Below are 57,671 nucleotides of genomic sequence, written 5' to 3'. Positions count from 1 at the left end.
AGTCGTTCGACGTCCCCGGCGTCCGCGACGCCGCCGGCGGCGATCACCGGGAGGTCGCCCCGGACCGCGGCCACGACGTCCGCCGTGGTGGTGTCGCCGAGGTAGGTCTCCGGGCTGGTGGTGGCCGAGTGCCCGCCGGCCGGACCGCCCTGGGCGATCAGGGCGTCGGCCCCGGCGGCCCGGCCCCGGCTGGCCTCGGCGGCCGAGGTCACGGTGATCAGCACGCGGCAGCCGGCCTGCCGGAGCGCGGCCAGCACGGCCCGATCGGGCACGCCGAAGGTGAAGCTGACCAGCGGGACCCGGTACGTGACGGCCAGCTCGACCTTCGCCGCGAAGTGATCGTCGTCGTGGAGCCGCACGGGTGGCAGCTCGACGCCGTACCGTTCGGCCTCGGGCCGCAGCAGCTCGCGGTAGAGCTCGAGCGCGGCCACATCGGCCGGTGGCGGCCCGGGCACGAAGATGTTGAGCCCGTACGCCCCGGAGACCGCCCGCAGCTCGTCCTCGACCGCCCGCGGGGTCTTGTAGCCGGCGGCCAGGAACCCGGTCGCGCCCGCCGCCGTGGCCGCGCCGACCAGGGCCGGGGTGGAGGGGCCGCCGGTCATCGGCGCGACCACGATCGGGCCGATCAGCTCACGCACGACGCTCCAGCAGCCCGCTGATCAGGTCGGACAGCGGGTCGACGAGCTCTTGCGCACCGGCCGACGCGAGCGGCTCCAGGCGGGTCTTGGAGCGCAGCATCGCGATGCCCAGCGAGGCGGCGATCGCGATCTGGGCCCGCAGCAGCAGGTCGTCGTCGTCCCCTGTCCAGCCGGCCAGGGTGGCCAGGTTGTCCGCGTACGACCGCAGGATGCCGATCCGGATCTCGTCGGCGCGCGCGTCGCCCGAGGAACGGAGCAGCAGGACCAGCCGTTGCGGGATGCCGCCGGAGTCGATGCCGGCCGCCTGCTCGGCGATCCGCTGCGGCACCTCGGCCAGCGTGGCGCTGCCGGCGGCGCGGCGCATCTCGTCGACGGCGGTGGTCAGGCAGGCCTCGAACAGGCCCTCCTTGGACCGGAAGTAGCGGCTGATCAGCGCGACGTTCACCCCGGCGTCGTCGGCGATGTCGCGCACGGTGGTGGCCGCGTACCCGTCGTCGGCGAACCGGGCACGGGCGGCCTCGAGGAGCAGCTGCCGGGTGCGGGCGGCGTCCCGGCGTCGGGTCGGTGCGGGGCTGGTCACCCGTCCAGCGTACCGGCGGACCGGTGGATGTAAACGCCTGTTGACGTCAGTGTCCGATGCGACAGCGTCCCTTGTACGGCGTAGTCGGAGCTCTTTGGCCGGCAGTGCTCGCCCGACGCGTGGGCAGATCAACGCGCAAACCGGCCACCGTGGCGTCGCCCTCGTGGCTGGTCACTTGTGTATCCCCATAGCCGGCAGGAACGTTCCCCGCGTAGCCGACCACCCAACGGTTGCAGTCGGACATTGACGCGCCGATCATCTCCACCGTCCGGCCTGACGGCTGATCGACACGGCGCGAACCCGGCACGAAGGTGATCCGGTGACGAACGAGCCGAGACCGTGGCAGCAGCCCCGCCCGCAGCCGACACCCCAGCCTGACGGGGCGAAGAAGGCCAACACCATCGCCGTGATCGCGCTCGGAGCGATAGCCCTGTCGCTGCTGGTCTGCGGTGGCGTGTTCGTCGGGCAGATCGTCACCGGCGGCCCGGAGCCGAAGGCCACCACCGCGGCGCCGCGCAACGTGGCCGCCCTGCCGACCACCGAGGCCGTGCAGGCGCCGGCTGAGACAGTTCCGACGGTTGCCGCCCCGGCGACTACGGAGGCGACGGCGACGCCCACCGTGACTGCCACCCCGAGCCGGACCCCGAGCTCAAGGCCGGCACCCTCACGCACGACGTCCAAACCTACGGTGAAGCCGACGACGAGGAAGCCCAAGCCGCGGCCGACCACCACGAAACCGAAGCCGCGCCCGACGACGAAGGCGCCGACGTCGGTGTACTACAAGAACTGCACGGCTGTGCGGAACGCCGGTGCTGACCCGATCCGGCGCGGAGATCCCGGATACGGCAAGCACCTCGACCGTGACGGCGACGGGGTGGGCTGCGAGTAGGCCAAGCAGCCGCGTGCGTCACTGCCGGCGCCGCACACGATTGGCGCCAGGCTTTGCCCTGTGGAGAGCCGGCATCAGGTGACGAGGATGAGTTTCTCCCGGGAGCCGGCCTCGAGCCGGCGATGGGCCTCGGCGGCTTCGGGAAGCGGCAATACCCGCTGTGCTCGAAGCCGCAGCTTCCCGGCCGCGAACATCTGCATGGCGTCAAAGAGTGCGGCCGCCGCCGTCTCGGGGCGCGGACCGGACAGACGTACGCCGAAATCAGCCGCACGTGGATCGGACAGCGTGACCACCCGCCCGGCGTCGCCGACCGACGCGAGAGCTTGTCCGAGTACTCCCGTTCCCGCCGCATCGATCGCCGCGTCGGCCCGGACCGCATCGCCGAGCTTCACCGGCTCGGCGCCCAGTTCGCCGGCCAGCTGCTCGTCGTGCCCGCGGACCACGCTCAGCACCCGAGCCCCGCGGGCGATCGCCAGCTGGGTCGCGATCATGCCGACCGATCCACCGCCGCCGAAAAGCAGCAGCGTCTGCCCGCTTTCCAACCGGACGTCATCGAGCACCCGGGCAGCCGCCTCGGCCGACGCAGGCAACGCGGCGGCGTCATGCCAGGACACGGACGCCGGCTTCACCGTCCAGATCCCGGCGATCGCGAACTCGGCATAGCCGCCCAGGCTCAGCAATTGCGCGGCGATCTCGTCACCCACCGACACCCCGGTAACACCCGGACCGACCATGTCCACAGTGCCTGCCGCCTCGAAGCCCAGTACACCGCCGGGCGCTGCCCCGAACGCCCGCAGACGGCCGGAACGGATCGCCAGATCGGTGGGACCGACACCGGCCGCGGCCACCTTCAGGCGCACCTGCCCAGGGCCCGGCTCGGGCCAGGCGACCTGCTGCCAGCGCAACACCTCGGGTGCCCCGAAGTCGGTCAACACAACAGCGTTCGGCATGACTCTCCTTTTTCAGAACGTTCACATGAACCCAGCTATCTGTACGGCTGGGTTTATAGAAGACGCCGGCGTAGACCCACTTTTCCTGTACCAGCAATCAGAATTCGGGTGACGGTGAATACCAATGGCGGCCACAACGCCCCGAGTCGATGCGGGCCCACCGCCTCGCATCGGATGCTCTTCACGCTCGGCGGCATTCACCGCAAGTTCAGTACTGCGTGACTCTGTTCGTCCGACACGGGTTCACCAGTCGGAGGGCGGACGGGCAGCACCGGCCAGCCGCATCACCATTGGTGGCGTCGGCGCTCGTCAGCCGTGAATCAGTTAGTCCGCCGTCGGGGGCGGACGCTCATCGACCGTCCGGCGGTGGAGGCAGCGTGCCATTTGCCAGGACGTTCGCGTAGATCTGCTCCAGCGACTCGGCCAGCGCGGGCAGGCCGGCCGGGGGGAGGTCGCCGAAGAACAGGTTCTTGACGAGTGCGGCGTGACCGGGTGCGGCACTGCGCAGCAGGCTTCCGCCGTCCTCGGTGAGCGTCACCTCAGTTACCCGGCGGTCGGCCTCGGCGGCCGTCATCGCGACCAGCCCGCGCGCCGCCATTCGCTTCACGTGATGCGACACCCGGCTCCGCTCCCAGCCCAGCTGGTTGGCGAGCGCGCTGATCGGCAACCGGTTGCCCGGGCTCACGCTCAGCCCGGTCAGCACGTCGTAGTCGGCCATCGACAGAGCGCTGTCCGCCTGCAGCTGACGATTGATCTCGTAAGTCATCCGCAGCTGCAGGCGGATCCAGGCCAGCCAGACACGTCTTTGATCGGCGTCCAGCCACGGACCATCAGTCATGGGTTCTTTTATAGTGGCTGCGGTGGTGTTCATACCTGCCGCTCGCCGCCGTCGACGTACAGTTCGGCCCCGGTCATGAAGCTCGACTGATCCGACGCGAGGAACAGGACCGCGTTGGCGATCTCCTCGGGACGACCGAGACGGTTCATCGGTACGTTGTCAGCCAGGTTCTTGAAGACCGCCTCGACCTCCGACGGGTCCGAGGCCAGTCCGGCCAGACCCGGCGTTTCGGTCGGGCCCGGCACGATGGTGTTGACCCGGATGCCCCGGTCGACGAGTTCGGCTGCCCAGGTGCGACCGAACGAACGGATCGCCGCCTTGCTCGCCGCGTACATGCCGAACGCCGGCGTTCCGCCGTCGACCGCCGTCGACCCTGCCAGCACGATGGCAGCGCCCGGGTTGAGCAGTGCCAGCGCCTTCTGCACGGTGAAGATCGTGCCCCCCACGTTGCGGTGGAAGGTCTGCTCGTAGTGTTCCCAGCTGGTGTCGCGGAGCATGGCGAAACCGCCGCCGCCGGCGTTCGCGAACAGCACGTCGAGCCCGTTGCCGCGCTCCGCGATGGCGGTGAACACCCGGTCGAGGTCAGCCGGATCGCTGACGTCGCTGCGGATCGCCACCAGCCCTTCGCCAGTCGCCGCGTCGAGCTTCTCCTGGTCGCGCCCGGTCACGAAAACCGTTGCCCCGACGCCCGCCAACCGTCGCGCGGAGGCCAACCCGATTCCGCTGGTGCCGCCGGTGACCAACGCGGTCTTGCCGTCGAGCTGTCCCATGTCAATCTCCCTGGTCCGAGTTCACGTGACATGTCATGTATAGCACCGCGAGGGAGAGGATGACATGTCACGCTTGTCACTGCGGCTTGAGTTCCGATGGTCCTGGTCCGGCAGGGCACCCGCCGGGATGCCGGCGAGGGCCGGTCAAACTCACGGCCCCGGCGCAGAAGCGGTGGCGCCGGGGGGCAGCGTCCTTTGTGGCCGTTGGCGTGCCGGTGACGATGCCCGCCCTCGGCCACGGCGGCGACCTCGCCGGCGGTGCAGGAGTCAGCGGGGAGTGGTTCGCCATGCTCTTGCGTTCGACGTGCCGGTAGATGAGTGCGCAGCGGCCACCAGCCGCTCACGCACCGCCTGTCATCGCCCGTAATTTGATTGCTGGTGTACGGCGAGCCTTCTACCGTAGTGATCAGCACCAAGGCAACACCCCAGCAACCCGGGAGCATCCGATGACGTCATGGCGAAACCTCACCCAGCGGCACCTGCCGCTCGGCGAGACCGTCATGCCCACCGGACGACCTACCTACCTGAGCGAACCCGGCCACAACCAGGCGTGGGAACGGTGGCGCCGCTAGCCTCACCCGCTAGCGACCACGCCGCCCTCCCGCACTCGGAACGGGCGGCGTTCTCGTATCCACTCCTTCCTTCCCGCATCCACCTCGATCGGAGCGACACCCGATGAATCGCCGGCACGCCGTCACCGAGCCGCAGCAGACGCTGCCGGCCATGGCTGCCTGCGCAATCCAGACGACCCGACGAGTCTGCGACGAGCAGCTCAGCAAGCCCGCACACCGGGAGGCGCCACCCAGCGCCTGAGCCCAGCGCCCAGCGCTACGGCCGCCTCCCGAACCCGGGAAGGCGGCCTTTCTGCTTTCCCAGCTCAACTCCATAGGGGCGTAGCTCAACCCGGTAGAGCACTGGTCTCCAAAACCAGCCGTTGCAGGTTCAACTCCTGTCGCCCCTGCTTCGTCCCCCGCAGCACCTTGCGGGCATGGACATGTTCCCCAGCTCCGGCCGGGGAGCTTGAGAACTCAACAGTGGAAATGGCATGAGATCAGGACCCGCCGACGCCTCCACGCGGTCGGCCTGGTCCTGGCAACACCTTTCAGCCGGTCGCCGCCCCTACGGGGCGACCGGCACATGGGGCCTTAGCTCAGTCAGGTAGAGCACGCGTTCGGCAGGCGCGAGGCCGCCGGTTCGATCCCGGCAGGCTCCACAGAGATGCGCCAGCGGGAGGGCGTAACAACCCGGCCCGCCGGCTGGTGTACCGCCCGCGGCGTTGTAGCGCCGCAGCGAGTCAACCGGGCCACTGGCATTGGGCGGCCACAACCATCCATCCAGGCGTCGGCATCCCCTTACGGAAGTGACCGCCCCTGGGACCTCGGCACCCCAAGCAGCATTCCGGAGAGCGTTGCCGGCTACACGCCCCGGCTTCGGATCGGAAGGACGCCGGTTCGAGCCCGGCCGGAGCGAGGGGCGCGTCGGGGAGACGCGGTCGGTGGGTGGTAGCTCCCCTGCCGGCGAGGACGGTCAACAGTGCCCGCGACTACGCGGCCGACGTAGCGCAGTTGGTAGCGCATCACCTTGCCAAGGTGGGGGTCGCGGGTTCGAGTCCCGCCGTCCGCTCTCAACAACAACAACATCTACAGCAGAAGGGAGGTGACCCGGGTGTCCGACGTCCTGGTCCTGAACGCCGACATGGTGCCGCTGCCCGGGTCAGCCTCCGCCACGCCGTCAAGATGCTCGTCCGCCAGGTCGCCGAGGTCAACGACCACGTCCCCGACCGCCCGATCGGCGTCTGGCCCGTGCCCACCGTCGTCCGGCTCGTCCGCTGGGTCTACACCCGGTGGCGGCACACCGGCGGCCCGGCCTGGTCCCGCCGGGGTCTAATCGGCAGGACATCGAAACCGCGGAACCGGGCAACGATCGTGACGCGCACGACGACCAGGACCGGGACGACAGCGGCCGGTCCCGCCGGCCACGGGTGGCGCCCGCGGTCACTCCGGTTCGACTCCGGACTCCCGAACACATGGGGTTGTAGCTCAGTCGGTAGAGCGTCCCGCTCGCAATGGGAAGGCCCGGGGTTCGACTCCCCGCAGCTCCACGAGCTGGCCCAGGCCAGCACCATGCCGCCGTAGCTCAGGGGGAGAGCGCTCGCTTGTCACGCGAGAGGTCGCCGGTTCGATACCGGTCGGTGGCGCGCAGCACGTTGGAGACGTCGCCTAGTGGCTATGGCGCCGCACTGCTAATGCGGTTGGGGTCACCCCCCTCGCAGGTTCGAGTCCTGTCGTCTCCGCCATGTCGTCGTGGCCAAGCTGGTGAAGGCACCTCGCTGATAACGAGGAGACGCGCAGGTTCGAGCCCTGCCGACGACACTACTGCCGACGACACCATGCCCTCGTAGCTCAGTCGGAGAGAGCACCGGATTACGAATCCGGGGGTCGCAGGTTCGAGTCCTGCCGGGGGCGCTGTCGACCGGACTTCGGAGAGTGGCGCGCGGTGGTGTGCAACCGGTCTCGAAAACCGGGCCGTCGGCAACGGCGAGGGTTCAACTCCTTCATTCTCCGCCATGCGCCGCTAGCTGAGTGGCTTAGCACCCGCCTCTTAAGCGGGGGAGCCCAGTTCGATCCTGGGGCGGCGTACACATCATGCCCTCGTAGCTCAGCCGGACAGAGCGGGCGCCTCCTAAGCGCACGGCCGGCGGTTCGACTCCGCCCGAGGGCGCAAGCACGACCGGGCCGCCGGCGCCCGAGTGGACGGGCACCGGACTTTTGATCCGGACTGTGGGCTCGCATCCCTCCGGCGGCACTCGCGGCGGACACGGAGCCGTCGACTGACAGGCCGGTCGCCGTCTTTTCAAGTCGGAAGGTGCCGGTTCACATCCGGTCGGCTCTACTCGATCCCTCGTCGTTCAATGGCAGGACAGCGGACTGTTAATCCGCCGATGCTGGTTCGACCCCAGCCGAGGGAGCAAGGCCCGATTAGCTCAGCGGGAGAGCGCCCCCTTCACGCGGGGGAGGCCGGCGGTTCGACACCGTCATCGGGCACTGTGGTCGTAGCTCAATGGCAGAGCGCCGGGTTGTGGCCCCGGAGGTGGCGGTTCAACTCCGCTCGATCACCCCAAGTGGGAGCGCCGACGATGGTGAGTCGGGCCGGCCTGTAAATCCGGTGGACGCGTCCTGAGTGGGTTCGAGCCCCACCTCCCGCACCATGCCCTCGTAGCGCAGTCGGAGAGCGCGCCGGATTCCGGATCCGGAGGCCGCAGGTTCGAGTCCTGCCGGGGGCACCACGCAGGGCCTTGGTGAGTACCAGGTGGTGCTGCGCGCCTGCAAAGCGCGTTCCGTCGCGGGGTTCGAGTCCCCCAAGGCTTCCCCGTCTCGTGCCGTTTCCGCTGTTGAGCTGCTTGGCGGCCGGGGGCTTCGGAGCCCGATCGAACTCATGATTCGAGCCGGCCCGGTTCGAGACCGGGGGTCGCCACCGTTCAGACGGCGTGTTCCGGAAGGTGGCGCACTCTTGGCGCCGGAAATCTGCGCGAGTCGACCGTACGGTAGGGAATCTGTTCACTGTGTGGTGACCATGGAGCGGCGACGATGGCACGCTGCGTTCCCGCCGTTGTTGCACGGTATCGACGTGACAACAACCTCACGACAGGTAAGAGCGGCCGCCGCAGCGACCGTCATGATCTCCGTGCTGGCGGTGGCGCCGGCCTCGCCCGCAGCCGCGGCACCCGTGCAGTCCTGCGGGCCGGATGCCTCGTTGCTCGGCTTCTCCGACGCGCTCGACAAGACGACGTTCCAGGGCACCCAGGTCGCCGGGCTGTCCGCGCTCGCGCCGACTGGGCGTTCGCGCGCGCTGGCGCTGGTCGACAACATCGGTGCCACCCCGGCCCGGATCTACGACGTCGACCTGGCCAGGAAGGCCGTCCGCGGGGTCACCTTCCTGGCTCGGCCGGACGGGACGGCGTACACGGGCACTGATTTCGACGGCGAAGGGCTCGTGGTCGAGCGGCACGGGCGGACGGTGCTGGCCAGCTCCGAGCGGGAACCGTCGATCCGGCGGTTCCGGCTCGCCGACGGCCGGGAGATCGCCTCGCTGCCGGTGCCGGCGCGGTTCCAGGTGGCCCCGGCCGGGCAGGCGGCGGTCAACCAGACCTTCGAGGCGCTGGCCGCCACCCCGGACCACCGGGTGCTCTACGCCGGCATGGAAGGACCGCTGGCCGGCGACGGCGACGGGCACCGGATCATCCGGTACGAGAACGACAAGCCGATCGCCCAGTACGCCTACCGCACCGACCCGGCCCTGGGCCTGGTCGAGCTGGTGGCACTCGGCGACGACCAGCTGCTGGCCGTGGAGCGTGGCTTCACCGCGGGTGTCGGCAACACCGTGCGGATCTACCGGGTCTCGGCGACCGGCGCGCCCGACGTGACCACCGTCGAGTCGCTGACGACGCTGACCGACCCGCGCGCCTGGCTCGGCAAGCAGCTGCTGGTCGACCTGGTGAACTGTCCTGCGTCCGGCGCGACCGCGAAGCAGCCGCAGCCCAACCCGCTGCTCGACAACATCGAGGGTGCGGCGCTCGGCGAGCGACTGCCCGGCGGCCGGCGGGTGCTGCACCTGATCTCCGACGACAACGGCAGCGCCACCCAGATCACCCGGCTGTACGCGCTGGCCGTCAAGATCCGTCCGGAGGCGACGCTGCGGGGCCGCGCGATCCTGTCCGCGACGGCCTACCAGCCCGGTCCCGTGTCCGGCACGCAGCTGGCTGCCACCCCGGTCAACGGCATCACCCCGCCGTTCCCCGGCCAGCCGATTCCCGGTTTCTCCGCGGTGATCCCGGCGTACGCCGGTGACCAGTCCGGCCGCCACCTGCTCGCCATGCCGGACAACGGCTTCGGCGCGAAGAACAACTCGGCCGACTTCCTGCTCCGCGCGTACCGCATCGACCCGGACTATCGCACCCACCAGGTGAACGTCCGCGGCTTCATCAGCTTCCGCGACCCGGACCGCAAGGTGCCGTTCCCGATCGTCAACGCCGACACCAAGGACCGGCTGCTGACCGGAGCCGACTTCGACATCGAGTCGCTGGCCCGCGACTACCGCGGCGACCTGTGGCTGGGCGAGGAGTTCGGCCCGTACCTGGTCCGCACCGACCGCAGCGGCAAGGTGCTGCAAGCTCCCATCCCGCTGCCGGACGGCGGCAAGTCACCGCAGTCGCCCGACCTGGCTTCAGGCGAGACCGCGACCGTGCCCGCCAGCCGCGGCTTCGAGGCGATGGCGGTCAGCCGGGACGGCAAGACTCTCTACCCGATCCTCGAGGGCGCCCGCACCGACGACGCCGACCAGCGCCGCCGGATCGTGTACGAGTTCGACGTGCGCGCCAACCGCTACACGAGCCGCACCTGGACGTTCCGCGTCGACGACCCGTCTCTCGTGGTGGGAGACGCCGCGGTACTGGACGGCCGGCGACTGCTGCTGATCGAGCGGGACAACGCGATGGGCCCGCAGTCCGTGGTCAAGCGTCTGGTCGTCACGGACCTCGACCAGGCTGACGCCCGCGGTGTCCTGCCGCGGCGCACCGCCGTCGACCTGATGCGCATCGCCGACCCGTCCGGCGTGTCCGCCCCGGCCCGCCCGAACGAGTACGGCGTCGGTCCGCTGTTCTCCTTCCCGTTGCAGTCGGTCGAGTCGGTCCTGCCGCTGTCCGGCGACAAGGTGCTGGTCGCCAACGACAACAACTTCCCCGGCAACGACGGCCGCATCCCGGGCCGTGCCGACGACACCGAGCTGATCGTCGTCGACGTGCCCGGACTGCGGTAGGACCTCAGGCGGAGCAGGCCGCACGACCTGCCCGCTGATCGGCGTACCTGTCCGAAGACTGGGCCGGCTCACCAGGCCGTCGACCGCACTGCTGTCGCCGCCCACCGAGACGGCTGAGGACCCGCCCGGGGTGACATCATCCCGGGCGGGTTCTGCACACACCTTCTTGTCGATCTGATCGCCGGATAGGCGAACATGCGAGCGCCGGCGTCGGCCGGAGTCCGTTCGGTGGCCGGGTCAATCGCCCGCGGCCGTAGCCGTCGCCGGGCATGGCGGTGAGCTTGCGGCCGGGGCTCAGCTACGGCGACTGATCAAGTAGTTGATCTGAGTCGGTAGGCTTCTCGATCGATGTCCAAGCAAACCGAAGACCCGTCCGAGCGACCCCACGATACGAAGAGCGGCTGGGCGTTCGCCCCACTGGTGGTGATCACCCTCGTTGCCCTGGGCATGGCTATCTTTCTGCACGCCGGCCCGGCCAGGAACGCCCAGGCGATCCGCGATGCGACGGTCGACGTCATCTGCGCGGTGAGCGGATGCAACAGCAGCGTCATGGCCGTCGCGGGGGTCCTGATGGTCCTGGTCCCGGGGGTCTGCTGGCAGTTGTTCAAGCTCTTCTGGGACGAAGACACGGTGGTGCAGGGCCACCCAGCCTGGTGGATCACCGGCTACGGCGTCCTCTGCGCGATCCTCGCGGTGTCGATCCTGTGGATGCCGGCGCCCGGCGGCCACTCGGGCCGGGGCAGCGGCCCGCCACAGGTAGAGGTCCGACCGGAAGCCGTACCCCTCGAAGATGGCATGTCCTGGGGCTTGGGCGCCTTCTTCGTCGCGATGATTTTCCTGCTGGTCGCCGACATCCGCGACGCGGAGCAGCGCACGAGACACCTCCTCGGCCTGGCACCCTTTATCCCGGCCGCCATCGTCGCCGCAGTCCTTGCTTGATCGTCGCCGCGTGGACAGCGCCACCGCCCCGTCGAGCCGATTCGCCGAACCGCCAGAACAGCAGGGAGACATGGCCACACGGGAGTTCATCCCGGTCGATCTGGACCGGATCAGCGACATCACCTACACCTGCTCGGTGTTCCGTGCCCGCAAGCGCGGCTACTTCGGCGGTGTCATCTCGTTCTCGGGCGACTACCGGCCCGGGTCGTCCGGTTCCGGTGACGCGGCGTTCATCAAGTGGAAGATCAACGAGTTCCTCGACATCGACGATCCGGGCACCGTCTACGGTCTGGTGGTCGACCTCCGGGGGCTGCGCTACGAGTGGGGCGAGGACCTCGGCGTCGCGGCCTCGCGTCTGCGTCGCGGCCGGTTGCCGCTGCTGACGGTCGTGGACCCGCATGCCCGGGCGGCCTTGGCGCACTGCATCGCCGACGACGAGATGCGTGCGGACTTCGATGCGGCGGTGGACGAGGTTGCCGAGGCCCTGGCCCGGTTGACGTAGCTGTGCGGTGGCTGGTGCGCGACGGCTGGTCACCGACCGCGGCGCGCAGGGCGGCCAGGGCTGCGTTGTGGAGCTCCTCCAGCTGCTCGCGGCTGAGGGGCGTCGGGCCGTGCGCGTCGGTCATGGCGGTCACCCTGTCGGCTGACTTGCCGCCAGGTGCGCAGTCCGCCGGCGCGGGCCAGCAGCTGTAGGCCTACAACGTCTCAGTCACCCGGTCAGGCCGACCTTGATGGCCAGTTCGCTCGCCTGCCGGCGCAGCGCCGGAGGGCCGGCGAGCAGGTCGGTGGCCATCTGGCGGGCGTAGCGGTTGAACCGGATCGTCTCCGGTGCGCTGGCGTAGGCCAGGTTGAGGGTGCCCAGGGTCGCCTCGTGTTCCCGGTTGAGGTGGTGCCCGCGGGCGACCTCGATCAGGTGCCGTGCGCGCCGGGGCCGCGACGGGATGGCGCCGGCCTGGGCGGTGGTGGCCATCCGGACGGCCTGCCCGCCTTTCTGCAGCTCGACTTCCAGGGTGACCGCGTGGGCGATCATCACCGGCTTGGAAAAGCTGGTGGCGCGCTGGTAGTAGGCGTCGGGAAGCGCCCGCACGACCCGGTCGGCCTCGGCCCAGAACCGCCAGGCGGTGCCGGCGCGGCCGGCCCGGGCCGCGGTGAACGCCGCGGCGGCGTGCAGCGCCCCGTACATGGCCAGCAGGTCCGCGTCGGCGTCCGGCAGGTGCGGGCCGATCGTGTCGAGGACGTCGTGGTTGAGGCTCTGGGCGGTGTCCCAGTCACCGGCGTCGCGGTGCGCCTCGATCGCGAACCAGCTCGCCTAGGCCAGGGCGAGCGGGTCGCCGGACTCCTGCGCCGCCAGCATGGCCCGGTCGGCCACCCGCCACAGCATGTCTCCGGCGGGCTGGTACGCCAGGAATATCTGGGCCAGGCCCAGCACGTCGGCCAGCAGGGCCTGGGCGCGGTTGCGGTCGGCGCCGGAGTGGACGCGGGCGGCCCGCTGAGCATCGCGGATCAGGTCCGGCAGCAGCGCGCCGAGGACGGTGCGGTGGTCCGGGGAGGCGTGCCGGGCCCGCCATGCCACCGCGAGGCGGGCCCCGATGTGCTCGAGCGGTGGGGCCGGCTCGTTGGTGGACAGCGCCCACCGGTTGAGGGCGTCGCGGACCGCGGGCAGGGCGGCGTGCGCGGTGCCGTTGGACAGCACCACCTGCTCGCCGGTGGTGATCAGCGCCTGTACCGGTACCTGGAGTGCCCGGGCGATCTGCCCGAGCGTGTTCAGCCTGGGCGCCAGGATGCGGCCCGTCTCGACGCTCTTGACCCAGTCAGTCGACTTGCCGAGCAGCTCGGCCAGCACCGCCCGGGTCATCCCGGCCCGCTGGCGGAGCAGCTTGATCTGCTCGCCGGTGCTCAGCGTCGGCAGCCCGTCATGTCCCTGCACGGTGGATACCTCCTGCACCAGCGTCACCGCTCACGGTACGCGGCGCGCACGCTGTTGCCGCAGACGGTGGCTCCGACGAAGTCCGTGGCCGGAGCCGGCCATGGCATCGCCTCTTTGGGTCACCCAGCCGTGCGATGCCGGTGGGTCGAGGGGGGAGGAATCCTCCCCATTGGTCACGGCACGGGCATGATCGGGGCATGAGCGACGACGTCACCAAGATTCTGTTGTCCGAATCGGAGATGCCGACCAGCTGGTACAACATCGTGCCGGACCTGCCGAGCCCGCCGCCGCCCGTTCTCCATCCGGGCACGATGCAGCCGGTCGGGCCGGACGATCTGGCGCCGCTGTTCCCGATGGCGATCATCGAGCAGGAGGTGACGACCGAGCGCCACGTGACCATCCCGCCGGAGGTGCTCGAGGTCTACCGGCTCTGGCGTCCGTCGCCGCTCTACCGCGCGCACCGGCTCGAGAAGGCGCTCGGCACGCCGGCGAAGATCTATTACAAGTACGAGGGGGTCTCGCCGGCCGGTTCGCACAAGCCCAACACGGCGGTGCCGCAGGCGTACTACAACGCGTCGGCCGGCATTCGGCGGCTCACCACCGAGACCGGCGCCGGGCAGTGGGGCACCGCGTTGTCCTTCGCCGCGGCTCAGTTCGGCCTCGAGTGTGAGATCTGGCAGGTCCGGGCCTCGTACGACCAGAAGCCGTACCGCAAACTCATGATCGAGACGTTCGGCGGGACGATCCACCCGTCGCCGTCCGAGCTGACCGCGGCCGGCCGCGCGGTGCTGGCCGCCGACCCGGACTCGCCCGGCTCGCTGGGCATCGCGATCAGCGAGGCCGTCGAGGTCGCCGCGCAGCACCCGGACACCAACTACGCGCTGGGCAGCGTGCTCAACCACGTGCTGCTGCACCAGACCGTCATCGGCGAGGAGGCCTTGCTCCAGCTGGCCAAGGTGGGCGCCGTCCCCGACGTGATCGTCGGCTGCACGGGCGGTGGCTCCAACTTCGCCGGGCTCGCCTTCCCGTTCCTGCGCGAGAAGCTGGCCGGCCGGATGGCGCCGGTGATCCGCGCGGTCGAGCCGGCCTCCTGCCCGTCGCTGACCAAGGGCGTGTACGCCTACGACTTCGGCGACACCGCCGGGATGACGCCGCTGATGAAGATGCACACGCTGGGCCACGACTTCATCCCCGACCCGATCCACGCGGGCGGGCTGCGCTACCACGGCATGGCCCCGCTGATCTCGCACGTCTACGAGCTGGGCCTGATCGAGGCGGTCGCCAAGAGCCAGCGGGAGTGCTTCGAGGCCGGCGTGACGTTCGCGCGCACGGAGGGCATCATCCCGGCGCCCGAGCCGACCCACGCGCTCGCGGCCTGTGTCGAGGAGGCGCTTCGCTGCAAGGAGACCGGCGAGCCCAAGGTCATCCTCACCGCGCTGTGCGGGCACGGCCACCTCGACCTGCCCGCGTACGGGAAGTTCCTGTCGGGGGAGATGACCGACCACGCGCTGTCCGGCGAGGCGGTCGAGGCCGCCCTGACCCGGCTCCCCGCCGTGCCGGCCTAGGAGCGGGCGCGGATACAGTCGATCGGTGTCCCAGGGTCCCCGTCGGCTGAGCGCGCACCGGATGGCGCTCGCGCTGGCCCTGGTCGCCGCCGGACCGCCCCTGGTGGTCCACAACGGCTGGCCGGGGCTGGTCGTCGCGTTCGTCGCGACCGCCTACGCCACCTATCTGCTGCTCGGCAAGCGCTGGCCCCGGCGTCCGGCCGCCCGGCGAGCGCGGCCGACCGCCGTGGCGGCCCTGGCCCGCGCGCTCGGCCGGCTGCTGGCCGCGGACGGCTTCGAGCCGGACCGGTACGTGTTCCGGCGCCACAACGCGGCCGGCGACGCGCTGATCGTCGACCTCCAGCCGTTGCCGCCCGTGACCACCGGAGAGACCCGGTTCGCGGTTCACGTGGGGTTCCTGCTCGCGCCGTACTGGGAGTGGGAGAAACGGTCGCTCGGCCTGCCGCCGGAGAAGCGGCCGGACATGTCCCACGTGAACTGGACGCAGTCGGTCACCCCGGCCGACTGGTCGGAGGACGAGTGGGTGATCACCGACGAGGCCGAGGCGCCGGCCGTGGCCCGCCGGGTGTACGAGCGGCTGCCCGACCTGGCCCTGTGGCTCGACCGCGATCTGCTGTGGCGGGCCGCCGCGGGCGGCTCGACCGAGCTCGGCACCGTCTCCGAGTCGATGAGGCTATGGCTGCTCGTGGAGCGCGGCCAGTCCGACGAGCTGCGCGAGATGCTCGACGACGACGAGACCGACCGGGCGATCTGGGAGTACGCCGACCGTCAGGCGGACTGACGCCGGACGCGACGGTCCGGCTGACGCCGGCCGCGGCGGTCAGGCGGAGTGCCGCCAGACGACGGGGGAGTCGAGCACGACGCTGGACTCGACCGGTTCGACGCCGGCGATCTGGCGCAGCACCAGCTCGGCGGCGTTGTGGCCCAGTTCCCGGGCCGGCTGGTGCACGGTGGAGAGCTGCGGCTGGGTGCGCAGCGCCCACGAGCTGTCGTCGAAGCCGACCAGCCCCACGTCCTCGGGCACCCGCCGGCCGACCTCGCGCAGCGTCTCGAGGGCGCCGGCCGCGATCGCGTCGGAGGCGGCGAACACCCCGTCGATCGCCGGTTCCCGGTCGAGCAGCGCCCGCATGCCCTTCACGCCGTACGCGTAGTCGTACAGCGGCACGTCGGCGACCAGGCCGGGATCGAACCGGTCGCCCAGCGCCTGCTGGAACCCGGCGAGCCGGTCGGCGCCGGAGTCCCGGTCGAGCGCCGCCGCGATCATCCCGATCCGCGTGCGCCCGGTCGCCATCAGCCGGCGGGTGACAGCCCGGGCCGACCCGACGTTGTCGATGCCGACGTACGGGATGGTCCGCGCGAGGTCGGGCGGGTGCCCGACGAACGTCGCCGGCAGCCCGATCTCGGCGATGAGCCGGATGATCGGGTCGTGCGACCGCGCCGACACGATGATCGCCCCGTCGACGAACCCGCCGCTGAGGTAGCGCCCGACCCGCTGCATGTCCCGGTCGGAGTCGATGACCAGGCTGACCATCTGGTGGTCGGCCAGCGACAGCGCCGCGTTGGCGCCCAGCATGATCGCGCCGATGTTGGGGTCCTCGAGCAGCAGCGAGTGCGGCTCGAGGGCGAGGAAGCCGACGGCTTGCGAGCGCCGCCGGGCCAGGTTGCTGGCCGCGCGGTTGGGCACGTAGCCGACCCGGGCGATGGCCGTCTCGATGGCCGCCCGGGCGTCGGCCGACACATAACCGCCGTTGAGCACCCGGTTGACCGTCCCCCGGGACACGCCGGCCGCCGCGGCCACGTCATGCACGGTGGCGCGGCGCGCTTTCCTGGGCCCGGTCACGGCCAACACTGTAACGGCCGTCGGGGACCGTGACAGTCAGCCGGTTCACCGTGCCGCCGGGAAGTCGCTATTGACCGCGCCGCGCGGCCGACCCTACTGTGTGCCCGTTCACACAATCGACATCGGCGATTGATCGCGGCGAAATGTGTGCACGTGCACACACGGTGAAAGGGCGCGAATGCTGCGACTGGGGTGCGATTACAACTACGAGCAGTGGTCGCCGGAAGTCTGGGCCGAGGACATGGCGCTGATGCGCCGGGCCGGCGTCGACCTGGTGGCGATCAACGTGTTCGGGTGGGCCGAGCTCGAGGCCCGGCCGGGGGAGTACGACTTCACCGCGCTCGACCACATCGTCGATCTGCTGCACGGGGCCGGCATCAAGCTCAATCTCGGCACCGGCACGGCCTCCGCGCCGCCGTGGCTGACCCGCCGCCACCCCGAGGTGCTGCCCGTGGCCGCCGACGGCACCACCCGCTTTCCCGGGGGCCGCCAGGCCTGGTGTCCCAGCTCGCCGGTGTTCCGCGAGCACGCCCTGCGCCTGGTCGAGCAGGTCGCCCGCCGCTACGGCGACCACCCGGCGCTCGACCTCTGGCACGTCTCCAACGAGCTGGGCTGTCACAACGCGCTCTGTTACTGCGACGGCAGCGCGGCTGCCTTCCGCGGGTGGCTCGAGCAGCGGTACGGCGACGTCGAGGCGCTCAACAAGGCCTGGGGCACCGCCTTCTGGAGCCAGCGCTACGCCGCCTTCGACGAGGTCCAGCCCCCGCGGCTGGCGTTGTCGGCACGCAACCCGGCGCAGCTCGTCGACTTCCAGCGCTTCTCCTCGGACGCGCTGCTCGACCACTACCGGGCCGAGGCCGAGGTGATCCGGCGCCACTCCACCCGGAAGATCACGACCAACCTCATGGTCACGGCCCACATCCGCAACCAGAACTACTGGTCCTGGGCCGCCGACCTCGACGTGATCGCCAACGACCACTACCGCGACCACCGGCTCGCCGACCCGGCCGCCGAGCTGTCGTTCGCGGCCGACCTGACCCGGGGGCTCGCCGGCGGCCGGCCGTGGATGCTCATGGAGACCGCCGCCGGCGCGGTCAACTGGCAGCCGTACAACCTGGCCCGCGAGCCCGGCGAGCTGCTGCGCGACGCGCTGATCCACGTGGCCCGCGGGGCCGACGCGATCTGCTTCTTCCAGTGGCGGGCCTCGGCCCAGGGCGCCGAGAAGTTCCACTCGGCGATCGTGCCGCACGCCGGCGTGGACACCGCGGCCTGGCGGGAGGTTCTCGAGCTGTCCGCGACCCTGCGCAAGCTCGCGCCGGTCGAGGGCACGAGGGTCGAGGCCGAGGTCGCGCTCGTCTTCAGCTGGGAGTCGTGGTGGGCCACCGACACCGAGGCCCGTCCCTCGCAGGACCTGCGCTACCTCGACCAGGTGCACGCCGCCTACGGCGCGCTGCGCGAGCTCGGGCTCACCACCGACATCGTCGCCCCGGGCAGCGACCTGAGCCGGTACCGGGCGGTGCTCGTGCCCTGTCTGCACATGGTCTCCGACCGCGAGGCGGCCGCCGTGGCCGACTACGTCGAGGGCGGCGGGCGCGCGGTCATCACCTTCTACAGCGGCGTCGTCGATCCCGACGACCGCGTCCGGCTCGGCGGTTATCCGGGCGCGTTCCGCGAGCTGCTCGGCGTCGTGAGCGAGGAGTTCGCCCCGCTGCGGCCCGGCCAGGAGGTGGTCCTGTCCGACGGCGGCCGGGCCACGCTTTGGACGGAGCGGCTCCGCCTGACCACGGCCCGGACCGAGCTGGCGTACGAGGACGGGCGCCCGGCCGTGACCAGCAACCGGTTCGGCGCCGGGCAGGCCTGGTACGTCTCCACGGCGCTCGACCTGGCCGGTGTCCTGCGGCGGGCGGTCGGAGCGCCCGCGACCCGGCCGGACACCGAGGTCGTGCGTCGCGGCGACTTCGTCTTCGTCGTGAACCACGGAACCAAGGACATCGACCACCCGGTCGAAGGCCACGAGCTGATCACCGGCCAGGCGGTCACCGGTGCGGTCACCGTGCCCGGCGGCGCGGTCCGGGTCGTACGGGAGGAGGCATGACCATGACCCCGACCATGACCACCGTCGAGGAGCCGGCCACGAAGGCGCCTCGCCGGGGCGGAGCCATCCGGTACGGGCGGGCGGTGCCCTTCTTCGTCGTGCCGTTCGGACTGCTCTTCATCCTGTTCTACCTGCTGCCGATCGGGTACGCGATCGTGCAGTCGCTCTACACCGTCGAGCGCACCGGCACGTTCGGTCCGGCCCGCGAGGTCTTCGGCGGGCTCGAGCAATACCGGCGCGTGTTCGCCGACGGTCCGTTCTGGGCGTCGATCGGGCGGGTGCTCCTCTTCGGCGTCGTGCAGGTGCCGGTCATGCTCGGCCTGGCCCTGCTGCTGGCCCTGCTGCTCGACTCCGGGCTGGTCAAGGGGCGCCGCTTCTTCCGGCTGGCCTTCTTCGTGCCGTACGCGGTCCCGGGGGTCATCGCCGCGATCATGTGGGGCTTCCTGTACTCGCCCAACCTGTCCCCGCTCAAGCCGGTGACCAGCGCCGTCGACCTGCTCTCGGCCGACTTCGTGCTGTGGGCCATGGCCAACGTCGTGACCTGGGTCTACGTCGGCTACAACATGCTGATCATCTATTCGTCGCTGCTGGCCATCCCGGCCGAGGTGTACGAGGCGGCCCGGCTCGACGGGGCCGGCCCGGCCCGGATCGCCTGGTCCATCAAGATCCCGCTGGTGCTGCCGGCGATCGTGCTCACCACCGTCTTCTCGATCATCGGCACCCTGCAACTGCTGGCCGAGCCGCAGGTCTTCCGCAGCTTCAGCTCGGCGGTCTCCAGCACGTACACGCCGAACCTGACCGTCTATTCGACCTCGTCGGTGCCGAACTTCAACCTCGCCGCCGCCTTCTCGGTCGTGCTGGCGCTGACGACGTTCGTGCTCTCGTTCGCCTTCCTGAAGTTCACGTCCCGGAGCGCGCGATGACCGCCACCACGACCCCTCCCGTGCGCCAGCGGGTCCTGCCGATGCTTGTCATGGCCGTCTGCACGGTCTACTTCCTGGTGCCGATCTGGTGGCTGTTCGTCGGCGCGAGCAAGAGCTCCGAGCAGTTCACCAGCACCGCCCCGCTCTGGTTCGCCGACTTCCACCTGATCGGCAACATCGGCGACCTGCTCGCCTACCGCGACGGGTTGTTCCTGCGCTGGCTGCTCAACAGCCTGCTCTACACCGGCGGCGCCGCGCTGCTGGGCACGGTCCTGGCCGCCATGTGCGGCTACGCCCTGGCCAAGTACCGCTTCCGCGGCCGCGAGCTGCTGTTCAACGTGGTGCTCAGCGGTGTGCTCGTGCCGGCCACCGCGCTCGCCCTGCCGCTGTTCCTCATCTTCAGCAAGGTCGACGCGACCAACACGTTCTGGTCGGTGTTCCTGCCCAGCCTGGTCAACCCGTTCGGCGTCTACCTGGCCCGCATCTACGCCACCGCGAGCGTCCCCGACGACCTGCTCGAGGCGGCCCGCATCGACGGGTCGGGCGAGATCCGGACGTTCTTCACGGTCTCCACCCGGCTGATGCTCCCGGCCCTGGTGACGATCTTCCTGTTCCACTTCGTCGCCGTCTGGAACAACTTCCTGCTGCCGCTGATCATGCTCAGCGACGAGCGGCTGTTCCCGGTGACCCTCGGCCTCTACACCTGGAACACCCAGGTCAACCAGATCCCCGAGCTCCGGGGGCTGGTCATCGTCGGCGCCCTGCTCTCGATCACGCCCCTGGTGATCGCCTTCCTCCTGCTCCAGCGGTTCTGGCGTAACGGCCTCGGGGCCGGCGCCGTCAAGTAGCACCCTCTCCCACCGGTTAGGACACTGCCATGCGTAAACGCCTCAGCGCCGTGCTGATCTCGGCGCTCGCCCTGTCGGCCTGCGGGTCCGGCGGCGACGACTCGTCCGACGGGGCGGCCGCCGCCTCGTGCGCCCCCTCCTCGGGCCCGGTCACCATCACGTACACGACCTGGATCCCCGGGATCGAGAACGTGGTGAAGGCCTGGAACGACAAGAACCCGACCATCCAGGTCAAGGTGCAGACCGGCCCGAACGGCAACGGCGGCACGTACCAGAACTTCTTCAACCAGCTCAAGGCCGGCAACCCGCCCGACCTCGGCCACATCGAGTACGACGCGCTGCCCAGCTTCCGGGTCCAGGACGGCCTGCTCGACGTGGCCAGCTGCGACATCGTCGCCCAGGCCAAGGACCAGTTCATCCCGTGGACCTGGAACCAGGTCAGCTTCGGCGACGAGAAGTCGGCCTGGGGCATCCCGCAGGACTCCGGCCCGATGGCGCTGTTCTACCGGGCCGACCTGTTCGAGAAGAACGGCATCGCCATCCCGAAGACCTGGGACGAGTACGCCGCGGCGGCCGAGAAGGTGAAGGCGGCCGGCGGCTACATCACCAACTTCTCGCAGAGCGACATCAACCAGTTCGCCGGGTTCACCTGGCAGGCCGGGGGCCGCTGGTTCGCCAACGACGGCCAGCAGTGGACCGTGAACCTGACCGACGACAAGACCAAGAAGGTCGCCGACTACTGGCAGAGCCTGATCAGCAAGAAGCTCGTCTCGACCGTTCCGCCGTGGACCACCGAGTGGGACAACGCGTACAACTCGAGCTCGGCCTGGACCTGGGTCTCCGCGGTCTGGGGCGCCAACTCGATCATGAGCGGCGCGCCCAGGACGGCCGGCAAGTGGCGGGTCGCGCCGATGCCGCAGTGGTCCGCCGGCGAGAACGTCGCGGGCAACTGGGGCGGCTCGGCCACCGCGATCTTCAAGAACTCCAAGCACCCGTACGAGGCCGCGAAGTTCGCCCTCTGGCTGAACACCAGTGAGGAAGCCCTCGCGCTGCTCAACAAGGAAGCGCAGCTCTACCCGGCCACCACCGCCGGAACCACGTATTCGTACCTGGCCAACCCGGTCGGGTTCTATGGTGACCAGAAGATCTACGAGGTCTTCGCGGAGGCCGCCACCAAGGTCACGCCCGACTTCACCTGGGGCCCGACGATGACGTCGACCTATGCCAACGCCTCGGACGGGTTCAAGGCGGCGGTGTCGGGCAAGGGAACTCTCAGCGACGCCCTCGCGGCGACCCAGAAGTCGACGGTCGAGACCCTCAAGTCCCAGGCCATCCCGGTCAAGGAGTAACCGACGTTGGTGATCCACCTGCAGGCCGCGGGCACGAGCTTCGTGCTGGACGCCCGCGGCTCGCAGCCGCCCTCGATCGTGCACTGGGGCGCCGCGCTCGGCGACCTCGGCGACGACGACCTGGCCGCGCTGGGCTCCGCCGCGGTACCGGCCGTGCCGCCCAGCTCGCTCGACACGCCGCCGCGGCTGTCCGTGCTGCCCACGCTGGGCGACGGCTGGAGCGGGCGACCGGCGTTCTCCGGCCCGTCCCGGCCACGCTTCGCGACGAGCGCGGTGACCCGGCCCTCGCCCGGCTCCGTGCTCATCTCGCTGGGGGCGGACGGCTTGGCGGTCGCGACCGAGATCGAGCTGAGCGCGCAGGGTGTGCTGCGCCTGCGGCACCGGCTCACCAACACCGGCGCCGGCTCCTACGACCTGGGCTCGCTCGGCGTCGTTCTGCCCGTGCCGGCGCGGGCCGCCGAGGTTCTCGACTTCGGCGGGCTCTGGGCGTACGAGAGGAGACCGCAACGCACCGCGCTGCGGACCGGGGCCTGGACGCGCGAGACCCGCCACGGCCGCCCGGGACACGACGACCCGTACCTGATGATGCTCGGCACGCCCGGTTTCTCGTTCCGCGGGGGCGAGGTGTGGGCGGCCCACCTGGCCTGGAGCGGCGACAAACAGCTGTGGGCCGAACGCTCGGCGCTGGGCCCGACGGTGCTCGGGGCGGGCGAGCTGCTGGCCCCGGGTGAGGTCCGCCTGGCCCCCGGCGAGTCCTACACCACGCCGTGGACCGTGGCGGTCTGGTCCGGCGACGGCATCGACGGCCTGTCGGCCCGCCTGCACGAGTGGATCCGGTCGCGGCGCGCGCCCGAGCCCCGGCCCGTCGTGCTCAACACGTGGGAGGCGGTGTATTTCGACCAGTCCCTCGAGCGCCTCACGCCGCTGGTGTCCGCCGCGGCCGAGGTCGGCGTCGAACGTTTCGTCCTCGACGACGGCTGGTTCCGCGGCCGCACGGACGACCGGCGCGCCCTGGGTGACTGGACGGTCGATCCCGAGCGCTGGCCGTCCGGGCTCACCCCGCTCATCGACGCGGTGCGCGACCGGGGGATGGAGTTCGGGCTGTGGCTCGAACCCGAGATGGTGTCGCCCGACTCCGTGCTCGCGCGGGACCACCCGGACTGGGTGCTCGGTGACGACGCCGCGACCTGGCGGCATCAGCGGGTGCTCGACCTGTCCGTCCCCGAGGCCTACCAGCACATCCTCGACAGCATCGGGGCGCTCCTGACCGAGTACCCGATCGCCTTCCTCAAGTGGGACCACAACCGCGATCTGCTGCAGGAGGGCTCGGCCCACCGCCAGACGACCGCGCTCTACCGCCTGCTGGCCGAGCTGAAGCACCGCTTCCCGTCGGTCGAGATCGAGAGCTGCGCCTCCGGCGGCGCCCGGATCGACCTGGGCATCCTCGACTTCGTCGACCGTTTCTGGACGTCCGACACCAACGACGCCCTGGAACGCCAGCAGATCCAGCGCTGGACCGGCGTCCTGATGCCCCCCGAGCTGCTCGGCTCGCACGTCGGCGCGCCCACCGCCCACATCACCGGCCGCGGCGGCGCCCTGAGCTTCCGCCTGGCGACGTCGCTGTTCGGCCACGCCGGCATCGAATGGGACCTGACCACCGCGTCCGCCGCCGAACGGGCCGTGATATCCGCCTGGGTCGCCGAATACCAACAGCGCCGCGCCCTGCTCCACGGCGGCACGACGGTCCGCTCCGACGGCGACGACCCCGACCGCCTGCTCCACGGCGTCGTCGCCCCCGGCCGCCGGACGGCCCTCTACGCCCTGGTGACCCTGCGCGCGCCCGGCACGGCGATCCCCGAGCCGGTCCGTTTCCCGGGCCTCGACCCGGTACGCCGCTACACCGTCCGCCCGCTCGTGCTGGGCTCCCCACCGCGCACCGTGCAGGACGCCGCGCCCCCGTGGCTCGACGCCGGCGCGGTGACGCTGCCCGGCCGCGTCCTGGCCGAGGTCGGCCTGCCGCCCGCGCTGCTCACCCCCGAGCAGGCCCAGCTCTTCACCGTCGACGCGAGCCCCGACTGACCGGTCCGCTCCGTTCGGACGGACGAGATCCCCTCTCCGGCTTGCTGTCAGGGCTGGGCATCGCTGTCTGCACCAGGAGGCTGTCTGCCTCAATGGATGGCGTCCATCGACGAGCACAGCACATCGGTTCGTCGTTCGACAGAGGACCAAAGGTCGAAAGCGCCGTCCAGCCGGACAGCCGGAGGCGTCCCTTATGCCGTCCACACGGGCAATCAGCCGTACTTATGATCGACTTTATGTTGTCTCTCAGTAATTGGTCGAACACGAGTGGTGCAACGGCGTGACAGACGCGCTCTCGCCCGTGGTTCCAGGTGGATCGCTCTGGCAAGCTCCAAAGGACTTCGCCGAGCGACTTCGGGTACTAGCCGAGAGAACCGTACGTACCGCTGACATCCAGGCTTCGCTTGAGGCCTGGAAAGACGAACGCCTCGAGGACGAGTTGCTCGCCGAGATCGATCAGGAAGCGAACACCTTACTGGCAGGTACCAGCCGAGAGATCGCGAACGTCGTCCAGCGGCGACAGGACCTCGACGATTTCGCTACTTCCTCGAGTCGATCTTCTGTGCGCGGATCGACACTGCGCTTCCATTCCGCAACCACCTGCTTTCTGGTCTTCAGTTTCCCGGTATTGGTTTGGCAGTCGTGGCCGGGAATTTCAACCTCCATCGGCGGTGTCTGGGCCGCGTTGGCCGCGGTTGTGCTCGGGCTGGTCCTGGTCGTCGGGAATATCTTCCTGTTGGACTCGGACGACAACTTCCCGATGGCACTGGCCGCAATGTCCGGATCCGTGGTGGTCGGTTACCTTATCGCGGTGTGGCGGCTGTGGCCGCTGACCCGGGAGGGCATCGGCCGAGGATGGTCTCTCGTCATCTGGATTCCGTTGGGTTTGGTAGCAGTGTTCGCTGTGGCGCTATCCATCAGTGCCATGTTCGATTCAGCGAACACATTCGCCAAGAAGCGCCGGGCGGGGGTCGGACTGGTGGCCGGCGGCGGCGCCGCCCTGCTCGTCTACTTTGTTCTGCGCGCGGTGCCGTCCGTTCCAGCCCATTGGCCGGAGGCCTGCGCTGTCCTCGCCGCCTTCGTCGTAGGTGTCTGCGGATCGATGTGGTTGCGGGCCCTGACCGACGGACTTCGCGCCCTGCTGGCAATTGCGGCCGGATCGGTTGCTCCTCGAAGCCTCCTTACCCGTGTTCTCCGAACCGAACATCAACGGACGCTTCAATTCCTCAGCGCCGAACTGGCCTCGAGCGAGGCAGCATGGGAGGTGGTAGCCGGAAACCGGCTAGCCACTCGGATTCACGAAAGCATCACGGCCAGAGTAAGCCCGGGTTTCGCGACCGAGCTCAAACGGATCAGCCCGTTCGGCCTGCAGATGATGCGAGGCGCCGACTACATCGTGCACACCCGATCATTCGACCGTCTCGGAGCGGAGATCGCCGGACTGAGCGGCGGAGCCGTCGGCGTGGCCGGACCGCGCGGCGCCGGGAAGTCGGCCCTGCTCGAGCAATACCGTGATGGCCGGATCACCGCTGCCGACACCGTCGGCGACCAGCTCGTCATATTCGAGCAAGTGCCGGTCACTTACGAACCCAGGGAGTATGTGCTTTACCTATACGGCCTCCTGTGTGAGAAGGTCGCCGCCCTGAGCCGGTCGCCCGCGGACGAGGCACGCAGGCGGATCGCGCGGGGTCGAACGGCGATGAGGGCCGGCAGCGGTCTCCTGGTCAGTGCCGCCTGGGTCGTGGCGGTTCTGGTGGGTGCAACCGCGTGGCCGAAGCTCGGGTATACGCCTCCGTCCTGGCTGGCCGGTGGGTGGATCGCCCTGGCTGCCGCCGGCATCGCCACGGTCGGGGCGGCGCTCGCGATGGGTTACCGCCGAGCGGCCATCGACGACGGTGATGTCGAGCCCGAGGAGGTCAAGGATCTGGCCGACCTGCGCACGCGTGCCGAGCGGCGACTCCGCACCGTTCGCTATCAGCAGAAGCAGTCGTTCGGGTCGTCGGGAAAGGTCCGACTGCCTTTGGGAGGCGAGCGAACCGCCACCGCCTCACAGGAGTACCAGCGCCATCCGATGCCCTATCCGGAGATCGCCAACGAACTGCGCAAGTTCCTGGATGTGACCACGAGATTTCTGGTCAAGGAGGGCAACCGGACCCGTATTCCGGTCGTGATCATCTTCGACGAGCTGGACAAGATGTCCGCGCCGGAACGCGTTCACGACTTTCTGAACACGGTGAAAACGTTGTTCAGCCTCGAGCTTCCAGGATGTCTCTTCCTCGTGTCCGTCTCCGAGGACGCGCTCGCCCGGTTCGAACGGCGCGGATTGCCCGTACGGGATGCCTTCGACAGCGCCTTCGACAGCATCGTTCCGGTCGAATACCTCAATCTCCAAGACGCGACACGGCTGCTCGCCGGTCGGGTAGCCGGGCTGCCTGACCCGTTCATCGCCCTATGTCATGTTCTGAGTGGCGGCTTGCCGCGCGAGCTTCTCCGCGCCACCCGGTCGCTGGTGCGGCATCGCGACGAGCGAACGCTGAACACCATCACTCGGTCGCTGGTGGAAACCGAACTTGTCATGAAGGCAAGAGCTCTCGGGGCCATCATCGCTCGGCGGGGTCTCGCCGAGCCCTACGCAGGCGACCTCATGAACTTCGTCAACACGCATACGGCTGCCGACGTCGGCGAGCTACTCAAGGCCGTACAGACACCACCTATCCGGCCCGCCGGCGGCGCCGAGGCCGACGAGGGCAAGGATGCGATTTTCTCCAGACGGAGGCTCTTGGATACTTGTACTTCTGCGCCACCGTCGTCGAGACCTTCGCCCAGCTTCAGAAGTCCGACTTCGATCGCCTTTTGTCGTCCTTCGACACGCTTGCGTCGGCCCGGCAACTGTTCAGCGTGAACGGACGCCTGGCATGGTTGACCATCAATCGCTTCCGCGGGCAGTGGTCACTGCCGAGCATCAACCCGCCGAGCATCACGGCCACCTCGGTGCTCCTGGACGAGTGATTCTGGTCGTGCCAGGTGGAGGCCGGAAGGCGACGGCGCCGGCCGGAATCGGACAGGGAACGACGCTGACGGGTGCAACGGCCGGCGTCCTGGCGGAGGAGGCTTCTCCGCACGACGCCGGGCGCCGTCGGAACCCCCGGCGGGCGGGCTCGCGGCCCCGCTGTGCCGGCTGCCGGCCTGTGCGGGCGTGTCAGAGCTGAGACGTGACCGGCGACCTCGGCTCCGGCCAGGCGACGTCGTCGATGGCCAGCCACGGTGCGGCGGCCACGGCCCTCGGGGTGAGCCCGGTGAAGGCGGCGACCTCGCGGTGCAGGTGGGACTGGTCGGCGTAGCCGGTGCGGCCGGCCACACTCGCCGGTGCGTGGCCGGCCGCCAGCAGGCGGGCGGCGTGGTCGAACCGGGCCAGCCGGGCCGCGCTCTTGGGAGTGATGCCGAGCTGGGACCGGAAGCGCGACCACAGCCGCTTGCGGCTCCAGCCGACCTCGCCGGCCAGGTCTTCCACCCGCAGTCGTCCCCGGGCGGCCGTCGTTCGTCGCCAGGCCTGGGCGACCTCGGCGTCGATCCGGCGGCCGGCCGGCCGCTGCTCGAGGAGCCGGGCCGCGATCGCGAACCTCTCGTCCCACGAGGCGGCGGCCCGCAACCTGTCCACGGCCCGGTCGGCATCGCGGACCCAGACCTGCTCGAGTGACGCGACCATGCCGGTGAGCTCGGCCGACGGACCGAGGACGGCGGCGGCCCGGACCGGCGTCAACCGGATCTGGAGGCACTCGACCCGGGCCCGTCCGGACGCCCGGACGGCGCCCGGCAGCAGACCCGCGACGATGCTGCCCCGCCGGTCGTGGCCGCCAGTCTCGTAGACGGCGGATTCCCCCTCGCTCAGGTCGATCAGCAGAGTGACGGAGGGGTGCGGCACCATGCTGATGTCCCACGACACCGGGACGAGCTGATGGAATCCGGCCATCCGGATGCCTGGCATGTGAGGGCCGGGCGGCGGGACGGCCACCTCCAGGTCCGGCCACGCCTGCCCGTGTGACGCCGCATCCGGGGGCATGGACAGAGCCTAGACCCGGCCCGCCGCCGTGAAGTCGAGCAGCAGCCGGCCGACCGCGTCCGGCGCCTCCAGAATGGACAGGTGTCCCACTCCCGGCAGCACGGCCACCCGTACGCCGGGGACCGTGGCGTATCGGCTCACTGAAGCCGGATCCCAACGAGGGTCGGCGTCACCGCAGATCACCAGCACCGGCACCTCGAGCGCGTCCACCCGCTCGGGCAGATCCCGCTCGGCAAGGTACTCCGTGTTGCGGCGCAGCACAGTCCGCATCGTCCGGTAGGTGACGTTCCGCAACGCGGCGACCATGTCGTCGGGGATGCGGACGGGCCGGACGGCGGTGGCCGCGGCCGCCCGGCGGATCAACCCGTCCGACCGGATCGACCAGAGGAGCGGCCCTAACGGCGGGCTCAGCAGGAGGCGGATCACGAGCGGCTGGGGGAGGAGGGCGTCGACGCTGGTGCCGCTGCTGATCAGGGTGAGCGACCGCACCAGCTCGGGGCGCCGCTCGGCCAGGGCGGTGCCGATCCAGCCGCCGCTGGAATGCCCGGCCACGGCGACGTCGCGCAGGCCGAGGTCGTCGAGGACGCGGGCCACCCGGTCGGCCTGGGCGGTCACCTCGTACGACGGCGCGGCCGGGGACCGGCCGTGGCCGGGCAGATCGACCCGGATGACGTGATGACGCCCGGCCAGGGCCGGCATCAGGAGATTCCACGAAGCTCCGGCCGCCCCGGACCCGTGGATGAGCAGCAGCGGCGGCGCCTGCCGCGGTCCGTCGTGAACCACCTGCATGCTCGGGGACGGCGCGACGTCGTACTCGGTCATGGCCTGGAGGATGCGCGAGCCGCCGCCTCGCCGTCTTGAACGAATGTCGCGACGGGTTGCCCTACCCGGCCGGGCCGTGGTCCTCGCCGGCTGAAGAGCTCGCGCCCTCCTGAGAGACGGCCTGCCGTGCGCCGCCCAGTACCCACGTGAACGTGGCCAGGGCCCACCCCGCGGGATCGCGGGGTGGGCCCTTCGTCGTGCGGTGCGGGTCAGGGAACCTCGGCGGCGTGGAGGGCGGCGACCTCCTCGTCGCTCAGCGCGCGGTCGTACGCGTGGACCTCGTCGATCGCGCCCGGCCAGTAGTCGGTCGGGTTGCCGGCGTACCTGGCCCGGCCCACCGCCAGCGGCCCGGTGCTGATCACGTCCGGGCCGGCCGGGACCGCGGCCACCCGTCGGCCGTCGACGTACAGGCGGGCCTCGCCGGTGGTGTGGTTGCGCACGCCGACCAGGTGGTACCAGCGGTTCAGCTCGGGCGTGACCTCCAGCCGGGCCCGGTTGCCGCCGGGGGTGCTGAAGGCGAAGGCGCCCTGCCCGTACTGGAGGTAGAACGGGTTCTCGCGGGCGCGGCCGTCCTGGCTGACGACCGTGGCGTAGTTGCCGGGCAGCTCGTCGAGCGACGCCCAGGCCGAGACGGTGTAGTCCTTCGTGGTGTCGACGACCGGCCCGGCGGTGTCGGCCGAGTCGCCGTCCCCGTCGAACTTCAGCGCCGTGCCGTCGACGCCGTTGGCCCAGGCGGTGTCGCCCTTCACCGTGAGATCGGCGTCGCCGCTGCTGTCGGCCGCGGTCGTGCCGCTGCCCTCGTCGAGCTTCCAGTCGCCCCGGCCGGGGAAGGTCGCGTCCGCGGCGGCGGTGGCTCCGGCTTCGATCACAGCCGCGTTGACCGCCCGTACGGCGGCGGGGTCGACCTTGATCTGCCGCCGGTCGTACGTCCAGAGGCCGTTGAGCTCGGTTTCCAGGTCGGTGATCTGGGTGTAGACCGAGCCGGACAGCTCCGCCCCGGCCGCTTCCCGGTAGAACTGCTCGGTGTTCTGGACGTACTTGGCGGTCAGCGCGGCCTTGTCGGCGACCCCGCTGTAGATGACGGCCGGCGGGCCGGGCCACATGTGCCCGGGGGTGCGCAGGGTGAAGCCGCCGTGTTCGCCGTCCATGGCGATGCGGGTGGCGTCGGGATAGGGCGGGTCGTTGTTGACGTAGTCGTGGTGGTCGATCACCTCGCCCTTGCCGGAATCGCCCTTGGAGGCGCAGCAGTTGACGCCGCTGTGGGCGTTGAGGATGCGGGACGGGTCGGCCGCCTTCATCTGCTCGGCGATGCGCCCGGTCTCCTCCCGGTTCCACTCGCCCCAGCCCTCGTTGAAGACGATCCAGCCGATGATCGACGGGTAGCTGTGCAGCTGCCGCATCATCTCGCGGCCCTGGCTCAGGAACGCCTCCTGGCCCGCCGGACCGGTGATGTCGGAGGACACGAAGTCCTGCCACACCAGCAGCCCGAGCTCGTCGGCGTGCCGGTACCAGCGGGCCGACTCCACCTTGATGTGCTTGCGGACCGCGTTGAAGCCGAGCTTCTTGGTCTCGGCCAGGTCGAACCGGAGGGCCGCGTCGCTGGGCTGGGTGTAGAGGCCGTCCGGCCAGAAGCCCTGGTCCAGGGTGGCCAGCGAGAAGATCGGCTTGCCGTTGAGGACCAGCTTGGGGAAGCCCCCGACGTTCTCGACCCCGACCGTGCGCAGGCCGAAGTAGCTGCGCACCCGGTCGGTGCCCAGCCTGACGTCCAGGTCGTAGAGGTACGGGTCGTCGGGGCTCCACAGATGCGGGTTCGCCACCTTGAGCGTCAGCGGCGTGTTGGCCGCGCCGCTGACCGTGCCGACCTTGCGGCCCTTGCGGTCGAGCGCGGTGGCGGTCACCTTCGCGGTCGTGGTGGCCGAATTGACCCGTACGGTCACCGAGTCCAGCGTCGGCGTGGTGACCACGTCGTCGATGGCGGCGGGGACGACCGGCTCGAGCCAGACGGTCTGCCAGATGCCCGACGACGGTTCGTAGACGATGCCGCCCGGGTTGAGCGACTGCTTGCCCTTGGGCTGGTCGGGGCCGGTCACGTCGGTGACGCCGACGATGATTTCCTGCCGGCCGCTGCCTCGCAGCGCGCCGGTGATGTCCGCGGTGAAGGCGGTGTAGCCACCGGTGTGCTCGGCGACCAGCTTGCCGTTGACCCAGACCGTGGCCTGGTAGTCCACAGCCCCGAAGTTCAGCTTGACCCGCTTGTCGCGCCACTGCTGGGGCACGGTGACGAGCTTGCGGTAGAACATGTGGTCCTCACGCCGCTCGATACCGGACAGTTGCGACTCGACCGGGTACGGCACGGTGATCCGCTCGCCCAGCGCCCGGCCGAAGACCGGCTGCTCGCCCGCCGCGGCGCCGGCGAACTCCCACGGCCCGTTGAGGTTGAGCCATTGATCGCGGACGAGTTGCGGCCGGGGATATTCGGGCAGCGGGTGCCGCTTGTCGACCTTGTCGCCCCACGGCGTGGTCAGCCGGTGCGTGGAGTTGTTGGTCGCCGAGCGGATGATCTGCGGGACCGGTTCGCCGCCGACGATCAGGCCGCCGGCGCCGTCGTAGGTGACCCGCACCCGCTGGTTCTTCTGCACGGTCGCGCCGAGCGTGATCACGACTCGCCGGCCGTCCCGCCGGGCCGCGGTGATCGGGAACGGGGTGGTGTCGACCTCGACGACGAGGTGCTTCGTCAGCTCGCCGAGCGCGCCGACCCGGGCGTCGAAGTCCGCGGTCACCGTACGGCCGGTCCGGTCGACGGTGAAGCCGACCGGGAACACTTGGAAGCCGTCCGGCGGGGTGAACGCCGATTCGGGCACGAGCTGCTTCTCGAGCCCCGGGGCGGCCCAGCGCAGGAAGAGGTTCGCGCCGCCGACGTCCTGGAACATCTCGGCGCGGACGGTGTGCGCCTCGCCCGCGACCAGGCGCACGGGCGCGCTGGTCTGTTCGACGTCCCAGTCCGGCACCCAGTGGTCGATCACCGGCTGCTCGTCGATCAGCAGGCGGAAGCCGTTGTCGCCGATCATCGAGAACGTGTAGTCGCCGGTGACCGGCGCGGTGATCTTGCCGGTCCAGCGGGCCGTCGTGTGTTCGGTGCGGCCGGTCAGCGCCTCGAACGTGCCGGCCAGGCCGGGCAGGTCGAGGTTCGGGTCGAGCACGGTGCCGCCGAGTTCGGCGAAGTCGCGCGCGCCGGGCGCCGACATCCGGAAGTACTCGCCCTTGAGGCCGTTGACGGTCGCGGCCGGGGCAATCCCGGCCGGTGCGGTCGCGGCCGAGGCAGCCCCGGCCGGTGCTACGAGGACGGAGAGGACGAGGAGGGTGGCCAGGAGCAGGGGTCGCCAGGGCGATCGCGGCATCGAGTGTTTCCTTTCGGTCAACGACGCGTTGCGATCACATTCAGGCATTTACATGTGTGATGTCAACAGAAAGAAACAGGTACTGACATTCGCGCCGGTGCGTTCCTGCCCGAACAGACTCCCGGGCTGATCCACTAGGCTCCGCTTGTGACCGGGCGCGACCGGAGGGGTTCGGCCCTCGAGTTCCGGCGGGCGCGGCAGGCGTTCGGGTTCCCCCCGGTCTCCCAGGCTGGTGACGACGGCCTGCTGGCGGTGGGGGGCGACCTCAGCCCCGAGCGTCTGCTGGTGGCCTACGCGAACGGGATCTTCCCGTGGCCGAGCCGGCACCAGCCGCTGCTGCCCTGGTTCTGCCCCAGCCCGCGGACGGTCCTGATCCCCGGGCACATCTCGGTCAACCGCAGCGCGCGCAAGGCGTTGCGCCGGGCGCCCTTCGTCGTCACCTACGACCGCGCGTTCCCCGAGGTGATCGCCGCCTGCGCGAGCGTGGCCCGGCGCGAGGGCGGCACCTGGATCACCCCGGCGATGGCCGAGGCCTACACGCGGCTGCACGAGCTGGGCTTCGCGCACTCGGTCGAGGCCTGGAACGGCGACACGCTGGCCGGCGGGCTCTACGGCGTGTCGCTGGGCGCGGCGTTCTTCGGCGAGTCGATGTTCCGGTTCGAGTCCGACGCCTCCAAGGTCGCTCTGCTCACCCTGCTCGGCCGGCTCGAGGAGTGGGGCTTCCCGTTCGTCGACTGTCAGATGATGACCCCGCACGTGCGCCGGCTCGGCGCCCAGGAGTGGGAGCTCGACCGCTTCCAGTCCGAGCTGGCCGCGGCGCTGGAGCAGGACACCAGACGAGGCGTCTGGCCGCCCTGAGCCGACGTCCCGTCACGCACGAGGGCGCCGATACCGGCTGGAACCGATATCGGCGCCCTCGGTGACTCAGGCGACGGTGACTCAGGCGACGGTGGCCGGGAAACGCTCCCAGACCCGGTGCTTGGGCAGGAGTGCCTGCAGCCCGGTCAGCGCGGCGGTGGCCGAGTCGGCGGCCACCACGCCCGGCGTGCCGGCGATGCCGGCCTGCTCGAGCACGGAAACGCCCGCACCCCAGGCGCCGATCGCCTTGGCGTGGCGCCACGCCTCGTCGATCAGCAGCGTGACCCGCGGGTCGACGGCCGGCGAGGAGGCCGCCCCGGCCTTGGCGTCGCGGGCCGGCAGAGCGTCCGGCGCCGGGGCCGGGGCCCCGGCCAGCAGGATCGCGTCGAACTCGATCGAACGGGCGGTGGCGAAGGTCCGCTGCACCGTGACGCCGTCGACCACACCTCCGTGCGGGGCGATCACCAGCGGGACCATGCCGGCCGCGAAGACGGCCGCGCGGACCTCGTCCACGCCGTCCAGGCCGGCCGCCGGGTCCACGACGATGCCGATCAGGCGGCCGTCCGCCGGCCATTCGCCGCCGATCTGGGACAGCGCCGGGCTCACCTCGACCTCGACCGGCGGCACGGTGGCCGACGGCACGGGCAGGCCCAGGCCGGTGGCCACCTGCTCGCACAGCACCGGGTCGATGTTGGCCAGGCACTGCAGCTGACGTTCCTTGATCGCCTGCTCGTAGCACTTGGCCAGCTCGAAGGTGTAAGCCCGGATGATGTGTTCCTTCTCGACGGGCGTCATGCTCTGCCAGAACAACCGGACCTGGCTGTAGTGGTCGTCGAAGGAGACCGGGTTCTCGCGCACCTTGGTCGACTCGGCCACCCGGACGGGAAGGTCCAGGAAGCCCTCGTCGGTGGTGAATGGGTTGCCGCCGTCCAGCGAGTTCGGCCGGTACGGGGCGACGCCGCCGTGCACGGCGTGCTGGTGCAGGCCGTCGCGCAGCATGTCGTTGACCGGCGCGTGCGGCCGGTTGATCGGGATCTGCGAGAAGTTGGGCCCGCCCAGCCGGCTGAGCTGCGTGTCGACGTACGAGAAGAGCCGGCCCTGCAGCAACGGGTCGTTGGTCACGTCGATGCCGGGCGGCAGGTGGCCGAGATGGAAGGCGACCTGCTCGACCTCGGCGTGGAAGTTCGTCGGCACCCCGGTGAGCACCAGCTTGCCGACCGCCTGGACCGGGGCCAGCTCCTCCGGCACGATCTTGGTCGGGTCCAGCAGGTCGATGCCGGCGAAGGTCTCGTCCTCGGTGTCGGGGAAGACCTGCAGGCCCAGTTCCCACTCGGGGAACGCGCCGGCCTCGATGGAGTCGTAGAGGTCGCGGCGGTGGAAGTCGGGGTCGACGCCCGCGGCGATCTGCGCCTCCTCCCAGTCCAGCGAGTGCACGCCCAGCTTGGGCTTCCAGTGGAACTTGGCCAGCACCGTCTCGCCGGCCGCGTTGACCAGCCGGAACGTGTGGACGCCGAAGCCCTCCATGGTCCGGTACGAGCGGGGGATGCCGCGGTCGGACATGTTCCAGATGGTGTGGTGCTGGGCCTCGGTGTGCAGCGAGACGAAGTCCCAGAACGTGTCGTGCGCGCTCTGCGCCTGCGGGATCTCGCGGTCCGGGTGCCACTTGGCGGCGTGGACGATATCCGGGAACTTGATGGCGTCCTGGATGAAGAACACCGGGATGTTGTTGCCGACCAGGTCGAACGTGCCCTCGTCGGTGTAGAACTTCGTCGCGAAGCCCCGCGTGTCCCGGACGGTGTCGGCCGACCCGCGCGAGCCCAGCACGGTCGAGAAGCGGACGAAGACCTGCGTCTCCTTGCCCTTGGCCAGGAAGCCGGCCTTGGTGACCTCCGAGGCGGTGCCGTACGCGGTGAACGTCCCGTGGGCGCCGGCGCCGCGCGCGTGCACCACCCGCTCGGGGATCCGCTCGTGGTCGAAGTGCGTGATCTTCTCGCGGAAGTGGTGGTCCTGCAGCAGCAGGGGGCCGCGCGGCCCGGCCTTGAGCGAGTGGTCGGTGTCACGCAGCCGGGCGCCCTGCGAGGTGGTCAGATACTCACCCTGCTGGGACTTGCTGATCTTGGGTGCGCCGGTGGCGATGCCGGTCGGGGTGACCGTCTCGGGGGCGTCCTGCTCGCTCTTGGGCGGCGGCGGGCCGGTCGGCGTGGTCGGCTCGTCGACCGTCGGCGTGCCGCTGCCGGGCGAACCCGGGATGCGGTCGCCCAAGGCCTCGGACACCTTCGCCGCGGCCGCCTCGACGACATCCTTGACCTTCTTGACGGGCTTGCTCGCTTCCATACAGAGCCTCTCCTCAGTGATCGTCTCTCCCGGCACGGCTACCCTGGCCCGTCGGGGCCAAACTACACAGATCACACGTTTTTCTCCTCGGGCACCGAGGCCTCACCTCGTCGCGGCCGGACACCACAGGTGTGCGAAAGTCGGTGATCGGGGTATCGGTGGCCCCTACGAGGGATCTGGCACGGCCGGTCGGCCGGGAACGAGGCTGGCATGAGCGGCGGTGCGCGGTGTCGATGAGCGCGGAGAACATGAGCGCGGCTGAGATCAGCGCGGAGGACCTGTTCACCGGGGGCGGCGAGACCGGGCGCGTGATGGCCGGCCTCGACTGGGCGTCGACCGACCTGGGGCCGGTGTCCGGCTGGCCGCAGAGCCTGCGGGCCACCGTCCGGATCGTGCTGTCGTCGCGCTACCCGATGCTGCTGCTCTGGGGCCCCCGCTACACCCAGCTGTACAACGACGCGTACTCCGCGCTGATCGGCAACCGCCACCCGGCCGCGCTGGGCAACGACGTGCGGGTCACGCTGGCCGAGGGCTGGGACGTGCTCGAGCCGCTCATCGCCGACGCGATGGCGACCGGCGTGGCCAGCTGGGTGCCGGCCCTGCAGCTGCTGCTCGACCGGGCCGGTTACCGCGAGGAGGCGTACTTCAGCGTCTCGCACGCCCCGGCCCGCGACGACGCCGGCGACACCGTCGGGGTGCTCACCGTCTGCAGCGAGGTGACCGACCAGGTCATCGGCGAGCGCCGGCTGCGCCTGCTGCGCGACCTGTCGCTGCCCGACGCGCCGGGCGACGTCGACCAGATCTGCGTTCGGCTGTGCGAGGTGCTCGGCGAGCATCCGCTCGACGTCCCGTTCGCCGCCATCTATCTGCGGGAGGGCGACGTCCTGCGGCGGGTGGCGACCACCGGGGCCACGCCGGAGGCGGCTCTCCCGGAGGCGATCGGGCCGCACGACGCCGAGGACATCTGGCACCTTCGGGCCACGGCCGGCGGCGGAACCGGCCGCCGCGACGACGTCGCCGATCAGATCGTCGTGCCCGCCGGCCCGTGGGACGATCCGGTCCGTACGGCGGTGGCCTACCCGCTGCCGTCGGCCGACCAGGGCCGGCCGGTGGGCGCGATCGTGGCCGGGGTCAGCCCGAGCAAGGCGCTCGACGAGACGTACGGCGCCTTCTTCCAGCTGCTGGCGCAACAGATCGCGGTCGCCGTGCGCAACGCCAAGGCCTACCAGGAGGAACGGGAGCGGGCCGCGGCGCTGGCCGAGCTCGACCGGGTCAAGACCGACTTCTTCACCAACGTCAGCCACGAGTTCCGGACGCCGCTGACCTTGCTGCTCGGACCGCTCGCCGACGCCCTGGCCGACGCCGACGAGCCGTTGGGCGAGGCCCAGCGGACGAGGATCGAGACGGCCACGGGCAACGCCGACCGGCTGCTCGGCCTGGTGAACAACCTGCTCACGTTCTCGAGCCTGGAGGCCGGCCGGCCCGCGAACGCCCCCCGCGTGGTCGATCTGGCCCGGCTGACGGCCGATCTCGCGGGGGTCTTCCGGGCGGCGGTCGAGCGGGCCGGGCTGCGGCTGACGGTCGACTGCCCGCCGACGCCCCGGCCGGTCGCCGTCGACCCGGTCAACTGGGAGAAGATCGTCACCAACCTGCTGTCGAACGCGCTCAAGTTCACGTTCGTCGGCGAGATCCGGGTGAGCCTGCACGCCGACGATCAGGGAGTCGCCCTCGAGGTGTCCGACACCGGCATCGGCGTCGCCGCGGACGAGGTGCCGCATCTGTTCGACCGCTTCCACCGGGTCCGCGACGCGCGCTCGCGCAGCCACGAGGGCAGCGGCATCGGCCTGGCCCTGGTGCGCGAGCTGACCCGGTTGCTGGGCGGGGACGTCGACGTCGAGAGCACCCCGGCGCGGGGCACCACGTTCACCGTCCGGCTGCCGTGGGCCGCGATCGACCCGGGCCGGGCCGCCGCGCCCGGCCCGGACGGCGACGTGGCCGGTCTGGCCACCGCGCGGTCGGCCGCCCGTCAGGCCGCCGGCTGGATGACCGCCCCGGACGAGGAGCCCGTCCCGGCCGGCGACGGCGAACGGATCCTGGTCGCCGACGACAACAGCGACATGCGGGCGTACGTCTCGCGTCTGCTGGCCGAGCAGGGCTGGGTCGTGCGCACGGCCGCCGACGGCGTGAGCGCGCTCGAGATGATCCGCGCCGACCCGCCCGACCTTCTGCTCACCGACGTCATGATGCCCCGGCTCGACGGCTTCGCGCTGACCCGCGCCGTCCGGGCCGAGCCGGCCACCCGGACGCTTCCCGTGGTGATGCTCTCGGCCCGGGCCGGCCAGGAGTCCGGGGTGGAGGGCCTGTCGGCGGGGGCGGACGACTACGTGGTCAAGCCGTTCACCGCGGCCGAGCTCGTCGCCCGGGTGCGATCGACCCTGCGGCTCGCCCGCCTGCGCTCCACCCACACCCGGCAACTCAGCGCGCTGGCCGGCACGGCCGCGGTGATCGCCTCCGGCCGGGTCCTGGAGGACGCCATCCAGGCCGTCACCGAACAGGCGCTCCTGTTCGTCGACGGGGTGGCCGCGGTGACCGAGCTGGACGGCGGCGATCGGCGGGCCCCGCTGCGGTTCAGCGCCTCCGCCGAGCCGGGGCCGGACATCAGGACGGACGGGCCATGGGTCCGGGCCGCCATCGAGGGCCGGGACGGCTCCCGGATCGGCGAGCTGGCCGTGCAGCTGGATCGCGGCCACCGCATCGCCGGCGAGGTCGACGACCTGCTGGCCCCCATGACCGGCATGCTCGCCTCCCTGGCCCAGAGCCGCTGGCAGCTCGAACACGAGCGCCAGATGGTGCTCACCGTGCAGCAGAGCCTGCTTCCCGAGAGCCTGCCCACCGTCCAGGGCTGGGACCTGGAAGGGATGTACCGTCCGGCCGCGGGCCACATCGGCGGCGACTGGTACGACGTGCTCGCCCTGCCCGGCGGTGAGCTGCTGGTCAGCATCGGCGATGTCGCCGGGCACGGGCTCGGCGCGGCCGTCGCCACCGGGCAGATCCGCAATGCGGTCCGGGCCTACGCCGTCGAGGACGCCGCACCGGCGCGGGTCGTCGACCGGGTGGCGGCGCTGCTCGGCGGGCTGCGTACCGCGGTCACGGCCACCCTCTTCGTGCTGCGGCTCGATCCGGCGACGGGCGCCTTCTCGTGGTGCACCGCCGGTCATCCGGCTCCGGTGCTGAGCGGGCCCGAGCTGACCGCCGACGTGCTCACCGGTCTGATCGGCCCGCCGCTGGGGCTGCGCGGAGCGTCCTACCGGCAGAACGAGGGGACAGTGCCGCCTGGTGGGCAGTTGCTGCTCTACACCGACGGCCTCGTGGAGGAGTTCCCGGCTTCGATCGACGTCGGGTTTAAGCGCCTCAAGCGGCGCTGTGCGGTGGCGCAGAGCAACCGGACGGCCCCGGCCGCGTTCCTCGACACCGTGGCGTCCGACGTCCGGGAGCCGCAGCACGACGACATCGCCGCGGTGTTCCTGCGGCGGCGGGGCGACCTGCCCGCGCCGGTCAGCGCCGGCCTGGCCGAGGTGGACGTCACCTGGACGTACCCGCTCTCCCCGTCGGCGTCGGCGGCGGCGCGCCGCGACCTGCGCGGGGCGCTCGGCGACGACCGCATCGACGAGGACCTGCTGCAGGATCTGCAGGTGGCCGCGACGGAGGCGGTCAACAACGCGGTCGAGCACGCGCAGCGGCCCACCCGACCCGAGGTCCAGATGCACCTGCGGGTGTCCGACGGACTGGTCCGGATCGTGGTGCGCGACTTCGGCGGCTGGCGGGCCCGGCCGCCGTCCCGGGACCGGGGCCGGGGCGCGCTGCTGATGAACGCCTACGGCGACGTCCGGGTGACCGCGACGGCGACCGGCACGACGGTCACGATCGAGCGCCGCTGGGCGCCGGCGGCCGGTCCGAAGCACCCCGAGGGTGAATGAAGAACCGTTCACCGCGATTGATTGCATAACGACAAGAGGGCCGGGTAGGTCGGGGGCCGGAGGCGAACAAGCGAAAGGAGCCCCCCAAATGATCAACCTCGAGCACGCCAACCGTCTGCACGGCACCGATGTCTACGACAACGACGGCGACAAGATCGGCAGCGTCGGTCAGGTGTGGGACGACGGTCTCGGCCGGCCCGCGTGGGCCAGCGTCAAGACCGGACTCTTCGGACTCAACGAGTCGCTGGTGCCGCTGGATCAGGCCGACCTGCGGGACGACCGCCTCGTCGTGCCGTTCGACAAGGCCATGGTGAAGGACGCCCCCAACGTCGATGCCTCGCACGACGAGCCGCTGCAGGGCCAGGACGTCGAGAAGCTCTACCAGTACTACGGCCTGAGCTGGGAGGACAGCTACCGCGCCTACCAGGCCGGGGCCGCCACGGCCGGAGCCAACTACAGCGGGTCGGACACGACCTACGCCGGGTCGGACACGACCTACGCCGGGTCGGACACGACCTACGCCCAGGGCCGGAGCGGCGGCACCTACGCCGAGGGCCGCACGACCTCCGGCGCGGGCGACTACGCCGGTGAGCGCCGGGGCGCCACCGGCGACGACGCCATGACCCGCTCGGAGGAGCGGCTCAACGTCAACACCCAGGTCGAGCAGACCGGACGGGCCCGGCTGCGCAAGTACGTGGTGACCGAGCAGCAGCAGGTCAGCGTCCCGGTCTCGCGCGAGGAGGTACGCCTCGAGCGGGAGCCGATCACCGACGCCAACCGCGACGCCGCGCTGGGCGGCCCGGCCATCACCGAGTCGGAGCACGAGGTCACCCTGCACGCCGAGCGTCCGACGGTCGACAAGGAGACAGTGCCGGTCGAGCGGGTGCGCCTCGACAAGGAGACCGTGCGCGACGAGGAGACCGTCAGCGGCGAGGTCCGCAAGGAGCAGATCGAGGCCGACCTGCCCGACGAGGACGGCCGCCGCAAGTTCGCCTGACGCCACTCACCGGACGTCACCGTCCGGGCCGGGGCCGGCCGCTCAGAGCGCGCAGGCCTCGGCCAGGACGCAGACAGCCAGCAGATGGACCGACGGCCACGACGGCCGTTCCCAGCCGGCCAGCACCTCCCGCGCCGTCCAGCCGCGGGCGGTGACCGAGTCGGCGACCCCGTCGGCGTAGGCCGCCAGGGTGGCCGGGTGCACCCGGCCACCCTGGTCGGCCACGACGCCGCGGATGTGCGCGACGTGCTGGTCGACCGCCGCGTGCAGGGCGGGCAGCCCCCGCATCGCGGCCATGCCGGCCGCGCCCACCCGGTAGGTCCATTGCTCCAGCGCGAGCACCGCGGCCGCGATGACGGCCAGGTCGCTCTGCCGACTGAGATCCATGGCGTCCAACCGTACGAACGCCGGGGTACCAGGACAAGAGCGGCACCCCGAAGTAACCGGTAATCAGCCGTTCAGCCGGGGGCCGGACCGGTCGAGTCGCGGACCACCAGCGTGTGACCGGTCGAGCGGCGCCGCGGTCGCGCGGCCGGCGGGCGCAGCGCGAGGGCCAGCGCCATCTTGCCCATGTCGGTCATCGGCAGCCGGACGGTGGTGAGGCTGGGCGCGAGATCGGCCGCCACCGACACGTCGTCGAAGCCCACCACCGACACTCTTTCCGGCACCGGTACGCCGTGGGCCCGCAGCGTGGACAGCACCCCGATGGCCATCGCGTCGTTCAGCGCGATGATCGCCGTCGTCGACGGGTGGTCGCGCAGGATCCGCTCGGTGGCGGCCACCCCGCCGTCGCGGGTGAACTCGGTGTGGACGATCGGCAGGTCGGCGATCGACCGGCCCGCCGCCCGCAGCGCCGCGGCCACGCCGGCCATCCGGTCGACGACCGTGTTGAGCTCGGCCGACCCCGAGGCGATGGCGATGTCGCGGTGGCCCAATCCGAGCAGGTGCTCGCCGAGCGCGCGCCCACCGGCCTCGTTGTCGGGCAGCACCGCGTCGACGCCCAGCGAGTGCCGGCCGATCACCGCCACCCGCCCGCCGCCCCGGACGAAACCGGACAGCTCCTCGCGGGCCGCCGTTTCGTGCCGGGTGTCGGCGAAACCCGAACCGGCCACGATGATGATGCGGACCCGCTGGTTGATCAGGTGGCGGATCTGCCGCAGCTCGTGCTCGGGGTCTCGGCCGGAGTGGCAGATCTGCACCAGCAGGCCCTGTTCGTCGGCGACCCGGATGACCCCGCCGGCGATCTCGGAGAAGTACGGGTCGTCGACCTGGTGCACGACCAGGCCGACCGTCGAGCTGGCCCCGCCGGCCAGGGTGCGGGCGTACGGGTTGGCGACGTAGCCCATCTCCTCGGAGATCCGCCGGATGCGGGCCGCCACCTCCTCGCTGACCCCGTCGCGCCCGGACAGCGCGCGGGACGCGGTGGCCAGCGAGACGCCGGCGCGCTCGGCGATGTCGACGAGGCGCAACCTCACACCGGGCTTGGGCATGCGTCCACTCTCCACGAGTCGTCGCGGGACGTGATCACCAGGCCGGGGGATCGCCGGTACGACCAATTGTTTCGCGGGTGTTGCCAGTCACGCATCGACCACTTTAGGCTACGTAAGCGCTTTCGCAAGCGCTTACGTCCCGGCAAAGGAGCTGCGAGGATGCGTTCACTCGTACGTGCACCGTGGGCCCTGGCGCTCGGCGCCTCGGTCACCCTGGTCCTCGCCGCCTGCGGCGGGGGCGGCGACGAGGGCAGTGGCGAGAGCTCCGACGACCCCATCGTCGTCGGCATCTCGCTGCCGCTGACCGGCGACTTCTCCGAGCCCGGCAAGGGCGTCCAGGAGGGGTACGAGGCCTGGGCCAAGATCACCAATGACAAGGGCGGCCTGCTCGGCCGTCAGATCGAGCTCAAGATCCTGGACGACCAGTCGAACGCCGACCGGGTCGTCGCCGACTACGAGCAGCTCATCGGCAGCGACCAGGTCGACCTGGTCGTCGGCCCATTCTCGACCCGGCTGGTGGTGCCGTCGGCGCGCGTCGCCCAGGAGTACGGCATGCTCTTCGTCGAGCCCGCCGGCGCAGCCGCCGAGGTCTTCGACCAGGGCTTCAAGAATCTTTTCTACGCGGCCCCGGCGGTCGCCGACGACCACTACAACCACCTGGCCGAACACCTGCTGGCGCTGCCCGCCGGCCAGAAGCCGGCCACCGTCGCCTACGCGGCCATGGACGATCCCTTCGCGCAGGGCACGGCGTACGGGTTGAAGAAGAAGCTCGAAGCGGGTGGCGTCAAGACCGTCGTGGACGAGGTCTACCCGCCCAACACCACCGACTTCGGCAGCATCGCGGCCAAGATCGCGGCGGCCAAGCCGGACATGGTGGTCGGCGGCTCGCAGTACCAGGACGGCGTCAACCTCATCGTGGCCCTGCAGCAGCTCAACTATCAGCCCAAGCTGGCCGCCTTCTCCACCGCCCCGACCAGCCCGGAGTTCGCCAAGGCGATCGGCAACAAGACCGAGGGCATCCTCTCGCCCACCGGCTACAGCCAGGACGCGCCGTATCCGAGCAACAAGGAGTTCGTCGAGAAGTTCACCGCCCAGTTCGGCAAGGCGCCCGAGGAGGACCAGGCCAACGGCTACACGACCGGTCAGGTCGTCGCCGCGGCGGTCCAGGCGGCCGGCTGTGCCGAGCAGGGCGCGTGCCAGCAGAAGATGATCGACTGGCTGCACGCCAACAAGGTGGAGACCGTGGTCGGACCGCTCAGCTGGGACGCCACCGGCAAGCCGCAGGGCGCCCACATGATCCAGCAGTGGGTCGGCAACGACATCAGGATCGTGCTGCCGGCCGACGCCAAGGAGACCGATCTGGTCTACCCCAAGCCGGCCTGGTGACCCGCTGATGCCGTCCGGCGCGCTGCTCGTCCAGAGCATCATCCTCGGTCTGCTCCTCGGCGGGCTGTACGCCCTGCTCGCCGCCGGGCTGACCCTCTACTTCGGGATCATGCGGGTCGTGATGATCGCCCACTCGGCGTTCCTCATCCTGGCCGCGTACCTGGCCTGGTGGACCAACTCCCGGCTGGGCGTCGACCCGCTGCTGTCGATGGTGGTGACCGTGCCGCTGTTCTTCGGCGCCGGGGTGCTGCTGCAGCGGGGACTGCTCTCCAGGCTGCGCCCGGCCACCCTGACGATGATGTCGGTGCTGATCACCTTCGCGATCGCGCTGATCATCGAAGGACTCCTCGGGTACGCCTTCAGCGGCACCCAGCGCCGCATCCAGCTCGGTTACGGCACCGCCGGCTTCGAGCTCTTCGGGGCCCGGGTGGCCGTGGTCAAGCTGATCGCGTTCGCCCTGGCCGCGGTGTCGCTGGCCGGCCTGTACGTGCTGATGAAGCGCACGCAGTTCGGCTGGGCGCTGCGGGCCACGATCCAGCACCGCGACGCGGCCCGGCTGGTCGGCATCGACACCGAGCGCACGGCCGGCTTCGGCTTCGGTCTGGGGCTGGCCACCGCCGCGGTCGGTGGCACGGCGCTGTCGCTCGACACCACGATCTATCCCTCGTTGCACTGGCACTGGATCGGCCCGCTGATGGCCATCATCGTGGTCGGCGGCCTGGGCAGCGTGCCCGGCGCCGCGGCGGCCGCGCTGCTGCTCGGCCTGGCGCAGAGCCTGCTGCAGATCCCGATGGGCGCCACCTGGGCCCAGACCGTGTTCTACGTGGCGCTGTTCGCCACCCTGGCCGTCCGGCCACAGGGATTCTTCGGAGGCCGCCTTGCCCAGCGCTTCTAGCCGTTACCTGCCGCTCGGCGCCGGCGTTCTGCTGATCGCGGCGATCCTCGTGTTCCCGAGCCTCGCCCCCAACCCGTACGTCCTCTCGAGCGGCGTCATCGTCCTGAACTGGGCCGTGCTGGCGACGTCGTGGAACTTCGTCGGCGGCTTCACCGGCTACATCTCGCTCGGCCACGGCGCGCTGGCCGGTCTGGGCGGGTACGCCACCGGGCTGCTCATCACCAAGGCCGATCTCCCGAGCTTCGTCGCGCTCGTCGCGGCCGCGCTGCTCGTCGCCGCGCTGGCGGTGCCGATCGGGTTCGCCGCCCTGCGCGTCCGGGGTGCGTCGTTCGTCATCGTCTCGATCGCGCTCGTGCTCATCCTGTTGCTGGTCTTCCAGAGCTGGTCGTCGGTCACCGGCGGCTCGCGGGGGCTGGTCGTGCCCCGCCCCTTCCCGGGCATGCTGCGGCCCGAGCATCACCGGGTCTTCTTCTTCCTGTACGGGGGCCTGCTGCTGCTCGCCCTGGCCACCTGGTGGCTGCTCGACCGCTCCCGCTTCGGCATGGGGCTCAAGGCGATCCGCGAGGACGAGGACAAGGCCGAGTCGCTCGGGACGCCGACCTTCGCGTACAAGCTCACGGTGTTCGTGGTGTCGGCGGCCTTCACGGCGCTGGCCGGCGGGCTCTACGCGCTGTGGTTCGGCGACCTCGACCCGGTGTTCCAGTTCTCCGTGCTCACCGGTTCCTACATCGTGCTCATGGCCCTGCTCGGCGGGGTCCGCAACCTGTTCGGCCCGGTGCTCGGCGCGATCGTCGTGGGCCTCGCGCTGGAGTACTTCAAGGTCGAGTTCGGCAGCACGCCGCTGCACCTGGTGACCACCGGCCTGCTGCTGGGACTGGTCGTCATGTTCATGCCCGACGGCGTGATCCCGTCGCTCGCCGCCCTGGTCCAGCGCCTGCGCAACCGCGAACAGAGCTCGATCCGCGAGGTCACCGCGGCCGACCTGGCCGAGCAACGCCGGCGCGAGCGGGAGGCGGCCAACTCATGACGCTGCAGACGCGAGGCCTGCGCAAGGCCTTCGGGGGAGTCGTCGCCATCGACGGCGCCGACGTCGAGTTCCAGCCCGGCCGGGTCAACGCGCTGATCGGCCCGAACGGCAGCGGCAAGACGACGTTCTTCAACTGCGTGACCGGCATGATCAAGCCCGACGCGGGCCAGGTCACCTATGGCGGCAAGGACCTCACCGGGCGGGCGCCGCACGTGGTCGCGCGGGCCGGCGTCGGTCGTACCTTCCAGCTCTGCCGGGTGTTCCCGCGCCTGACCGCCGTCGACAACGTGCTCGCCGCCGTGCGCCCCGGCGGCCTGCTGCACGGCTTGCGCAGTGCCCACCGCCGCGACGAGCGGGAACGCGCGCTCGGCTGGCTCACCCGGCTCGGCATCGAGCACCTGGCCGACGCGGAGGCCCGGAACATGTCGTGGGGGCAGCAGAAGCTGCTCGAACTGGCCGGCGTGCTGATGGCCGAGCCGGACACGATCCTGCTCGACGAGCCCGCCGGCGGCGTCAACCCGGCGCTGCTCGACCGTATCGGCACGCTCGTGCGCGAGCTCAACGCCGAGGGGCGCACGTTCGTGATCGTCGAGCACAACATGGACCTGGTGATGAGCATCAGCGACCACATCGTGGTGTTCGACCGCGGCCGGCCGATCGCGGCCGGTCCGCCGGCCGAGATCCGAGCCGATGAACGAGTCCTGGGGGCCTACCTTGGTGTCTGAGATCGAACTCGTCGACGTCCAGGCCGGGTACGGCCGGGCCGCCCCGGTGCTGCGCGGCTTCAGCGTCGCGGTCCCGGCCGGCTCGGTGGTCTGCCTCGTCGGCCCGAACGGCGCCGGCAAGTCCACCGTGCTCAAGGTGGCCGGCGGTCTGCTCGGCCCGCGCTCCGGGCGGGTGCTCGTGGGCGGCCGCGACCTGACCGGCTCGGGGCCGCAGAAGATGCTGGCCGCCGGGGTGGCGCTGGTCCTGCAGGGCCACAGCGTGTTCCGCGAGATGACCGTCGAGGAGAACGTGCTGCTCGGCGGTTACACGCTCACCGACAAGGCCCGCCGGGCGAAGCGGGCGGCGTTCGTCAAGGAGCTCTTCCCGGTGGTGGGGGAGCGCTGGCACTCGCTCGCCGGGCTGCTCTCGGGCGGGCAGCAGAAGCAGGTCGAGTTCGCCCGCTCGCTGATGATCGACCCCAAGGTTGTCCTGCTCGACGAGCCGTCGATGGGTCTCGACCCCAAAGCCACCAGCACCATCTTCGAGCAGGTCGTGCGGATGCGCGACGCCGGGACGGCGGTGCTGCTGGTGGAGCAGAACGCCCGGCGCGCGTTGCAGACCGCCGACCTGGGGTGCGTGCTCGACCTCGGGCGCGTGCACATCTCCGGGCCGGCGGCCGACCTGCTGGCCGACCCGCAGCTCGGGGAGCTCTATCTCGGCGGCCGTCCCGCCGAGAAGCCACCTGTCCCCTGACGAGAGGTGCTCCCATGCCCAGAACCGGACGCGTCGCCGTCGTCGTCGCCGCAGTCCTCGCGGCCACCACGGCGCCGTCGCCCGTGTCGGCCGGCGGCGACGCCGGCCCGCGCGACGTCCACCCCGCCCTGCGGCCCAACCTGGTCGCCTACTACGACTTCGACCACCCGCTGCCCGGCGACCCCGCCCTCGAGCAGGACCAGGGCCGCTCCAGCACCGAGATCGAACTGGTCAACGGCGGGACGGCCATGCGGGTCGCCGACCGCGCCTATCCCGGGGGTGGGCGCGTCCTGCAGACCCGGCAGGTCAACCCCGGGGTGACCGGGAACGACGACTGGAAGGCCGGCATCTACTCGGCGAGCGGGGTCCGCACCCTGCGCCCGTTCAGCAACGCCGAGGGCACCACCGTGATGGGCTGGTTCAAGCGCTCGATGGACGGCCCGGCGGCCGGCTTCAACGCGATCGGCCTGGCCGGGGTGCTGACCGGCGACTCCGACGGGCACGCCGTCCGCGCGCTGCTCGAGCTCATCGACGTCAACGGCACGCTCAAACTCGTCGCCCTCGGCCGCCGCCTCGACGGCGGGAACTCCCAGACCTTCGCCGCGGACGAGGACTGGCGGACGTTGCTGCCCAAGGACAAGTGGGTGCACCTGACCGCCACCTTCGACTTCACCACGGGCACGATGGCGCTCTACCGCGACGGCAAGGCTGTGCCCGGCTCGTACACCCGCGCCGACGACCCTTGGCTGATCAACGGCCCGGGCCCGCACGTCACCAGCGCCGCCGACGCCCGCGGCATCAAGATCGGCGGGAGCTTCCCGCAGAACACCGTCGAACGCAATCCGTGCGAGTGCCGGATGGACGCACTGATGTTCCTCGACCGCTCGCTCACCGCTCGCGAGGTCGCGAACCAGTTCCGCCGCTTCTAGGAGTCCCCATGCGCAGATTCGCCATCGCCGCGGTCGGTGCGGTGCTGTTGTCCACCCTGGTCGGCCTGCCGGCCCACGCGGCCGACCCCACTCCGGTCCACGACCCGGTGCCCACCGAACCGGTCACGTCCAAACTCGGCCTCGTCCTGACCGAGTACGCGCAGTTCCCGCAGAGCGTCACCAACCCGCCGCTGGTCGACCAGCGTCTCAACCGGGTCGCGCGGATCAACACCATCATGGAGGTGCCCGACGGCTCGGGCCGGCGCGCGGTGCCCGACCTCAACGGCAACCTCTACCTCGTCAAGAACGGCGTGCCCAGCGTCTATCTGGACGTGGCCGCCACGTTCGCCCCGCAGTTCTTCTCGGGCCGCGGGCTCGGGCAGGGCTTCGGCTACGTGGCGTTCCACCCCGACTTCCGGCGCAACGGCCAGTTCTACACGATCCACACCGAGCAGGCCGCGCAGACCACGGCAGTGCCCGACTACGCCCAGGCGACCGTGCTCTACCACGGCGTCATCAACGAGTGGAAGGCCACGGACCCGGCCGCCGACACCTTCGCCGGCACCCACCGCGAGCTGCTGCGGATCGGCTTCGGCGGCCAGATCCACGGCATCCAGGAGATCAACTTCAACCCGACCGCGCGCCGCGGTTCCGCCGACTACGGCAAGCTCTATCTGGCCGTGGGCGACGGCGGCCTCGGCGTGAACAACACCGACCCGCAGAACCTGGCCCTCCCGCACGGCAAACTGCTGCGCATCGACCCGGCCGGGACCGACGCCCCCAACGGCAAGTACGGGATCCCGCGCGACAACCCGTTCGCCGGGCAGGCCGGGGCCGCGGGGGAGATCTACTCGTACGGCTACCGCGACCCGCACCGGTTCAGCTGGGACCGGGCCACCGGCAAGCTGTACCTCGGCCACATCGGCGAGCACGCCATCGAGGCCATCTACGAGGTGCGCGCCGGCGACAACATGGGCTGGAGCGAGCGCGAGGGGGCGTTCGTCTTCGACAAGACCCCGGCGACGCCGTGCGACCGGCTGTTCCCGCTTCCGGCCGACGACAGCGGCTACGTCTATCCCGTCGCGGCGTACGACCACAACCCGGCGCCCGGCTGGAACTGCACTTCCGACGTGGGTGTCGCGGTGGCCGGCGGCTTCGTCTACCGCGGCCGGGACGTGCCGGCGCTGCGCGGCAAGTACGTCTTCGGCGACCTCGTGGACGGGCGGGTGCTCTACACCGAGGCGGCCGAGATGCGGCGCGGCCGGGCCCCGGCGACCCTCCACCGGCTCAACCTCTTCACCCCGGACGGGACGCCCGTGCGGATGCAGGACCTCTCGGGGCCGGGCGCGCCCGGCGACCCCAACCGGGTCGACCTGCGGTTCGGCACGGACGCGCAGGGCGAGCTCTACATCCTCGCGAAGGCCAATGGCAAGATCTGGAAGGTGACCGGAACCCGGACGTTCGCCGCCGCCCCGGCCGGACCGGTGCGGATCTCGCCGGCGCCCCGCGCGTCGAACTGGGCGCCCGTCACGCCGGCCAAGTGGCAGTTCAGCGACGGGCAGGTGATCCTGGCCGAGGCCGGAACGCAGCGGCCCGGTCCGCGACGGCCCTTCGAGTACGCGGTGCTGACGGCCGGCCCGGTCTGGCAGTCGGTCGACATCCGCGCCCAGGTGCGGCTGGACGAGCCGGTGTCGCTCACCAACCGAGACGTGATCATCGTCTTCGGCTACAAGTCGGACACGGAGTTCTACTACGCGCACCTCTCGACCGACAACACGATCCTGCCGCACAACGGGATCTTCAAGGTCAACAACGCCGACCGTGAGCGCATCGACTACCAGTGGAACGGCCGCTCCCGCGGGGCCAACCCGGCGGTGGTGGACGAGCGCTGGCACGACGTACGGGTCAAGCACCTGCCGGCGACGGGGGAGATCGCGGTGTACGTCGACGGGTCGTCCGATCCGCTGATGACCGCGCGGGACACCACGTTCACGTCGGGCCGGGTCGGCTTCGGCTCGTTCGACAACCGTGGCCGCCTGCGCAACCTGTCCGTGAACGGCACCCCAGCCCCGTAGGCGGCACGACTGAACTGTGCACGAATGACGGCGCTGTGTACGAACGAGTTGACTGTATGCAGACGTATTGACTGTGTACACATGAGTTGACGGTGTACATACGACGGGCCGGCGCTCCACCCGGGAGCGTCGGCCCATGCACGTGTCGTCCCGGCATGCGGCCGGTTCTGTAGGGGCCTACGGACTCAAAGCCCAGCCGGCGCGGGCGTGCCGGCGGTGCCGTTCTGCGTGGTTGCGGTGCCGGTGATGTCGACGCCGGTGACGTTCGTGCCGTCAGCGGTCGTCGTCGCGCCGTTCGTCGTCGCGCCGTTCGTCGCTGCGCCGTTCGTCGCTGTGCCGTTCGCCGACCCGGTCGTCGCCGACCCGGTGGTGTCCGTCGCCGCCGTGTCGGCCGTGGTCGAGGCGGTGGCGTCAGCCGTTCCCGTCGTCGTGCCAGTCGCCGCCCCGGTCGTGTCGGTGGTCGTCTGCCCGGTGGTGTCGCTTGTGGCCGTGCCGGTCGTGGTCATGTCGGTCGCTGTCGCGCCCGTTGCTGCCGCACCGGTCGTGTCGCTCGCAGCCGCACCGGTCGTGTTGCTGGTGTCGGCGGCCGCCGTGCCAATGGTGTCGGTGCCGGTCGTGCCGGTCGTGCCGGTCGTGCCGGTCGTGCCGGTCGTGCCGGTCGTGCCGGTCGTGCCGGTCGTGCCGGTCGTGCCGGTCGTGCCGGTCGTGCCGGTCGTGCTCGTGGTGTCGGTCGCAGCCGTGCCCGTCGTGCTCGTGGTGTCTGCGATCGCCGTGCCGGTCGTGTCGGTCGCAACCGCCCCGGTCGTGTTGGTGGTGTCGGTCGCGGCGGTGCCGGTCGTGCTGGTGGTGTCGGTCGCGGCGTTGCTGGTCGTGTTGGTGGTGTCGGTACCGGTCGTGTTGGTGGTGTCGGTCGTAGCCGCCCCGGTCGTGCCGGTGGAGTCGGTCGCGGCGGTGCCGGTCGTGTTGGTGGTGTCGGTACCAGTTGTGCCGGTGGTGTCAGTCGTAGCCGTGCCGGTCGTGCTGGTGGTGTCAGTCGCGGCGGTGCCGTTTGTGCCGGTGGTGTCGGTCGTAGCCGTGCCGGTTGTGCCGGTGGTGTCGGTCGTAGCCGTGCCGGTCGTGCTGGTGGTGTCAGTCGCGGCGGTGCCGGTCGTGCTGGTCGTGTCAGCCGTGACTGTGCCGGTGGTACCGGTCGTGCTCGTGGTGTCCGCCGTGGCGGTGCCCGTCGTGCCGGTCGTGTCGGTCGCGGCGGTGCCGGTGGCGTCGGTGGTTGCTGTGCCGGTCGTCGGAGGCGTGGTGGTGGTGCCCGGGGTCGTCGTGTCCGTCGGGGTCGCACCCGTCGGGGCTGTGGTGTCGGTCGGAGAGGTTGGGCTGGTTGTGTTCGTCGGGGTCGGTGTGGTGGTGGGGGTGGATCCGGTCGCTGGGCTTGTGCCGGGCTCGGACGTGCCGGTGCCGGTGCCGGTGCCGTTGTCGGCCGGCTGCGAGGTGCCGGGCTCGGCGGTGCCCGCGGGCTGGCCGGGCTGGGAGTCGTCGGGCGGCGGCGGGGTCATGGGCCAGCCCGACAGGCCGGGCAGGCCCTCGAGGCTGCCCAGGATGATCACGACGATGTTCGGGACGCCGTGGGACGCGGGCGCGACGAACTGGCCGGGACCCGCCTGGGCGGCGCCGCCCAGCGGGGTTGTGGAGTCCGGCTCGTTGGCGAGCGCCGCGGAGGCGGGGCCCAGAGCGAGCACGGCGCCGGCCAGCAGGCCCGCGCCGGAGGCGAACCGGCGGTCGTTCTTGCGCATCTTGTTTCCTTCCGGGTATTTGACTTGCTCGGTCCCGGACAGCTCAGCACAACAATGCGCGACAGATGGTCCGATCGGCGCTATCCGGCAATTCTTTTCCGGTGTCCGGCGGGGCGCTGAAAAAGAGTTGTGCCGACCCGCATGCGCTGCTCCTATGGGGGTATGCCGCCCTTCGGACGAGATCTGATTCGTACATTCACGGCACGACCTCGTACCCGGCCGGAAAGGGGAACAGCGGCTCCGTACGGAGCAATTAAATCGATCGTCCGAACAATTCTTTGCCCACGCGCCCGCCGGTCGCAATACGCCGGGGGCGCTGGCCCGTGTTTCCCATTCCGGCGCGGGGGTAACCCGCATCCGAATCAGATGCGTCGGCCGGTTCGGTGGCGGTGCGTCGTGCCCGCTTCCGGGTCGGCGCGCGGTTGTCCGGCGGTGTGGGAAGAGGACCGGATGGCCTGGATTGACGAAGTACGTGAGCGGGCTCGGGCCCGCCTGGAACAGGCTCGCAAGGGCGCGGTGCCCCCGCCGTTCCTATACGAGTCGGCCGCCGGGACGGCGACCCCGGTGGTGATGGTCGATGCATCGCCGCGCGACGAGGACGGTCTGCCCCGCGCGGTCCGCGTCGCCGGCGCGTGGGCCTGGCGGATCGTGCTCTTCTTCGCCGTCGGCTGGCTGTTGCTGCAGGTGATCGCCCGGCTCGACGTGGTGATCATCCCGGTCGTCGTGGCCCTCCTGCTGGCCGCCATGTTCCAACCGGTCGCCGCCTGGCTGCGCACCCGGGGGATGGGCCGGACCCCGTCGGCCGCCCTGGTCCTGATCACCGCGCTGATCGTGGTCTTCGGCGGACTGGGCCTGATCGTCAACACCGTCGTCTCGCAGCTCGACACGCTGAGCGCACAGGTCGGCGACGGCGTCCGTCAGGTGCAGGACTGGCTGGCCCGGAGCCCGCTGCACATCTCGCAGGATCAGATCAACGACGCGATCGCCCAGGCCCAGACCTCGATCACGTCGAACCGCGGGGCGCTGACCTCGGGCGCGCTGACGACCGCGACGACGATCGGCGAGGTCGCCACCGGCTTCTTCCTGACGTTGTTCACCCTGTTCTTCTTCCTGCGGGACGGCGACCAGATCTGGCGTTTCGTCTGCAGGCTGCTGCCCCGCACCGCCCGGGTGCCCACCGCCCGCGCCGGCCACTACTCGTGGCACACCCTGGTCTCGTACGTGCACGCCACCGTTCTGGTCGCGTTCGTCGACGCGATCGGCATCGGCATCGGCCTGTTCGCCCTCCGGGTGCCGCTCGCACTGCCGCTGGCCGCGCTGGTCTTCCTCGGCGCGTTCATCCCGGTGGTCGGCGCCGCCGTCAGCGGCGCGGTTGCCTGCCTGGTCGCGCTGGTGACCGTGGGCCCGGTGAAGGCGCTGATCCTGCTGGGCGTCGTGATCGCCGTACAGCAGCTCGAAGGTCATGTCCTGCAGCCGCTGATCATGGGCCGGGCCGTGGCGCTGCACCCGCTGGCCGTCATCCTGGCCATCGCGGCCGGTGTGGTCCTGGCCGGCATCGTCGGTGGTCTGATCGCCGTACCGCTGCTGGCCGTTGTCAACACGGCCGTGCGTTATCTCTTCGCTCATCCCAGCGGTGAGCCGACGCCCGACCGAGAACCACCAGGTACGGAACCGCCGGGCGAGGACGACGAGCCGTCCACCGCCGAGCTCGACCACGACCCGGCCGCGCCGCCCACGGCCAGCTCGAGCCTGCAGAAGCCGGCCTGACCCCGCTCCAACTGCTCACGAAAGCCGCCCGGGCCCCTCGATCCGCTCGAGGGACCCGGGCGGCTGTGCGTGTCTGGGCTGGCCGGTGACGGCTGCGCGCGATCGGCTCGACTTGCTCGGCTGGGCTCGGGGGGTCGGTCCGCGCCTCACCGGCCGGCCGACGGATCGCCTCACCGGCCGGCCGACGGATCGCCTCACCGGCCGGGTGACGGATCAACTTACCGGCCGGGTGACGGATCAACTTACCGGCCGGGTGACGGATCAACTTACCGGCCAGCCAGCGAATCAACCCCCTGGCCGGGCGACGGATCAACTCGCGGGCGAGCCGGCGGATCAACCGACCGCGTCCGGGGCCGGCCGCCCGCTCACGGCCCGTCGCGGCATCTCGCGGGACCAAGATCCGGATCGGCCCGGCGCGGTCCGTCCGGAGCCGGTATGCAGGAGGGACAGCCCGGCACTCAGCGTATGTACAGCTGTAAGTATTGAAGAACCGCAATGTACGCCCTAGGTTCATCAGTCACGGGGAGCGGCGGCCCGACCACGGCCTCGCGCCCTCGCCGGATCACGAGCCGGATCGACGAGGAGGAACCTTGGAGACGCACAAGCGCCCGTCCGCGGTCAGCCGCAGGCGCATGCTGTCCATCGCGCTGGGTGGGGCGGCCACTGTCGCCCTGCCCGCACCCGCCTGGGCCGCCACCGGGCAACGCCCCGGCGCGGCCCGGCCACCCGCGCTGACCGGCCACGACCTCGACGTGGCCAAGCGGGTGTCGGCCGAGCGCGCCCTGGCCCACCTCAAGGTCCTGTCGATCGGCATCGGCCCGCGCATCGGCGGCACCAGGTCCGAGCGGGTCGCCGCGGGTTACCTCTCGGGAGTGCTCGACAGCCTCGGGTACGACGTGGACCTGCAGCCGTTCCCGGTGGCCGACAAGTTCCTGGCCCAGCTCGGCTCGCCGCGCGGGCTGCCCACCGACCTCAACTGGCAGGCTGGCGCCTCGCCGAACGCGGCCCTGGACACCAAGGTCCGCGGCGATGTGCTCGACGCCGGTGCGGGCGGAGAAGCCGACTACCCGGCCGACGTCAAGGGCAAGATCCTGCTGATCGACTACGTGGCCGCCACCCGTGAGCAGGTCGTGGCCACCGCGGTCGCGCGCGGGGCCGCCGCCGTCATCTTCCTGCCGGCCGACCTGGTGGAGCCGCGCCGTGCCTCGGCGTTCAGCCCCGCCCTGCCCGGTTACGCCGAGAGTCCCGTACCGATCCCGGTCGTCGGGGTGGCCCAGGCGCAGAAGCACCGGCTGCGCGCGCTGCTGGCCGGCCGCCGGCTGACGCTGACCCTGTCGACGGTCGCCCACCGCAACCTCACGTCGAACAACGTGATCGCCAACGCCCCGCGCCGCCGTGGCGCCCCGGCCGACGGCCCCGTGGTCATGGTCAGCGCCCACTACGACACCGTGATCGGCGCTCCCGGCGCGAACGACGACGGTTCCGGCACCGTACTCTGTCTGGAGCTCGCCCGGGTGCTGCGCAAGCTGCCGACCAACGCCCAGCTGCGCTTCGCGCTGTGGGGCTCGGAGGAGCAGGGCCTGATCGGGTCGCGCTACTACGTCGCCCAGCTGCCCCAGGCCGAACGCGACCGGATCCTCGCCGTCTATCAGAACGACATGGTCGCCACCAGCTGGGACCCGGCCACCCGGTACTGGCTGCTCTCGTTCACCGGCCTGGCCAACCGGGCCACCGACGAGGTCGCCGCGGCCGCCGGCCGGCTCGGCTACGCCCCGCGGATCTCCCCGGTGACCCTGCGCGGCTCCAGCGACCACCAGTCGTTCCAGGAGGTCGGCATCGCCGCGGCCAACTTCTCCTGGCGCGGCGAGGAGTCCCCGGCGCTGCTCGAACCGCCGTACCACAGCCCCGAGGACACCATCGCCAAGAACATCAGCCTCGAGCGCCTGCAGGTGTCGCTCGAGCTGATCGGCTCGGCGGCGTACGCGACCGCCGTCGCCTAGTTTTCGCGGACGACCCGCCGCCGCTGCGCTCGGCCAGCGCGCGCAGCAGCGGCGGGGCGTCGTCCCGGTCGAGGACCACCTCGACGAAGGCGAACCCGTCGCCGATCGCCCCGAGCGCATGCCGCAGGTCGGCCGCCGTCTCCGCGCGGTGGTATTCGACCTTGTCCCCGCCCAGCGCCGTGACGAGGCTCGCCCAGTCCCAGGCGACGATGTCGCTGTACCCCGCGTCCGGGCTCTGCAGGGCGCTCGGTCGTGTGAGCCTGCCGCTTAAACGTAAATCACCTTCACAGGTCCCCGTTGATCATGCGGTTCACCGCTGTCAGGGCTTGCGGGTCACCGCGGCGTACTCGTCGGTCTCTCGCAGATCCTCCGGCGAGGCACCCGGCGCCGGCCGCCAGCGCGCGCACGGCACCAGCCCCGGTGGCAGCACCTCGAGCCCGTCGAGAAATCGGGCCAGTTCATCGGGCCGGCGCAGGTGATAGGAGAGCGGAGCGTTGTCGTTCCACACCGCGATGGCCGCCTCGAAAGCCGGGCCGTCGATCACGTTCGTGCCGTCGGCGGTGACCAGATAGCTGCCCGCCGGCAGCGGCGCCATCAATCCGCGGACGACGGCCACGGCTTCGTCGAGGTCGGCGAGGTGCCCGAGGATGTTCGTCAGGATCAGGGCCACCGGTCGGCTGAGGTCCAGCCCCGACGACGCGATGATCGAACCCGGCTCGCGCAGATCGGCGTCGAGATAGACCGCCTCCGCGGCGAGCACCTGCTGGGCGTGCGACAGCACCAGGGGGTCGTTGTCGACGTAGACGACTTGCGCGTCGGCGGCCGCGGCCCGCGCGATCTGATGGGTGTGCTCGGCCGAGGGGATGCCGGTGCCGACGTCCAGGAACTGACGCACACCGGCCTCCGCGGCCAGATACGTGACGGCGCGCTTGAGAAAGGCCCGGGAACTGCGGGCCACCGCGACGATGTCGGGATAGAACGCGGCGAAGTCGTCACCGGCCGCCCGATCCGCCGAGAAGTTGTCGGTCCCCCCGAGCCAGTAGTTCCAGACCCGGGCCGAATGGGGGACGCCGGTGTCGAGCTGAGTCATCCTCGCAGTCTAGATAGGACAGACGTAGCTGTGGGGGCGGTCGGATCCGCGAAGGCGCAAGGCTCATGGCGCAACTGGCTCATGGATCATGACTCACTGGTGGCGTGGGTGGCTGGTGGCGCGAATGGGTCATGGCACAACCGGCTGGTGGCGTGGATGGCTCGTGCGGCGGTGGCTATGGCGCGAACGGCTCCCGCGGTCGACGGCGTACGGCGCGAGTGGCTTCCCCGGCGAGTAGCTCGCGGCCGGATAGCCAACGCGGTGGGTGGCGCACAGCGGGAGTGGCTCCCGGGGTGGACAGTTCCTGAGGTGGGCGCGCATGGGGTGGGTGGCTGCTGCGGGCTGGTGGCAAGCTCACCCGGGTGAGGATCGGCAGGCCCGGACAGTGCGAGATCGCGGCAAGGCTGCTGGCGGCGGCGTGCGCGGTGTCGGCGGTCCAGATGATCGGCTTCGTGACGGTGGCCGGCATGACGAGGCCCGGCTACGACCCGAACCGCAACTGGATCAGCCAGCTGTCGCTGGGACCCGGTGGCCCGCTGGCCACGGCCAACATGGTCTGCTGCGGGATCTGGCTGCTGCTGGGCGCCGAGGGCCTGCGCCGCCGCCTGCAACTGACCAGGTCGGGTCGCTGGGCGGCGGTCCTCGTGTTCTGGTGCGGAGCCTGCCTGGTGGTGCTGGCGGCGCTGCCGACCGATGCGGGAATCGGATATCCACCCGACGTGGCTCCCACGCGAACCGGGGTGGGCTTCGCCCATCAAGTGGTGGCGATCGTGCTGGGTGTCGCCGGAGTGGCCGCGGCGGTGGTGCTCGGGCGGTGTCTGGGGCTGGGCCGAGTCGGTGCGTTCGTCGCCGTCGTCATGGCGGTCGCGTTCGTCGCAGGGAGTGTGCTGGTGGTCCTCGACGACGCCGGGGTGCTGCCGGGAAATCCGAGCGGCCTGTTCGAGCGGGTGGCGCTGTTCACCGGTCTCGTGTGGATCGGATTGCTGTCGCTCAAGGCGGCCGCCCGCGGACAGGACGCCGGACGGGAAGAGGACGTCGGACGGGCAAAGGTTCCCGCGCGGATAGCGAATGCTGGTCGTAGAGAGACTGGGCTGGTCGTCGAGCGTCCTCTGAGCGAGCGCCCGCGGCCGTGAAGTGCGGGCGTGCAGGCCGGGAGCCTGTCAAGATTTTTGTGTAAGTGATCTTGTGGTTTGTTAGTTGATGTAAGGGCCGATGCGGTCTGGGTAGTGCAGGGCGAGGGCGCCGAGGGCTTGTCGCCAGCCCTGGATGACGGAGCCTTC

At 70.9% G+C, this 57,671-nt stretch carries 40 protein-coding genes, 19 tRNA genes and 1 pseudogene (1 of these 60 running past the window's edge); 46 read left to right on the top strand and 14 right to left on the bottom strand.

Going from position 1 to position 57,671, the window contains the following annotated elements:
* Both HJC40_RS30140 and HJC40_RS30135 read right to left on the bottom strand, forming a co-directional pair.
* Positions 1-638 carry the 5' portion of a nitronate monooxygenase gene (locus tag HJC40_RS30140; protein ID WP_250006204.1) on the bottom strand. Its footprint begins 364 nt before the window's first position, so only the first 638 of its 1,002 coding nucleotides appear in the window; it begins with the start codon at positions 636-638; its stop codon lies beyond the left edge, outside the window.
* On the bottom strand, positions 631-1,218 hold the full coding sequence (locus HJC40_RS30135) for a TetR family transcriptional regulator (protein ID WP_250006202.1): 588 nt from the start codon (positions 1,216-1,218) through the stop codon (positions 631-633). The genes HJC40_RS30140 and HJC40_RS30135 overlap by 8 nt, the downstream gene beginning before the upstream one ends.
* A 319-nt stretch (positions 1,219-1,537) precedes the next feature.
* On the opposite strand from HJC40_RS30135, the gene HJC40_RS46305 reads away from it, so the two are divergent.
* On the top strand, positions 1,538-2,107 hold the full coding sequence (locus HJC40_RS46305; protein WP_250006200.1) for an excalibur calcium-binding domain-containing protein: 570 nt from the start codon (positions 1,538-1,540) through the stop codon (positions 2,105-2,107).
* A gap of 74 nt (positions 2,108-2,181) precedes the next feature.
* Here HJC40_RS46305 and HJC40_RS30125 read toward each other — a convergent pair whose 3' ends face one another.
* The 3 genes from HJC40_RS30125 to HJC40_RS30115 form a co-directional block, all read right to left on the bottom strand.
* Positions 2,182-3,057: an NADP-dependent oxidoreductase gene (locus tag HJC40_RS30125; protein WP_284043939.1), complete on the bottom strand. Its 876-nt coding sequence runs from the start codon at positions 3,055-3,057 to the stop codon at positions 2,182-2,184.
* Positions 3,058-3,406: 349 nt separating this feature from the next.
* Positions 3,407-3,928: a MarR family winged helix-turn-helix transcriptional regulator gene (locus HJC40_RS30120; protein WP_250006196.1), complete on the bottom strand. Its 522-nt coding sequence runs from the start codon at positions 3,926-3,928 to the stop codon at positions 3,407-3,409.
* Entirely contained in the window at positions 3,925-4,665 is a 741-nt protein-coding gene (locus HJC40_RS30115; RefSeq protein ID WP_250006194.1) for an SDR family NAD(P)-dependent oxidoreductase, read from the bottom strand. Before HJC40_RS30115 ends, HJC40_RS30120 begins: the two co-directional genes overlap by 4 nt.
* 446 nt (positions 4,666-5,111) lie before the next feature.
* On the opposite strand from HJC40_RS30115, the gene HJC40_RS45585 reads away from it, so the two are divergent.
* The 23 genes from HJC40_RS45585 to HJC40_RS30005 all read left to right on the top strand — a co-directional run bounded on the left by HJC40_RS45585 (position 5,112) and on the right by HJC40_RS30005 (position 11,920).
* Complete coding sequence (locus HJC40_RS45585) at positions 5,112-5,237, top strand: hypothetical protein (protein WP_284043938.1); 126 nt, start codon at positions 5,112-5,114, stop codon at positions 5,235-5,237.
* Positions 5,238-5,552: 315 nt separating this feature from the next.
* Positions 5,553-5,626: transfer RNA gene (locus HJC40_RS30110), tRNA-Trp, on the top strand.
* Positions 5,627-5,804: 178 nt separating this feature from the next.
* Positions 5,805-5,878 (top strand) — tRNA-Ala (locus HJC40_RS30105).
* A gap of 334 nt (positions 5,879-6,212) precedes the next feature.
* Positions 6,213-6,288: transfer RNA gene (locus HJC40_RS30100), tRNA-Gly, on the top strand.
* Between the two features lie 405 nt (positions 6,289-6,693).
* Positions 6,694-6,766: transfer RNA gene (locus tag HJC40_RS30095), tRNA-Ala, on the top strand.
* A 24-nt stretch (positions 6,767-6,790) separates the two neighbouring features.
* Positions 6,791-6,862: transfer RNA gene (locus HJC40_RS30090), tRNA-Asp, on the top strand.
* Between the two features lie 11 nt (positions 6,863-6,873).
* A tRNA-Ser gene (locus HJC40_RS30085) sits at positions 6,874-6,961 on the top strand.
* A gap of 1 nt (position 6,962) precedes the next feature.
* Positions 6,963-7,037 (top strand) — tRNA-Ile (locus HJC40_RS30080).
* A gap of 19 nt (positions 7,038-7,056) precedes the next feature.
* Positions 7,057-7,130 (top strand) — tRNA-Arg (locus tag HJC40_RS30075).
* Positions 7,131-7,146: 16 nt separating this feature from the next.
* Positions 7,147-7,232: transfer RNA gene (locus HJC40_RS30070), tRNA-Ser, on the top strand.
* A 1-nt stretch (position 7,233) separates the two neighbouring features.
* Positions 7,234-7,304 (top strand) — tRNA-Lys (locus HJC40_RS30065).
* Positions 7,305-7,312: 8 nt separating this feature from the next.
* Positions 7,313-7,386 (top strand) — tRNA-Arg (locus HJC40_RS30060).
* 13 nt (positions 7,387-7,399) lie between these two features.
* Positions 7,400-7,470 (top strand) — tRNA-Lys (locus tag HJC40_RS30055).
* A gap of 14 nt (positions 7,471-7,484) precedes the next feature.
* Positions 7,485-7,557, top strand: a tRNA-Glu gene (locus HJC40_RS30050).
* Positions 7,558-7,562: 5 nt separating this feature from the next.
* Positions 7,563-7,633 (top strand) — tRNA-Asn (locus HJC40_RS30045).
* Positions 7,634-7,637: 4 nt separating this feature from the next.
* Positions 7,638-7,709 (top strand) — tRNA-Val (locus HJC40_RS30040).
* Positions 7,710-7,711: 2 nt separating this feature from the next.
* Positions 7,712-7,785 (top strand) — tRNA-His (locus tag HJC40_RS30035).
* A gap of 1 nt (position 7,786) precedes the next feature.
* Positions 7,787-7,873 (top strand) — tRNA-Tyr (locus HJC40_RS30030).
* A 1-nt stretch (position 7,874) separates the two neighbouring features.
* Positions 7,875-7,951 (top strand) — tRNA-Arg (locus tag HJC40_RS30025).
* 4 nt (positions 7,952-7,955) lie between these two features.
* Positions 7,956-8,033 (top strand) — tRNA-Cys (locus tag HJC40_RS30020).
* Positions 8,034-8,340: 307 nt separating this feature from the next.
* Positions 8,341-10,479, top strand: a complete 2,139-nt coding sequence (locus HJC40_RS30015; RefSeq protein WP_250006192.1) for an esterase-like activity of phytase family protein — start codon at positions 8,341-8,343, stop codon at positions 10,477-10,479.
* A 348-nt stretch (positions 10,480-10,827) separates the two neighbouring features.
* The gene (locus tag HJC40_RS30010) at positions 10,828-11,418 is read left to right on the top strand and encodes a hypothetical protein (RefSeq protein ID WP_250006190.1); all 591 of its coding nucleotides are present in this window, start codon (positions 10,828-10,830) and stop codon (positions 11,416-11,418) included.
* A gap of 70 nt (positions 11,419-11,488) precedes the next feature.
* Positions 11,489-11,920, top strand: a complete 432-nt coding sequence (locus HJC40_RS30005) for a hypothetical protein (protein WP_250006188.1) — start codon at positions 11,489-11,491, stop codon at positions 11,918-11,920.
* Between the two features lie 207 nt (positions 11,921-12,127).
* On the opposite strand, the pseudogene HJC40_RS30000 reads toward HJC40_RS30005, so the two are convergent.
* Positions 12,128-13,345, bottom strand: a pseudogene (locus HJC40_RS30000) (multiprotein-bridging factor 1 family protein).
* A 197-nt stretch (positions 13,346-13,542) separates the two neighbouring features.
* On the opposite strand from HJC40_RS30000, the gene HJC40_RS29995 reads away from it, so the two are divergent.
* Positions 13,543-14,910, top strand: a complete 1,368-nt coding sequence (locus HJC40_RS29995; protein WP_250006186.1) for a TrpB-like pyridoxal phosphate-dependent enzyme — start codon at positions 13,543-13,545, stop codon at positions 14,908-14,910.
* 25 nt (positions 14,911-14,935) lie between these two features.
* Entirely contained in the window at positions 14,936-15,691 is a 756-nt protein-coding gene (locus tag HJC40_RS29990) for a hypothetical protein (RefSeq protein WP_250006184.1), read from the top strand.
* A gap of 39 nt (positions 15,692-15,730) precedes the next feature.
* On the opposite strand, the gene HJC40_RS29985 is transcribed toward HJC40_RS29990, so the two are convergent.
* Positions 15,731-16,750, bottom strand: a complete 1,020-nt coding sequence (locus HJC40_RS29985; protein ID WP_250006183.1) for a LacI family DNA-binding transcriptional regulator — start codon at positions 16,748-16,750, stop codon at positions 15,731-15,733.
* Between the two features lie 178 nt (positions 16,751-16,928).
* Between HJC40_RS29985 and HJC40_RS29980 the strand changes: the two genes are divergently transcribed.
* From HJC40_RS29980 to HJC40_RS29955, 6 genes are all read left to right on the top strand, one after another.
* Complete coding sequence (locus HJC40_RS29980; RefSeq protein WP_250006182.1) at positions 16,929-18,845, top strand: beta-galactosidase; 1,917 nt, start codon at positions 16,929-16,931, stop codon at positions 18,843-18,845.
* Positions 18,842-19,768, top strand: a complete 927-nt coding sequence (locus tag HJC40_RS29975; RefSeq protein WP_250006181.1) for a carbohydrate ABC transporter permease — start codon at positions 18,842-18,844, stop codon at positions 19,766-19,768. The genes HJC40_RS29980 and HJC40_RS29975 overlap by 4 nt, the downstream gene beginning before the upstream one ends.
* Positions 19,765-20,616, top strand: a complete 852-nt coding sequence (locus HJC40_RS29970; RefSeq protein ID WP_250006180.1) for a carbohydrate ABC transporter permease — start codon at positions 19,765-19,767, stop codon at positions 20,614-20,616. Before HJC40_RS29975 ends, HJC40_RS29970 begins: the two co-directional genes overlap by 4 nt.
* Before the next feature lie 29 nt (positions 20,617-20,645).
* Positions 20,646-21,965 (top strand): ABC transporter substrate-binding protein, encoded by a 1,320-nt coding sequence (locus tag HJC40_RS29965; protein WP_250006179.1) that lies wholly within the window; start codon positions 20,646-20,648, stop codon positions 21,963-21,965.
* 9 nt (positions 21,966-21,974) lie between these two features.
* A complete protein-coding gene (locus HJC40_RS29960) occupies positions 21,975-24,044 on the top strand; it encodes an alpha-galactosidase (protein ID WP_250006178.1) in 2,070 nt (689 codons plus the stop codon).
* A gap of 280 nt (positions 24,045-24,324) precedes the next feature.
* Positions 24,325-26,946 (top strand): hypothetical protein, encoded by a 2,622-nt coding sequence (locus HJC40_RS29955; protein ID WP_250006177.1) that lies wholly within the window; start codon positions 24,325-24,327, stop codon positions 26,944-26,946.
* A 297-nt stretch (positions 26,947-27,243) separates the two neighbouring features.
* On the opposite strand, the gene HJC40_RS29950 is transcribed toward HJC40_RS29955, so the two are convergent.
* The 3 genes from HJC40_RS29950 to HJC40_RS29940 form a co-directional block, all read right to left on the bottom strand.
* Positions 27,244-28,104 (bottom strand): AraC family transcriptional regulator, encoded by an 861-nt coding sequence (locus HJC40_RS29950; RefSeq protein WP_250006175.1) that lies wholly within the window; start codon positions 28,102-28,104, stop codon positions 27,244-27,246.
* Positions 28,105-28,113: 9 nt separating this feature from the next.
* Positions 28,114-28,926, bottom strand: coding sequence for an alpha/beta fold hydrolase (locus HJC40_RS29945; protein WP_250006173.1), 813 nt, complete (start codon positions 28,924-28,926; stop codon positions 28,114-28,116).
* Positions 28,927-29,135: 209 nt separating this feature from the next.
* Entirely contained in the window at positions 29,136-32,324 is a 3,189-nt protein-coding gene (locus HJC40_RS29940) for a LamG-like jellyroll fold domain-containing protein (RefSeq protein ID WP_250006172.1), read from the bottom strand.
* A 147-nt stretch (positions 32,325-32,471) separates the two neighbouring features.
* Between HJC40_RS29940 and aat the strand changes: the two genes are divergently transcribed.
* Positions 32,472-33,182 (top strand): leucyl/phenylalanyl-tRNA--protein transferase, encoded by a 711-nt coding sequence (gene aat / locus HJC40_RS29935; RefSeq protein WP_250006171.1) that lies wholly within the window; start codon positions 32,472-32,474, stop codon positions 33,180-33,182.
* An 81-nt stretch (positions 33,183-33,263) separates the two neighbouring features.
* On the opposite strand, the gene HJC40_RS29930 is transcribed toward aat, so the two are convergent.
* A complete protein-coding gene (locus tag HJC40_RS29930) occupies positions 33,264-35,516 on the bottom strand; it encodes a catalase (RefSeq protein WP_250006170.1) in 2,253 nt (750 codons plus the stop codon).
* Between the two features lie 233 nt (positions 35,517-35,749).
* On the opposite strand from HJC40_RS29930, the gene HJC40_RS45580 reads away from it, so the two are divergent.
* Positions 35,750-39,493: a SpoIIE family protein phosphatase gene (locus HJC40_RS45580; RefSeq protein ID WP_284043937.1), complete on the top strand. Its 3,744-nt coding sequence runs from the start codon at positions 35,750-35,752 to the stop codon at positions 39,491-39,493.
* Between the two features lie 88 nt (positions 39,494-39,581).
* Complete coding sequence (locus HJC40_RS29910) at positions 39,582-40,490, top strand: DUF2382 domain-containing protein (RefSeq protein ID WP_250006169.1); 909 nt, start codon at positions 39,582-39,584, stop codon at positions 40,488-40,490.
* A 42-nt stretch (positions 40,491-40,532) separates the two neighbouring features.
* On the opposite strand, the gene HJC40_RS29905 is transcribed toward HJC40_RS29910, so the two are convergent.
* Positions 40,533-40,877: a DUF6401 family natural product biosynthesis protein gene (locus HJC40_RS29905; RefSeq protein ID WP_250006168.1), complete on the bottom strand. Its 345-nt coding sequence runs from the start codon at positions 40,875-40,877 to the stop codon at positions 40,533-40,535.
* A gap of 71 nt (positions 40,878-40,948) precedes the next feature.
* The gene (locus HJC40_RS29900) at positions 40,949-41,980 is read right to left on the bottom strand and encodes a LacI family DNA-binding transcriptional regulator (RefSeq protein WP_250006167.1); all 1,032 of its coding nucleotides are present in this window, start codon (positions 41,978-41,980) and stop codon (positions 40,949-40,951) included.
* 159 nt (positions 41,981-42,139) lie between these two features.
* Here HJC40_RS29900 and HJC40_RS29895 point away from each other — a divergent pair, with 159 nt between their 5' ends.
* The 10 genes from HJC40_RS29895 (at position 42,140) to HJC40_RS29850 (ending at position 55,301) form a co-directional block, all read left to right on the top strand.
* A complete protein-coding gene (locus tag HJC40_RS29895; protein WP_250006166.1) occupies positions 42,140-43,366 on the top strand; it encodes an amino acid ABC transporter substrate-binding protein in 1,227 nt (408 codons plus the stop codon).
* Positions 43,367-43,373: 7 nt separating this feature from the next.
* A complete protein-coding gene (locus HJC40_RS29890) occupies positions 43,374-44,261 on the top strand; it encodes a branched-chain amino acid ABC transporter permease (protein ID WP_250006164.1) in 888 nt (295 codons plus the stop codon).
* Positions 44,245-45,288 carry a branched-chain amino acid ABC transporter permease gene (locus tag HJC40_RS29885; protein WP_250006162.1) on the top strand — a complete coding sequence of 348 codons (1,044 nt, stop codon included), beginning with the start codon at positions 44,245-44,247 and terminating at the stop codon, positions 45,286-45,288. The genes HJC40_RS29890 and HJC40_RS29885 overlap by 17 nt, the downstream gene beginning before the upstream one ends.
* On the top strand, positions 45,285-46,013 hold the full coding sequence (locus HJC40_RS29880) for an ABC transporter ATP-binding protein (protein WP_250006160.1): 729 nt from the start codon (positions 45,285-45,287) through the stop codon (positions 46,011-46,013). The genes HJC40_RS29885 and HJC40_RS29880 overlap by 4 nt, the downstream gene beginning before the upstream one ends.
* A complete protein-coding gene (locus HJC40_RS29875) occupies positions 46,006-46,746 on the top strand; it encodes an ABC transporter ATP-binding protein (protein WP_250006158.1) in 741 nt (246 codons plus the stop codon). The genes HJC40_RS29880 and HJC40_RS29875 overlap by 8 nt, the downstream gene beginning before the upstream one ends.
* Before the next feature lie 14 nt (positions 46,747-46,760).
* On the top strand, positions 46,761-47,675 hold the full coding sequence (locus tag HJC40_RS29870) for a LamG-like jellyroll fold domain-containing protein (protein ID WP_250006156.1): 915 nt from the start codon (positions 46,761-46,763) through the stop codon (positions 47,673-47,675).
* A gap of 8 nt (positions 47,676-47,683) precedes the next feature.
* Entirely contained in the window at positions 47,684-49,750 is a 2,067-nt protein-coding gene (locus HJC40_RS29865) for a sorbosone dehydrogenase family protein (RefSeq protein WP_250006155.1), read from the top strand.
* Positions 49,751-49,957: 207 nt separating this feature from the next.
* Entirely contained in the window at positions 49,958-51,721 is a 1,764-nt protein-coding gene (locus tag HJC40_RS29860; RefSeq protein WP_250006153.1) for a hypothetical protein, read from the top strand.
* Positions 51,722-51,984: 263 nt separating this feature from the next.
* Positions 51,985-53,301 carry an AI-2E family transporter gene (locus HJC40_RS29855; protein ID WP_250006151.1) on the top strand — a complete coding sequence of 439 codons (1,317 nt, stop codon included), beginning with the start codon at positions 51,985-51,987 and terminating at the stop codon, positions 53,299-53,301.
* A 590-nt stretch (positions 53,302-53,891) separates the two neighbouring features.
* Positions 53,892-55,301, top strand: a complete 1,410-nt coding sequence (locus tag HJC40_RS29850) for a M28 family peptidase (RefSeq protein WP_250006149.1) — start codon at positions 53,892-53,894, stop codon at positions 55,299-55,301.
* 319 nt (positions 55,302-55,620) lie between these two features.
* Here HJC40_RS29850 and HJC40_RS29845 read toward each other — a convergent pair whose 3' ends face one another.
* Positions 55,621-56,391: an SAM-dependent methyltransferase gene (locus tag HJC40_RS29845; RefSeq protein ID WP_250006147.1), complete on the bottom strand. Its 771-nt coding sequence runs from the start codon at positions 56,389-56,391 to the stop codon at positions 55,621-55,623.
* A 362-nt stretch (positions 56,392-56,753) separates the two neighbouring features.
* Here HJC40_RS29845 and HJC40_RS29840 point away from each other — a divergent pair, with 362 nt between their 5' ends.
* Complete coding sequence (locus HJC40_RS29840) at positions 56,754-57,524, top strand: DUF998 domain-containing protein (protein WP_250006145.1); 771 nt, start codon at positions 56,754-56,756, stop codon at positions 57,522-57,524.
* The last annotated feature ends 147 nt before the right edge of the window (positions 57,525-57,671 follow it).

The organism is Actinoplanes sp. M2I2 (genome assembly GCF_023544445.1).
Classification (GTDB): domain Bacteria; phylum Actinomycetota; class Actinomycetes; order Mycobacteriales; family Micromonosporaceae; genus Actinoplanes.
This window is presented reverse-complemented; position numbering and strand designations above follow the sequence as displayed.

Coding starts and splice junctions, on each gene's coding strand:
- HJC40_RS30125 (WP_284043939.1), bottom strand. CDS start 3,057: ATGCCGAACGCTGTTGTGTTGACCGACTTCGGGGCACCCGAGGTGTTG.
- HJC40_RS30120 (WP_250006196.1), bottom strand. CDS start 3,928: ATGAACACCACCGCAGCCACTATAAAAGAACCCATGACTGATGGTCCG.
- HJC40_RS30115 (WP_250006194.1), bottom strand. CDS start 4,665: ATGGGACAGCTCGACGGCAAGACCGCGTTGGTCACCGGCGGCACCAGC.
- HJC40_RS45585 (WP_284043938.1), top strand. CDS start 5,112: ATGACGTCATGGCGAAACCTCACCCAGCGGCACCTGCCGCTCGGCGAG.
- HJC40_RS30015 (WP_250006192.1), top strand. CDS start 8,341: ATGATCTCCGTGCTGGCGGTGGCGCCGGCCTCGCCCGCAGCCGCGGCA.
- HJC40_RS30010 (WP_250006190.1), top strand. CDS start 10,828: ATGTCCAAGCAAACCGAAGACCCGTCCGAGCGACCCCACGATACGAAG.
- HJC40_RS30005 (WP_250006188.1), top strand. CDS start 11,489: ATGGCCACACGGGAGTTCATCCCGGTCGATCTGGACCGGATCAGCGAC.
- HJC40_RS29995 (WP_250006186.1), top strand. CDS start 13,543: ATGAGCGACGACGTCACCAAGATTCTGTTGTCCGAATCGGAGATGCCG.
- HJC40_RS29980 (WP_250006182.1), top strand. CDS start 16,929: ATGCTGCGACTGGGGTGCGATTACAACTACGAGCAGTGGTCGCCGGAA.
- HJC40_RS29975 (WP_250006181.1), top strand. CDS start 18,842: ATGACCATGACCCCGACCATGACCACCGTCGAGGAGCCGGCCACGAAG.
- HJC40_RS29970 (WP_250006180.1), top strand. CDS start 19,765: ATGACCGCCACCACGACCCCTCCCGTGCGCCAGCGGGTCCTGCCGATG.
- HJC40_RS29965 (WP_250006179.1), top strand. CDS start 20,646: ATGCGTAAACGCCTCAGCGCCGTGCTGATCTCGGCGCTCGCCCTGTCG.
- HJC40_RS29950 (WP_250006175.1), bottom strand. CDS start 28,104: ATGCCCCCGGATGCGGCGTCACACGGGCAGGCGTGGCCGGACCTGGAG.
- HJC40_RS29945 (WP_250006173.1), bottom strand. CDS start 28,926: ATGACCGAGTACGACGTCGCGCCGTCCCCGAGCATGCAGGTGGTTCAC.
- HJC40_RS29940 (WP_250006172.1), bottom strand. CDS start 32,324: ATGCCGCGATCGCCCTGGCGACCCCTGCTCCTGGCCACCCTCCTCGTC.
- HJC40_RS29930 (WP_250006170.1), bottom strand. CDS start 35,516: ATGGAAGCGAGCAAGCCCGTCAAGAAGGTCAAGGATGTCGTCGAGGCG.
- HJC40_RS45580 (WP_284043937.1), top strand. CDS start 35,750: ATGAGCGCGGAGAACATGAGCGCGGCTGAGATCAGCGCGGAGGACCTG.
- HJC40_RS29910 (WP_250006169.1), top strand. CDS start 39,582: ATGATCAACCTCGAGCACGCCAACCGTCTGCACGGCACCGATGTCTAC.
- HJC40_RS29905 (WP_250006168.1), bottom strand. CDS start 40,877: ATGGATCTCAGTCGGCAGAGCGACCTGGCCGTCATCGCGGCCGCGGTG.
- HJC40_RS29900 (WP_250006167.1), bottom strand. CDS start 41,980: ATGCCCAAGCCCGGTGTGAGGTTGCGCCTCGTCGACATCGCCGAGCGC.
- HJC40_RS29895 (WP_250006166.1), top strand. CDS start 42,140: ATGCGTTCACTCGTACGTGCACCGTGGGCCCTGGCGCTCGGCGCCTCG.
- HJC40_RS29890 (WP_250006164.1), top strand. CDS start 43,374: ATGCCGTCCGGCGCGCTGCTCGTCCAGAGCATCATCCTCGGTCTGCTC.
- HJC40_RS29880 (WP_250006160.1), top strand. CDS start 45,285: ATGACGCTGCAGACGCGAGGCCTGCGCAAGGCCTTCGGGGGAGTCGTC.
- HJC40_RS29870 (WP_250006156.1), top strand. CDS start 46,761: ATGCCCAGAACCGGACGCGTCGCCGTCGTCGTCGCCGCAGTCCTCGCG.
- HJC40_RS29865 (WP_250006155.1), top strand. CDS start 47,684: ATGCGCAGATTCGCCATCGCCGCGGTCGGTGCGGTGCTGTTGTCCACC.
- HJC40_RS29855 (WP_250006151.1), top strand. CDS start 51,985: ATGGCCTGGATTGACGAAGTACGTGAGCGGGCTCGGGCCCGCCTGGAA.
- HJC40_RS29845 (WP_250006147.1), bottom strand. CDS start 56,391: ATGACTCAGCTCGACACCGGCGTCCCCCATTCGGCCCGGGTCTGGAAC.